This window comes from Streptomyces sp. NBC_00328, assembly GCF_036139655.1.
Taxonomy (GTDB): domain Bacteria; phylum Actinomycetota; class Actinomycetes; order Streptomycetales; family Streptomycetaceae; genus Streptomyces.
This window is the reverse complement of sequence record NZ_CP108013.1, coordinates 3910798-3968468: the sequence shown is the minus strand read 5'-3', so window position 1 is coordinate 3968468 and position 57671 is coordinate 3910798. Positions and strand designations below refer to the sequence as shown.

The window sequence follows — 57671 nt, the reverse complement described above, 5'->3', positions numbered from 1 at the left end:
CCGCGGTGCGGCGGGTCTGCATCGGGACCGGGCCCGAGTGCTCCTGGTGCAGGGACGTCGGCGGTCCGACCGGACCCGAAGGGCCGTCCGGATCCACGTTCCGCTCGGCCTGCGGCCTGCGGGCGCGGTACGCCGCCCGGTACGCGGCCGGGGACGAACCCAGCTGCCGCCGGAAGTGGCCCCGCAGCGCGACCGGCGAACGGAAGCCGCAGCGGCCCGCGACCTCGTCCACCGAGTAGTCGGACGTCTCCAGGAGGCGCTGCGCCTGCAGGACGCGCTGAGTGATCAGCCATTGCAGGGGAGCGCTTCCGGTGAGCGAGCGGAACCGGCGGTCGAAGGTGCGGCGGCTCATGTAGGCGCGAGCCGCCAGCGTCTCGACGTCGAACTGCTCGTGGAGATGCTCCAGCGCCCAGGCGACGACCTCCGCGAGGGGGTCGGCGCCGATCTCTTCCGGCAGTGACCGGTCGAGATAGCGCTCCTGGCCTCCGCTGCGCCGCGGCGGGACCACCAGACGCCGGGCGAGCGCGCCGGCCGCCTCGTTGCCGTGGTCCGTCCGCACGATGTGGAGACAGAGATCGATTCCGGCCGCCGTACCCGCCGATGTCAGGACGTCGCCGTCGTCCACGAAGAGCTCGCGGGGGTCGACGTGCACCGACGGATAGCGCTTGGCCAGCGTCGGCGCGTACATCCAGTGGGTGGTCGCCGGACGGCCGTCCAGTAAGCCGGCCGCGGCGAGCACGAAGGCGCCGGTGCACAGCCCGACTATGCGGGCGCCTTCCTCATGGGCACGGCGCAGTGCGTCGAGCGCCTCCTCCGGTGGTGGCGAGGTGATCGACCGCCAGGCGGGCACGACGACCGTGCCTGCCCTGGAGATCGCTTCCAGGCCATGTGGTGCGGTGAGTTCCAGGCCCCCTGTGGTCCGCAGCGGGCCATCCTCGCCGGCACACACCAAAAGGCGGTAGCGCGGCACGCCGGCGTCCTGGCGGTCAATCCCGAACACCGACAGCGGAATGGAACTCTCGAAAATGGGGCCGCCGCTGAACAGCAGCACCGCGACGATCTCCTTGCGGCGTCGCCCGGACAGTTTCCGGGCCGCGGTTTCCGGCGCGGCAGTGGAGTCGTGGCTCATCCTGCTAAGCCCCCCTCGGTGGTCGCGGCTCCTCGGTTGTGTCGCTCCTGCACGTTTCCCCTCGGTCCTGCACGAGTCCCCCGCCGTAAGACAAGATCGAATCTACTGTGTCCCGTCACGCCAGGGTGACCAGTTCGGTACTCCGCAGAATGTCGACATGGCAACTTGGCGTGAAGCATTCGATCACGAAGCGTTGCACTCGTGGGCGCCGCAGGGAAGTGCGCCTCGTGGCAGTGGCCAATCCACATAGGGTGCGCGCGGCCTCCGTACCCCTTTAGGTGCAGGTCGAACGGGGGTTGGGGGGTCGTTCGAGCAAGGGATGCGCCACTGCCGGAAGTTGGCTGAAAAGAAGCGTAGGTGTACGCGCAAACCGGTCAGTCGACCGACTCGTTCCCCCCGGTGTGACGAGCGCCTCGGTGAACTCCCGTGCCGCTTCCGCCCCGTGGGGCGGCCCTCGGGCCCGCTCCGCTCCCGTGCCCCGTGCTCCCCGTGGCTCCCGTACTCCCCTTGCCGGTCCTCCCGTGCCGTCCGCGCTGCCGCGGGGCGCGTCCGCGCGGGCGCGACGTGCTCCGCTGTTCGTCGGCCAGGAGCGCCGCCCCCCGCTCGGACTGGCGCAGCAGGATCACACAGGCCCCCGTCACGGCCGCGAGACCCAGTGCCGTACCGGCCGCGCCGGCGAGCGAGCTGCCGTACCAGAGAAGGACCGTCGGGACCAGGACGCAGCTGAAGGCCGCCCAGCGGACCACGTCGCTCACCGCGTCCGGCGCGGGAGGAACCGGGGGGCGTGCACCGGAGCATGTTCCCGATCGCGATCCGGAGTGTGATCCGGATCGCGCTCCGGGGGGTGCCGCGGGCGAGGCGCAACGGGCGGGGCGGGCCGGTGGGGCGGAGGGTGCGAAGGGTGTGGAGGAGCGGGGGGCGGTGTCGGGTCCGGACACGTTCTGCTCCCTGGTGCTCCGGTGTTCTCCGCGCTCCGCACGGCAGGTGATCTCCATGGCGCGCCTTCTCCGCGGCGGCTGCGACCGGTTCAACGCGCGTTCGACCCGCCGGTCACTGCCCGGCCCGTGGGGGTGGGTGTCCGGAAGGGGGCCGCCCGGTCACATCCGCCGACGGAACTCCCCGTTCCCGGGAGCCGGTGCAAATTCACAGGGGGCCCTGCGCAAACCACCTGTACAGGGCAGCAACCATTGCGTTACGGGCACCCTCTCGTGCATGCTCCCTGGAATGCCGCGTAAGGCGCGCGGGATCTGGGCAGAGGAGGCGTGCCGCCGTACCCTTGGGGGTATGGGGTTGGGAAGATGTTTCCCAGACACAGCTCTGCCGTTCGTTGTCGTCCCCACCACGAGGATCCAAACGCCGAGACACCCATGGCCGGTCACGAATTCTTCGATCCCGCGGACCGCAAGCGCCCGCTCGCCGATCCCACGGCGGCCGAGCCCCTGGCGGCGGAAGAACTCCGCCACTCCTGCGATCCCGCCTTCAAGCACGGCGTCGTCGTCGGTTTCGACGGTTCGACGTCCAGCGAGCGTGCCCTCGCCTACGCGATCGGGATGGCGCACCGCTCGGGCTCCGGCCTGATCATCGTCCATGTGGCCAACCGGCTGCCCACCACGGTGTGGGCGGGCTGTGAGCCGCCTGTCTTCGTCGATGTCCCGGACCACCGCACCGAGGTGCTGGGTCTCGAACTCGCCTGCGCCGAATACCTCTCCGAGGTGCCCTGGATCCTGGTCGAGCGCGGCGGCGACATCTGCCACGAACTCGAGGAAGTGGGCCGGGAGTACGAGGCGGACGCGATAGTCGTGGGCTCCACGCACGGCATCGTCGGGCGCATCTTCGGCTCGGTGGCGGGACGGCTCGCCAAGCGCGCCAAGCGCCCTGTCATCGTCATTCCCTGACGCCCCGTCCCTTACGGGGCGGTCCGGCCGCCCCGCGCGCGACCGGCGGCGTTCTCTGTGCGGTGAGTGAACCTACCGGCGCGTAGAGGTGTTTGTGCCTTTGTGAAGGGCATATACGGGACGCCGGTCCTACGCGGCGACCGGTACGGCGCAGCACAACTGCACAGGCATGAAGGGAGCCCGCCGTGGACAACGACGTCTCTGCGGGAAGCACCACCACCATCGTAGGAAGACTCGCGCTCGGCGTGACCCTGCTGGCCTTCGGCCTCGGGTACACCGACCTGATCGACGGGGTGACGGCGGCCGACGCCGTGTCACTGGCCCACTACGTGGGCGGCGTCGCGCTGTTCGTCGCCGGTCTGCTCGCCTTCCGCGACCGTGACACGGCCGACGGCACGGCCTTCACGGGACTCGGCGCCCTCTGGTTCACCTGGGCCGTCTCGGCCGGCGGCCAGGTCTCCGACAACGCGGCGGGACTCTTCCTGCTGCTCTTCGCGCTCGTCGTGCTCTCGCTCGCCCTCGCGGGCGGGGACACCCTCGGCCAGGGCACCTACGGACTGTTCTTCGTCTCCCTGCTGCTTCTCGCCGTCGGCCGTTTCGCGGACAGCACCGGCCTGGGCAAGGCCGGCGGCTGGTTCGCCGTCGCGGCCGGCGCGGTCGCCTGGTACGCGGCCACCGCGGCTCTCGCCCACTGGCCCGCCGCGCTTCCGCGACGCGCCGCCGGCCGGGGGGTGACGGCCACCGGCTGACCTCGGCGCGGGCCGGGGTATTGGGCGGCTCCGGCCCCTCGAAGAACGATCCCCGTGCGCGGGTGGTGCGCACGGGGATCGTTCATGTCCGGCCGCCGGCAAGGGACTTGCGTGGCGACGAAGGGGCGGCGGACCGCCGCCCGGTGGTGACTACTCGACGGTGACCGACTTGGCGAGGTTGCGCGGCTTGTCGATGTCCCGGCCGAGCGCCAGCGCCGTGTGGTACGCGAGGAGCTGGAGCGGGATGCCCATCAGGATCGGGTCGAGCTCGTCCTCGTTCTTCGGGACGACGATCGTCTGGTCGGCCTTCTCCTGGTGCCGGTGCGCGACGGCGAGGATCTGGCCGCTGCGGGCCTTGATCTCCTCCAGGGCGGCGCGGTTCTTCTCCAGCAGGTCGTCGTCGGGGACGATCGCGACGGTGGGGAGCGCCGGCTCGATGAGCGCCAGCGGACCGTGCTTGAGCTCGGAGGCCGGGTACGCCTCGGCGTGGATGTACGAGACCTCCTTGAGCTTCAGCGAGGCCTCGCGGGCCACCGGGTAGCCCCGGACGCGGCCGATGAAGAGCATCGAGCGGGCCTCGGCGTACTCCGCGGCCAGCTTCTTGATCTCGTCCTCCTGCTCCAGGATCTCGGCGATCTGGGCGGGGAGCTTGCGCAGGCCCTCGATGATCCGCTTGCCGTCGCGGACCGACAGGTCACGGGTACGGCCGAGGTGCAGGGCGAGCAGCGCGAAGGCGACGGTGGTGTTGGTGAAGCACTTCGTCGAGACGACGCAGACCTCGGGGCCCGCGTGCACGTACATGCCGCCGTCCGCCTCGCGGGCGATCGCCGAACCGACGACGTTGACCACGCCGAGGACCCGCGCGCCCTTGCGCTTGAGCTCCTGCACGGCGGCCAGCACGTCGTAGGTCTCACCGGACTGGGAGACCGCGATGTACAGGGTGTCGGGGTCGACGACCGCGTTGCGGTAGCGGAACTCGGAGGCCGGCTCGGCGTCCGCGGGGATACGGGCCAGCTCCTCGATCATCTGGGCGCCGATCATGCCCGCGTGGTACGAGGTGCCGCAGCCCAGGATCTTCACGCGGCGCACGGCGCGCGCGTCGCGGGCGTCCAGGTTCAGGCCGCCGAGGTGGACCGTCGAGAACCGGTCGTCGATGCGGCCGCGCAGCACGCGGTCCACGGCCTCGACCTGCTCGTGGATCTCCTTGTGCATGTACGTGTCGTGGCCGCCCATGTCGTACGACGCGGCCTCCCACTCGACGGTGGTCGGCTCGGACGTCGTCCGGGTGCCCTCGGTGGTGTACGTCCGGAAGTCGTCGGCCTTGAGCGTGGCCATCTCGCCGTCGTCCAGCGTGACGATCTGGCGGGTGTGGGTGACCAGGGCGGCGATGTCCGAGGCGACGAACATCTCCTTCTCGCCGATGCCGAGCACGACGGGGGAACCGTTTCGCGCCACCACGATGCGGTCGGGGAAGTCGGCGTGCATCACGGCGATGCCGTAGGTGCCCTCGATGACCCGCAGTGCCTCGCGGACCTTGTCCTCCAGCTTCTCCTGCTGGGAGCGGGCGACGAGGTGGGTGAGGACCTCGGTGTCGGTCTCGGAGAGGAACTCGACGCCGTCGGCCTCGAGCTTCTTGCGCAGGTCGGAGGCGTTGTCGATGATGCCGTTGTGGACGACCGCGACCTTGTTGTCGCCGGACATGTGGGGGTGCGCGTTCACGTCGGAGGGGGCGCCGTGCGTGGCCCAGCGGGTGTGGGCGATACCCGTGGTGCCGGCGAAGCGCTTGGGGACCTTCGCCTCCAGGTCGCGGACCCGCCCCTTCGCCTTGACCATCTTCAGGCCGGCCGACTTCGGGGAGGTCACGACTATGCCCGCCGAGTCGTAGCCGCGGTACTCCAGGCGCTGAAGGCCTTCGAGGAGCAGCGGGGTCACATCACGCCTGCCGATGTATCCGACGATTCCGCACATACAGGTAGATTCCCTCAGCCATAGACGATGCGGCGGAGCTGCCTGAGCGTGAGCTCCGGCGGCGCGACCGCGCGATATTTCAGGTCCGCCTCGATCCGTTCGAAGATCGACTCGTTCACCAGGCCCTGGGCCTGGAGCTCGCGGTGGCGGCGGCGGACGAACTCCTGGGTCGTCTCGTCGAAATAGGCGAGAACGTCCTGGATCACCCGCAGCGCCTCACCCCGGTTCAGGGGGGTCGACCGCGTCAAATGATCAACGAGTTCGTCGTGCACCCGTTGATCCTGGGGTACCGGAAGACGATTCGCAAGAATCCTGCCCGATATCGGGCAAGTACTTGTTGAATCTCTCATGGTGTGCTGTTTGCAGGCTGTCCATATGACGTCTTGCGTCCCGTCGATTGCCCGGAGCAACTTCTGGAGCCATGGACACTCCACGCATGGGCGTACCCGAGCGGCTCGCCGAGAAGATGACCATGGCCGAGCAGCACGAGTACCTTCGCGCCAAGTTCTCGCGGCGCAACATGATCAGAGGCGGCGCCGTGACCATCGGCGCCGTCGCGGGCGGCGCCTTCGTGCCCGGCGTCGCACAGGCCGCCGCCCCGGCGCAGCGGACCTCCGCCCCGGCCTCGGCGGAGAAGGCCGACGGCGCGCTCGTCGCCCCCTTCGGCCGCCACCTCGCCTTCGGCAACGACCCGCGCACCGAGATGACCGTCTCCTGGCAGGTGCCGGCCGCGGTCGCCAAGCCCTACATCCGCATCGGCGCCCACCCCTGGGACCTCTCCCGCAAGATCGACGCCGAGGTCCGCACCCTGTACACCCCGGCCGGCGTGGGCGCGAGCGGCGACCACACCCAGTACTACCTGCACGCCAAGCTCACCCACCTGCGCCCCGGCAGGACCTACTACTACGGCGTCGGCCACGCGGGCTTCGACCCCGCCCGGCCGCACCTCCTCGGCACGCTCGGCACCTTCACCACCGCGCCCGACCGTGCCGAGCCCTTCACCTTCACCGCCTTCGGCGACGAGGGCGTCGGCTACCACGGCCTCGCCAACGACGCCCTGCTGCTCGCCCAGAACCCCGCCTTCCACCTGCACGCCGGCGACATCGCGTACGCGGACCCGGCGGGCCAGGGCAAGACCGCCGGCACCGGCTTCGACTCGCGCATCTGGGACCAGTTCCTCGCCCAGACCGAGACGGTCGCCAAGCAGGTCCCGTGGATGCCGGCGTACGGCAACCACGACATGGAGGCCTGGTACTCGCCCAACGGCTACGGAGGCGAGGAGGCCCGCTGGACGCTTCCGGACAACGGCCCCGACAAGGCCAACCTGCCCGGCGTCTACTCCTTCGTCCACGGCAACACGGCGATCATCTCGCTCGACGCCAACGACATCTCCTTCGAGATTCCGGCCAACCTCGGCATCTCCGGCGGTACTCAGACGACGTGGCTGGAGGCCCAGCTCAAGAAGTACCGCGCCGCGCGGGACATCGACTTCGTCGTGATCTTCTTCCACCACTGCGCGTACTGCACCTCCACGGCGCACGCCTCGGAGGGGGGCGTGCGACAGGAGTGGGTGCCGCTGTTCGAGAAGTACACCGTCGACCTGGTGATCAACGGCCACAACCACCAGTACGAGCGCACGGACGTCATCAAGGCGAACGCGGTCACCAAGAAGCTGCCGATCGGCGGCACGGCGTACACCGAGACCGAGGGTGTCGTGTACGTGACGGCGGGCGCGGCCGGCCGCAGCCTGTACGCCTTCACCGCCCCGGAGTCCTACGAGGGCAAGGAGAACGAGGTCGAGTCCGTCGCCTCCTTCATCAACCTCAAGGACGGCAAGCAGGCCGAGACGGTCGCCTGGTCGCGCGTGCGCTACCTCAACTACTCGTTCCTGCGCGTCGACGTCCAGCCGGCCCCGAAGGGACGCCTGGCCACCCTGAAGGTCCGCGGCATCGCCGAGACCGGTGCGGAGGTCGACCACTTCACGATCGCGCGCCGGGCCAGGTAGTCCCGGGCCCCTGCCCGCGCGCGCCGGGTACCGCCGGCCGCCAGGAACCAGGTACGCCCGGAAGGCGGGGCGTACCGCCTCCTGACCGGCGGCCGGCCCCCGCGCGGCGGTCCTCGCCCGCCTGTTCTACAGGCGCTTGAGGACCGCCTGCTTGGCCAGGGCGAACTCCTCGTCCGTCAGGACGCCCTCCTTGTGTAGCTCGCCCAGTTCGCGCAGCCTGCGCAGGAGGGCGTCGTGGTCGGCCTCGGGCCCCGCCTCCAGTGCCGCCACCCCGTCCGGCTCCTCGGCGGGACGGTCCTCCTCCACCGCCGCCGCCGGATGCGGCAGCCTCGCCTGCACGGCAGCCGCGACCAGCGCCATCAGGGGGTCCCGCTTGAAGCCCCACAGCTCCACGGAGTTGGGGTCGTACTTCGGCGGCGCCTTGGTGTCGGTGCCGCGCACGGTGAAGCGCAGACAGCCGTTCTCCAGTCCGGCCGCCGGCCGCCACTCGACGGCCGTGATGTCGCCGAGGGCGAGCGTGCGCGAGCCCGCCGCGGACTTCGCCTCCTCCGTCTTCCAGTTCCACTCCAGGCGTACGCGCTCGCCGTCGAAGCTCGCCGTACCGTCACCCGCGGACGCGGACAGCGGCACCGCCGGGCCGGGCACCAGATAGCCGTCGACCGGACCGGCCGGGACCTGGTCGAGGAGCAGCGCGCCCCGCACCTCGTCCACGAGGTACTCGGCGACCCCGAGACGGTCGGCCTCCACCGTGAGCTGGTACGGGTCGTTCGGCTCCGCGAGCTTGCCGCCGGTCGCCTGGAGCAGCGGGTCGGCGCCGTCGCGCAGCCGGAGCCTGAGCCGCCCGGCCTTCCTGCCCTGCTCCAGCGAGACACCCGCCAACGCCCCGAGCGGCACGGTGAGTTCACCCAGGGTCCGGCGCAGCAGGCTGACGTTCTTGTCCCGCCCCGGCGTCAGCCGCAGAGTGTCGCCGTCGAAGATCCACGTGCCGTCCCGCTGGATGATTTCCGCCATGCGGGGGATTGTTCCACCCCGTCTGCGGCAGAGTGGTCTCGACCAATCAGAGGTCTCGACCAGATCGAAGGGCACGGCGAGAGCGCGGCCGAGGACGGTCGAGATCTTCGCCGGGCACCGAAGGGAGCGCTTGTGAGACAGCACCACAGAACGCCCCGCCTTCTCGGTACGCTGCTGCTCGTGGCGACGGCCGGCTTCTCCCTCGTCGGCGCGGCACCGCACACCCCGGCCGCCGCCCCGCTGGGCCGCGTCGTCCCGGCCCCCGCCTCCGTCGAGCCGGGCGGAGCCCCCTACCGCATCACCGGTGACACCCGCATCCGCGTCGACGACTCGCGCGCGGCCCGCGCTGTCGGCGAGTACCTCGCCGGCATCCTGCGGCCCTCGACCGGCTACCGGCTGCCGGTCGGCTCGCACGGCGCGGGAGCGATCCGGCTCCGGCTCGGCGGCAAGGGGCTGGGCGACGAGGGCTACCGGCTCGACAGCGGCGCCTCGGGCGTCACCATCACGGCCGGCAGGCCCGCGGGCCTCTTCCACGGCGTCCAGACCCTGCGTCAGCTGCTGCCCGCCGCCGTCGAGAGGAAGTCCGTACAGCGAGGCCCCTGGCTGATCGCCGGCGGCACCATCAGGGACACCCCGCGCTACGCCTACCGCGGCGCCATGCTCGACGTCTCCCGGCACTTCTTCACCGTCGCCCAGGTCGAGCGCTACATCGACGAACTCGCGCTCTACAAGGTCAACAAGCTGCATCTGCACCTGAGCGACGACCAGGGCTGGCGCATCGCCGTCGACTCCTGGCCGAGGCTGGCGGCCCACGGCGGCTCGACCCAGGTCGGCGGAGGACAGGGCGGCTTCTACACCAAGGCGGACTACCGCGAGATCGTCCGGTACGCCGCCTCGCGCCATCTGGAGGTCGTCCCGGAGATCGACATGCCCGGGCACACCAACGCCGCCCTCGCCTCGTACGCCGAACTGAACTGCGACGGGGTCGCGCCGCCGCTCTACACCGGCACCGAGGTCGGCTTCAGCTCGCTGTGCGTGGGCAAGCCGCTGACGTACGCCTTCGTGGACGACGTGATCCGGGAGCTGGCCGCGCTCACCCCCGGCGGGTACCTCCACATCGGCGGCGACGAGGCGCACTCCACCAGCCACGCGGACTACGTGACCTTCATGGACAAGGTGCAGCCCCTGGTCGCCAGGTACGGCAAGAAGGTGATGGGCTGGCACCAGCTCACCGGCGCCACCCCGGCGGCGGGCGCCCTCGCGCAGTACTGGGGTCTCGACGACACCGGTGCCGAGGAGAAGGCGCAGGTCGCCGAGGCCGCGCGGAACGGGACCGGGCTCGTGCTGTCGCCCGCGGACCGGCTCTACCTCGACATGAAGTACACCGCCGACACCCCGCTCGGCCAGGACTGGGCCGGTCTGGTGGAGGTGCGGCGGGCCTACGACTGGGACCCGGGCAGCTACCTTCCCGGGGTGCCCGCCTCGGCCGTCAAGGGCGTCGAGGCGCCGCTGTGGACGGAGACGATCCAGAGCTCCGTGGACATCGACGTCATGGCCTTCCCGAGGCTGCCCGGGGCCGCCGAACTCGGCTGGTCCCCCGCCTCGACGCACGACTGGGACACCTACAAGGTGCGCCTCGCCGCCCAGGCGCCCCGCTGGGACGCCCTGGGCATCGGGTACTACCGCTCGCCCCAGGTCCCCTGGCCCGTGGGCTAGAGGGAATGCCGACGGGCGCCCCGGAGGACCGTCTCCGGGGCGCCCGCCCGTCTCAGGGGCTCCTGGGAAAGCACCAGGAGCCCGGTGCTCAGAACCCGGCGATCGGGTTCTTCAGGGTGCCGATGAGCTGGAGCGCGCCCGACGGGTCCGCCAGGTCGACCATCTGCCGGTTGTCGCGCAGCTGGAGCCGGTTGAGGCAGGACAGCGCGAACTCGGGCGCGAACAGGTCGTACTGCCGGAACTTGTCATCGAGTTCGGGCGTCGCCTCCTGGTAGGCGCGCACCGACTCGGCGACCGTCCGCCAGAAGTCCTCCTCGCCGAGGACGCCCTCGTCCGCCAACTGGGCCGCCAGGAAACGGAAGAAGCAGTCGAAGACGTCCGTGAAGATCGACAGCAGCTTCGTGTCCTCGGGGACATCGACCCGGATCCGCTCCACCGCGGGCGGCAGCACCGCCTGCGGGTCCATGACCGCGATCTCCTCGGCGATGTCCTTGTAGACCGCCCGCCGCACGGCGCCGTCCTTCAGGACGAGGATGACGTTCTCGCCGTGCGGCATGTAGACCAGGTCGTACGCGTAGAAGCTGTGCAGGAGCGGGGTGAGGTAGGCGCGCAGATAGCCGCGCAGCCACTCCACCGGCGTCAGGCCCGACCGTTCGATCAGCGCGGCCGCGAACGAGGCGCCCTCGTGGTCGACATGGACGAGGGACGCCATCGTCGCCAGGGACTCGCCCTCCTGGAGCGAGGGGACCGGGCTCTCGCGCCACAGCGCGGCGAGCATCTTGCGGTACGGGGAGTACCGGTCGGTGGCCGCCTCGTACTCCAGGTGCCGGTAGCCGACGGCCGCCCGCTCACGGATGATCGACAGACCCGTCGACTTCAGCACCGGGTCGTTCTCGACGAGCTGGGCCAGCCAGTCGTTGATGGCCGGGGTCGCCTCCATGTAGGCGGCGGACAGGCCCCGCATGAAGCCCATGTTCAGCACGCTCAGCGCCGTCTTCACATAGTGCTTCTCGGGGCTGGTCGTGTTGAAGAACGTCCGGATGGATTGCTGGGCCAGGTACTCGTCGTCGCCCTCGCCGAGACAGACCAGGCGCCGCTGGGCGACCTCGGCGGCGAACGTCACCGACAGTTTGTTCCACCACTGCCAGGGGTGGACGGGTATGAGGAGGTAGTCCTCGGGGTCGAGCCCGCGCTCGCGAAGGATCCCGTCGAACCGCTCGACCGTCTCCGCGCCCAGCTCGTCGCGCACGAAGGACTCGTACGTGATGCCGACGCCCGCGGTGAAGGCGGCCCGTGAGCGGTGCGCGGCCAGCCACACCAGCCGCACCGGGCTCGCGGTCTCGGGCGCGTAGGCGCGGTAGTCGTGCACACCGAAGCCCAGCCGCCCGTTGTTGGCGACGAAGCAGGGGTGCCCCTCGGTCATGCCGGTCTCGATGGCCTGGAAACCGGAGCCGGCCAGCTCGCGGACGGGGATCCGCGGCTTGGTGAGCTTGTAGCAGGTGCCCGCGAGGGTGGAGGAGATCTCCTCCAGGTAGACGGGCAGGATCTCGTCGCTCAGGCCGAGCGACTTCTTCAGCTCGACGAAGAAGTCGATCGCGGACAGCGGGAGTTCGCTGCCGTCCCGGTGCCGGGTGATCGACTCGGCGGCCACCTGCCAGTGGTCGAGGGACCACCTGGTCGCGGTGAACCGGTAGCTCGTCAGGCCGTCGTCGCCGCGGACCTCGTAGCGGCCGTCCGGCAGGGTCCGCGGGGCGATCAGCCGCTCGTGGGCGAACTCGGCGAGCGCCTTGCGGACGAGGAGGCGGTTGGCGAGGGCCCAGCGCTCGGGGGACAGGTGGGCGACACTCTCGGCGGGGGTCACGCGGCCACCGCCTTCGTGAACTGCTCCCGGGTGCAGAAGCTCAGCAGCGCCTTCTTCTCGGGCTTCTGGATCTCTTCTACGGGCACGAAGCCGACGGCCTCGTTGAGGGCGTGCACGGCCTTGTTGTTCACATCGGGCTCGACGACGACGCGCTCGGTCGCCGGGTCGGCGAAGAGGTGCTCCATCACCGTGGTGATCACGGCCCGGGTGAAGCCGTGCACGGGGGTGTCGCTCGGGGCGACCAGGAAGTGCATGCCGACATCGCCCGGCTCCGGCTCGTACAGGCCGACGAGTTCGACGTACCGGGGGTCGTAGCGCTCCATCAGGAAGACGGGCTCGCCGTCCAGGAGACCGAGGAAGGCGTCGTGGTGCTCGCTGGCCGCGACGGCCATGTACTCGCGCTCCACGTCGTGCAGTTTCGCCTCCTGCATCATCCAGAAGGCGGCCTTGGGGTGGGTCACCCACCGGTGCAGCACCGGCGCGTCCTCGACGGGGTCGAGGGGGCGGACGGTGAACGTGCCGAGCTCGGCTGCGGTGCTCATTGGAAACTCCTTGAGCGCATGTTCTCTACTGTGGAGGGGAGGGCGTGCGCGTTCATCAGTTCGGGTGTCAGATCGGGGAAAGCTGCGTCGTTGATTTCATCTGGAGGCTAGCTTTCGAAATGTGGGGGAACAACGAGTCAAGCGAGCGTTCAAGTACCGCTTCTATCCGACGCCGGACCAGGCGGAGCAGTTGGAGCAGACCTTCGGATGTGTGCGCAAGGTCTACAACATGGCGCTGGAGGCGCGCAGTCGTGCTTGGGCCGAGGAGCATCGCCAGGTCAGATATCCGGAGACTTCCGCGATGCTGACCGAATGGAAGAAGCGCGGCGAGTTCTCCTATCTTTGCGACGTGTCCTCGGTTCCGCTCCAGCAGGCTCTGCGCCACTTGCAGTCGGCCTTCGAGAGTTTCTTCGCCAAGCGTTCCGGCCACCCGCGTTTCAAGTCCAGGAAGCGCTCCCGAACGTCGGCGGAGTACACGCGTTCCGCCTTCAGATGGCGCAACGGCGAGCTGACCCTTGCGAAAATGGGAGCGTCGTTGGACATTCGCTGGTCGCGTCCGTTGCCCCTGGATGCCCAGCCGACCACCGTGACAGTGTCGCGTGACGCGGTTGGACGCTGGTTCGTCTGTGTCCTGGTCGAGGACCAGCCCCTGCGAAACCGGATCACCGATGCGGCTGTGGGGATCGACGTGGGACTCCACAGCCTCGTGGCCTTGTCCACCGGCGAAAAGGTGACCAATCCTAAGTTCGGGAGGAGTGACTCCGGTCGCCTGGCGCGGGCGCAGCGAGAGCTGGCTCGCAAGGAGAAGGGATCCAGGAACCAGGCCAAGGCCCGCCGGAAGGTGGCCTTGATTCATGTGCGAATCGCTGACCGGAGACGCGACTTCCTCCACAAACTTTCGACTCGACTCGTCCAGGAGAACCAACTGGTCGTGATCGAGGACCTGCCTGTACGGAATCTGATGGGTAACCGAGCGCTGGCCCGATCCATTGCCGATGCATCGTGGGCGGATTTGCGTGGCATGCTTGAATATAAGTGTGCTTGGTATGGGCGGGAACTTGTCGTCGTGGATCGCTTCTTTCCGTCCAGCAGAACGTGCTCGGCCTGTGGTCTCGTACGCGGTCCGGTGGCTTTGGATGTCCGCGAGTGGAGCTGCGACGGGTGTGGTATCCGTCATGACCGGGACCACAATGCCGCGCAGAATATTCTGGCCGCCGGGCAGGCGGTGTCGGCCTGTGGAGCCGGTGTAAGACCTCAACGGAATTCCTCCGGGCGGGCATTCGGCGACGAAGCAGGAAAGCCCATGGCGCGAGCTGCGGGAGTCCCCGTCCCACGGGACGGGGAAATGTCAAACGGCGAACTCCTGGAACGCGATGGTCTTCTCGACCGGGTAGTACTCGGTGCCGAGCAGCTCACGGATGATGGACGCGTTGCGGTACGGGCCCATGCCGAGGTCAGGCGAGGTGACCGAGTGGGTGTGGACGCCCGCGTTCTGCAGGAAGATCCCGCGCCCGGTGGTGTCGATGGCGTAGTTGCGGGCCACGTCGAAGTTGCCCTGGGTGTCGTAGCGGAGCCGGTCGCGGACCGGTGCGAGGAACGCGGGCTCGGCGTAGCGGTAGCCGGTGGCCAGCACCAGGCCCGCCGAGCTCAGCTCGTAGTCCTTGCCCTGTTCCTGCTGGCGGAACCCGAGGGTGTACGTGCCCTGGTCGTACCGTGCGCTCTCCAGCGAGGAGTTGGTGAGTAGCCGGACGGGAACCGGGCCGCCGAGGTTCTTCTGGTAGAGCAGGTCGAAGATCTCGTTGATCAGCTCGCCGTCGATGCCCTTGAACAGGCCCTTCTGCTCCGACTGCAGGCGGTAGCGGGTCGCCTCGGGCAGCGCGTGGAAGTAGTCGATGTACTCCGGGGAGGTCATCTCCAGGGTGAGCTTGGTGTATTCGAGGGGGAAGAAGCGCGGAGAGCGGGTCACCCAGTTCAGCCGGTAGCCGTGGACGTCGATCTCGCTGAGCAGGTCGTAGAAGATCTCGGCGGCGGACTGGCCGCTGCCGATCAGGGTGATCGAGTCCTTGGACTGGAGCTCTTGCTTGTGCTGCGTGTAGGTGGAGTTGTGGATGAAGTCGCCGCCGAGGTCCGCGCAGGAGTCCGGGACATGGGGAGAGGTGCCGGTGCCGAGGACCAGGTGCCGGGCGCGGAACAGCTCACCGGCCTCGGTCCGCACGGTGTACACCTCGTCCTCGTACGTCACCTCCGCGACCGTCGTGGAGAAGCGGACGCTGCTCAGCTTGTCCGCGGCCCAGCGGCAGTAGTCGTCGTACTCGACCCGCAGCGGGTAGAAGTTCTCGCGGATGTAGAACGCGTACAGACGGCCCGATTCCTTCAGGTAGTTGAGGAAGGAGTACGGGGAGGTCGGGTCGGCGAGGGTGACGAGGTCCGACATGAACGGGGTCTGCAGGTGCGCGCCCTCCAGGAACATGCCCGAGTGCCACTCGAAGTGGGGCTTCGACTCCAGGAAGACGCCGCTGAGTTCGGCGATCGGCTCGGTGAGGCAGGCGAGCCCGAGGTTGAAGGGCCCGAGCCCGATGCCCACAAAGTCGTAGGTCGTGTTCGTGGATTCAGCAAGCGCGGTCAAGGGACTCTCCCAGGTACTGCTCGGCGTGGCCGGCGATCAGATCGAGAACGGCGGCGATGTCGTCCGTCGTGGTCTCGGGGTTGAGCAACGTGAACTTCAGGTAGTGGCGTCCGCCGACCTTGGTGCCCGCGACGACGGCGTCACCGGAGGCGAACAGGGCCTTGCGGGCATAGAGGTTGGCGCGGTCGATCTCGGCCGGGTCGGTGACGGCGGCCGGGATGTACCGGTAGACGAGGGTGGAGAGCGACGGCTGCACGACGACGTCGAAGCGCGGGTCGGCGGCGAGCAGTTTCCAGCCCTCCGCGGCCAGGTCGCAGACCTCGTCGAAGAGTTCGCCGATGCCGTCGGCGCCCATGACGCGCAGCGTCATCCACAGCTTCAGCGCGTCGAAGCGGCGGGTGGTCTGGAGGGACTTGTCGACCTGGTTGGGGATGCGCTCCTGGACCATGCGGCGCGGGTTGAGGTACTCCGCGTGGTAGGTCGCGTGGCGCAGGGTCGTGGCGTCGCGGACCAGTACGGCCGAGGAACTCACGGGCTGGAAGAAGGACTTGTGGTAGTCGACGGTGACCGAGTCGGCCCGTTCGATGCCGTCGATACGGTCCCGGTTCTTCAGCGAGGTGAGCAGTCCGCAGCCGTAGGCCGCGTCCACGTGCATCCAGGCGCCGAACTGGGAGCACAGCTCCGCGATTTCGGGCAGCGGGTCGATGGAGCCGAAGTCGGTGGTGCCCGCGGTGGCGACGACGGCCATGGGGACGAGGCCGTCCTGCCGGCAGCGCTCCAGCTCGTGGGCGAGGGCGACGGTCTGCATGCGCTTGTCGTGGTCGACGGGGATCGAGACGACGGCGTCGGGGGCGAGACCGAGGAGTTTGGCCGATTTCTTCACGCTGAAGTGGCCGGCCTCGGAGGCGAAGATCCGCAGTCTGCCGAGGTCGGCCCTCGTTCCCTCGCCCTCCCAGCCCTCCCCGCCGGGCTTGGCCTCCTCGCGGGCCAGCAGCAGGGCCTGGAGGTTGGACTGGCTGCCGCCGCTGGTGAACACACCGTCGGCGGCCGGTCCGAGGCCGATCCGCTCGTTGGTCCAGTCGATGAGCTTGCGCTCGATGAGGGTGCCGCCGGCCGACTGGTCCCAGGTGTCCAGGGAGGAGTTGACGGCGGACAGGACGGCCTCGCCGAGCACGGCCGGGATGACGACCGGGCAGTTGAGGTGGGCGAGGTAGCGGGGGTGGTGGAAGTAGATCGCGTCCTGGAGGTAGACCTCTTCCAGCTCGTCGAGGACGGCCGTGGTGTCGTGCAGGGGCTTGTCGAGGTCGATCCGCTCGATGCGGGGAGCGAGGTCGTCGACCGTGACACCCGTGAACGGGCGGTCGGTGGTGGCGAGTCTGGCCGCCACCCGCTCGACCCCTTCGGTCACGGATCGGCGGTACCGGTCCGCGGTGGTGTCGTTGAGCAGGTGCGAGCGCATGTGGGGGTCCTCCGTGCGGGGGAGAGTCCGAGCGGGACAGGAGAAAGGGCGGAGTCGCGACGTTCAACTAAGGTTAGCCTAACCTAAATTAATCGTGCGACCCCGCCCCACCTGGTCTTTCGTGACGCGCGCCTCCGTCCGGACCGAGGGAGGCGCCTGGGCGGGCGTCCGCGGACTACTCGCCCAGATCCCGCAGTTGCTCCTCGCTCAGCCCCTGCCGCCAGTAGCCCACGAAGGTGACCCGCCTGCGGTCGATGCCGCGCTCGCGCACGAGATGGCGGCGCAGCTCCTTCACGCGGCCGGACTCGCCCGCGATCCAGGCGTACGGGGCCCGGGCCGGCGGGAGTCGGGCGTTCCGCAGGGCGTCGAGTGCCAACGGGGAGCTCCCGGAGGTGAGTTCGTCCCGTACGAGCCAGGTGATCTCGGCGTCGGCCGAGGTCGCCAGATCCTGGATGTCGGCGGCGTGGTGGACCTCCAGCCAGGCGCGGACACGCAGCCCCGCCGGCAGCGATTCGAGGATGGCCGAGGTGGCGGGAAGGGCCGTCTCGTCGCCCCACAGGACCACGAGGTCCGTGTCCGCGGGCGGCCTGAAGCGGATGGCCCGGTTGTCCGCCATGGCGGGCCCGAGCAGGACGACACGGTCACCGGCCCGCGCGCCGGACGCCCAGCGCGCGGCGGGCCCGGCGGGGACGGCCGCACCCGACTCCAGGCCGTGCAGCGCGAAGTCGATGTCGATCTCGTCGGGATCGCGGCGCAGTTCGCGCAGGGTGTACGAGCGCATCACCGCCCGCACGTCGTCGGGCAGTTCGCGCCAGGCCTGCCACCAGCCTCCCCCACTCTCGACTTCGCTCGAGCGGGGGGACCCCCATCCCAGCTCGATGGGTACGGCCGGCTCGTCCTGACCGGGGTGCGGGAGGAACAGCGACAGGGATTGGTCCCGCCCGTCGGAGTGGAAGTCCACCAGGTCGGGTCCGCCGAAGGTCACCCGGAGCAGAGACGGGCCGAGCCGCCTCGTCCGTACGACCCGGAGGCTGAAGAAACGGAACGGGGCGGCTACGGCCGTCGTCATGCGCACTCCTGAGTGATCGTCAGGTGGTCACCGCGGAGGGTGTCAGGCGACCTTCTTGGCGTTCTCGATGGCTTCGGCGAGGCGCTCGATGATCGGGGTGCACTTGTCGTACGACAGGATCGCCTCGGGCGTGCGGGCGATGACCTGGCCGGCCTTGACGGCGGGCAGCTTCTTCCAGGTGGCCTCGGTGATGTCGGCCGGCTGGATGGTCGCGCTGCGGTCGTCCATGATGATGATGTCGGCCGGGTACTTGTCGACGTTCTCCCAGCTCAGGTTCTCGAACCAGCCGCCACTGGCCTTCAGGGCCTTGGCGGAGGGCTCGACGATGTTCACGCCGAGCGCCTTGAAGTACTCCAGGTCGATGGAGAGGTTGGAGCCGGAGACGTAGAAGATCGTGTCGGAGGCCGAACCGGCGAGGACCTTGATCTCCGGACGGGCCTTCGCCGCGGCGCGCAGCCGTTCGGCGGCGGCCTCGAACTTCTTCTTCGCCTCGACGATCTTGGCGGCCTTCACGTCGGCGCCGAGGGACTCGGCCAGCGCGAACATGCGCTCCAGGGACTGCGGCATCTGACGGTCGTAGACGGAGATGCCGACGCTCGGAGCCAGCTTGAGGATCTTGTCCTTGGACTCCTCGGGGACGTACCAGAGGGAGCCCGTGGCGTCGAACATCGTGGAGATCAGCACGTCGGGGGCGAGGGCCGCGTACTTCTCGATGCTGAACTGGCCCCACTTGTTGCCGAGGACCGTCAGCTTGCTGACGTCCATGTCGCCGGCCTGGACATCGGCCTTGCCGTCCTTGGTCGTCGTCGGGCCGAAGACGCCCTTGACCTCGATGCCGTAGTCGAACAGGGCGGCGGCGACACCGGTGAAGGCGACGATGTTCGCCGGGGTCTTGTCCAGCTTCACGGTCGTGCCGCGGTCGTCCTTGAACGTCCACGGGCCGGACTTCGCGGCGGCCTTCGTCGCGTCCGAGCCACCGTTTTTCGAAGCGTCGTCGTCGCCACAGGCGGCGAGGACGGCACCGAGGCCGAGGGCGCCGCCGGCGGCGAGGACGCCGCGACGGGAGAGGCGGGTGGCACGGGCGTTGGGCATGAGTGTGGCTGCTTTCGACACGGGGCGGGAGCGCCCGCCGGACTCGTTCGAAGGTAGGTTAGCCTAACCTCAGTGCTTGTCCAGTGGGCGGGGTGCGTCGCGGTCGAGCCGGCGCCCCGCCGGTGCGGTGCGGCCGACGATGCGACGGACGCGCCCGCCGGGTCCCGCCGCTGACGCGACGACACATCGTGGCTCCCGGTCCGGCGCCGGGAGTCGCGACGCCTCAACTCACCTGCCGATCCTCGCCGAGGCGGTCGCCTGCGGCGAGGGTGCCGTCGAGCAGGACGAAGTCCGGGTCGGCTTCGCGCAGGACTTTGAGCAGGCCACCTGCCCGCACGGCGAGCAGGTCGACCACGGTGCGGGTGTAGGCGTGGGCGGTGCCCACCGAGATGCTCCTGCTACCAGGCGCTGACAACCCCTGGCCGCCTCAACCGGCTTCGGTGGCACAGGGGTTCAGCTGGTCAAGTCCAACGCATGCAGCCTCGGCCACAGCGACAGCAAGCCTGCCTATGTGACAACTGGCGTGCATCGGCGCAGTCGTCACTCGATCAGTGGTCAGTCTGAAAAAGTTCACTGTGCGGCCGCAGGTGAACCTGCCGAACCCGCGACGGACAGCAAGCACAAGTCCGTTGTCCATAAGGCGATTATGCGAAAATCTGGCACCGTCAGCGCGTAGAGCGATACCGTCGCCGAGGAATGTCACCAATGCGTCCGAGGTTTGAAATCCATGCCGGGTCCCCTTCCGCAGCTCAGATTGTCCCTCTCTTCCGACGAGCACAGTGAGGACTGGCTTTTCGACCAGACCCGCACTCTGCTGAATGACTTGCGTGAGCTCGATGTGGAGTCCGTCGAGCGGCCTGCGGTACTCACCACGTACCAGGCTGCGGGTTCCGTCGCGAAGTCGGGCGCGGATCTGCTCGCCACTGCCGCGCTCGTGGTCACCATGACCGCGGAAGATCCCGGCCTGCTCTCCGGGATAGTGCAATTACTGTCCGATACGGTTCGCCGTCATCGGCCCCTCGAAATCACCGTTGACGGGCTTTTTTCGATCCGCGCTGACAACCTCGACCGCAAAAACACCACAGCGCTCGTCCAGGCCCTCGTCCACTACCTCGAGAACAGCACCGGGCGCGATGGCGAATGACCGAATCACCGCACGGCCCCATTCATCGGCATTGCTGGTCGGTTGCGGAACCGTCGAAGACCCGAGCGTGCACAATCTCGCGGCCCCCTCCAATGACGTGAAGAGCCTCGCGGAAGTCCTGATCGCCAACGACTACACAGTCAAATCCCTGATCGACTGCACCACGCAAGAAGCGCGCAAAGCGGTTCTCGATCTGCTCTCTCACGCCCGAGCACGCGACACCTGCCTGCTCTACCTGTCCTGTCACGGGCAGCTCGACGACAGCGGCGACCAGCTGTATTTCGTCCTGCACGACACCTGGTCCGCCCATCTCGGGGCGACGGGGCTGTCCGCAAGCTGGCTGCGCGAGCAGATCGCGTCCTCGGGCGCCGGTGCGGTGATCGTCGTCCTTGACAGCTGTTGCAGCGGTGCCTTCGTCAAGCCGTTGACCATCAAGGGAAAGCCCGGCAAGCACCTCCACGAATCCGACATCGACACGATGCTGGAGCACCACATGCGCGGGCTCGTGGAGGACCCCCCGGACGGAGGGCGTCCGAATACCCCCGCCGCACGGCTGCAACGCCCCGCCACCGTACGGGCCGCGCTCACCTCCAGCAGCCCCACCGAAGCCAGCTACACAAGCCCCAAGACTCGGCTCTCGTACTTCACGGAGACCGTCATTGACGGCCTCCGCGGCGCGGCAGCCCTGGAGGGGCAAGACGCGATCACAGTCACACAGCTCCAGGACTATGTGACCCGGGAACTCCCCCAGCGCCATCCGACACAGACCCCCCGCGTGTACTTCAACGGCACGGGCGTGACCATCGCTCGAAAGTCGGCCTGGCTGGCGTCGTCATCGTCGCGCGACGACAACCCCGATCTCGGCGGAATCCGAAAGGGTCCCAAGGCGAGACACCGGAAGGCTGTCCTGACCGCCTTGTCGTTGGCCGTGTCGCTGGCAGTTGTGGCGGCGCTGCTGCGGTGGCTTCTTCCCGGCCACCCGTTCGTCGGCGACCCCCCACACTCGACGGCCTCCCACACCGGCGTGCCGGTGGGTTCCTACCCGCTGGACACGTGTACCGGACCGACCGAACAGCTGAACCTGGCGGTCTCCCCCGACTTCTCCCAGCAGATGCGCCTTGCTGCAGAGGCTTACGGAGCGCACGCCGACCGAAGCCAGGGAACCTGCGTCGAGGTCGTCGTGCAGGACAAGAACTCCGGCGAGGCGACGCGCGCCCTGGCGCGCGGCTGGAAGGCGAGCGACGGAGCGATACCGGACGTCTGGTCGCCGGCCGCATCGGTATGGCTGCCGCTGGCCCGCGCGCAGGCGACGGAAACCGCCAAGGAGCGGCTTCCCTCGGCAGCGCCGCAGTCGATCGTGACCAGCCCGCTCACCATCGCCATGCCCGAGCCGATGGCGAGGGAACTGGGCTGGCCGAAGAAGAAGATCAACTGGAACGACCTGGCCGACTGGGCCGCTCACGCCCAGAACTTCTGGGCGAACCACCATCACCCCGAGTGGGGCGACTTCAAGCTCGGCAAGACCAATCCCGCATGGTCGACCTCCGGACTGCACGCCACCCTCGCGGCGTTCTTCGCGGACACCGGCACCAGCGCCCAACTCACTCCCGAGACCGTCGCCGACCGGAACCACCAAGGCATCGAACGCAACATCGAAAAGGCGGTGGTGCACTACGGCGACACCACCCTGGCCTTCCTGGCCAACCTCCGCCGTGCCGACACCGCCGGCGAGGCCCTGTCCTACATCTCCGCCGTCACCGTCGAGGAACAGGCCGTCGTCGCCTACAACGACGGGTATCCCTGCGGTGCGCTGCGCAGCGACACGCCCGACTGCGGCAAGACCACTCGGCCCCACACACAGTTGGTGTCGTTCTATCCCGAGGACGGGATCCTGTACTCCGACCACCCCTACATCAAGCTCGGCGGCATGAACGCGGCAAAGCAGTCCGTCGCCGACGACTTCCTGGCCTACCTGCACAGCTCGAACGTGCAGCGAGGATTCGCCGAGGTCGGCTACCGCGACTGGCACGGCCGATCCGACCCACAGAACGGTCTGGTCACACAGGACAACGGCGCCCTGCCCGACAAGAAGCTGCACCGTATGCAACTGCCGACGGATGCCACCCTCGCCAAGCTCCTGGAGGTGTGGCCCGGCCTCCGCAGGCGCGCGAACGTGATGCTGGTGATCGACACCTCCTCCGCCATGGGTGCCCCCGCGTACGGCAAGAGCGGACCCAGCAGAATGCAGTCGCTCCAGCAGGCCGAGGATCGGCTGTTCGCGACAACGGGCTTCGGCGGCAAGGACCGCGTGGGCATGTGGCGACTCGCCGACCCCACTCCCCTGGTCTCCCTCGGCCCGATGGACGAGAGCCTGACCGGCAGCAGCCGTCGCGACGTCCTCGGCCGTACCCTCGGTGTCCTCCGCCCCAACGGTGATACCGGCCCCCTGCTGTTCGACACCGTCGACAACGCCGTCCGTAGCCTGCGCACTCGCAATGACCCCGAGGCCATCAACGCCGTCGTCGTCCTGGCCGACGGCAGCAAGGATCTCCAAGGGGGAGCCGTCGAACAGCAACTGCTCCACAGCCTGTCCGATCCCGAGCAGCCGCGCATCCGCGTGTTCACCGTCGCCTACGGCAGCCCGGAGAAGGGCAACACAGCCCTGAAGAAGATCGCCGAGACCAGCGGCGGCCGAGCCTACCGAGCCGACGATCCCCGGAACTCCAAGAACTCCAACACCACCCTCAGTACCGTGCTCACAAACGTGATCTCCAACTTCTGAGCACGGTCACCGACAACACCAGGCCGTTGCCCGCCGCTGCCATTACCAACACGGACTGCACACCATCGAGAGGCGGTTCCAGGAGGACCGCCCCTGGCCTATTGAGGGGCGGTAGCCGTCTTGAGGGTCCGTATCAGTGACTTGAGGGCGGCGGGTACGGTCGTGAGGACGGTTTCCGGTTCGTCGCTCTCTCGGAGGTGGACCGTTCCGGTGGGAGTCGCGGCGACGTAGACGCAGTTCGAGCTGTCGCCGCTATAGGTGGACTTCTGCCAGTGGGTGGTGTGCACGGTCGCTCTCTTTCAGCTGTCCCGGATGAGGCGGTGGATGAAGTCGCGTGACTCGGCGGGGCGGAGCGCGCAGGACTCCATGTGATCCAGCACGGCACGGTACTTACTCAACTGTGCCTCCGCGTCCAGGAATCCGCAGCCGCCGTGGTGCGTGTCCAACTGGATGGTGTCGAGCTGGGAAACGGACCCCTCGACGTAGTCGAAGGACTGGCCGGTGCTCGGGAAGTAGTCCGTACCGAAGGGGATCACTCTGACGCCGACATGGGTGAGTTCACCCATGTCGAGCAGGTGCTTGAGCTGTCCACGGGCGATGACGGGGCCGCCGAAACCCATGCGGAGGGCCGACTCGTGGATGATCGCCGAATACGGGGGTGGGCTCTCGCGGTGCAGGATGCCCTGACGCTTGATGCGGTGGGTCAGTCGGTGCTCGATCTCGTACTGCCGCATGGGCGGGACCACGGACCGGAACAGGGCGCGGGCGTGATCAGTGGTCTGCAGGAGCGCCGGGATGTGGATCACGAGCGCCACGCGCAACCTCGTTGCGTGGTGCTCCAGTTCGGCAAGGTCGACCAATGCGGCGGGCAGGTGCTCCCGGTACGCCTCCCACCAGCCCCGCGTTCGCCGCCCCGTCATCGCGGCCAAGGCGTCGACAAGCCGTTCGTCCGAGCAGTCGTACGCGCGTGCCATGGAGCGGACGCGGTCGGCGCTGATGGGGGTACGTCCGGTCTCGATCATGCTGACGCGAGCCTGGTTGACGCCGAGCAGTTCGGCTGCCCCGGTTGCGGTGAGCCCGGCCCGTTCGCGGAGCTTGCGCAGTTCCGCGCCGAATCTCCGCTGCCGCAGGGTGGGGCTGCTGGTGGGCGGCAAAGCCTCTCCTTCCCGGCCGCGACGCGGCGTCCCTCTCCCTCACACGAGTGAAGGTTGGACTCTTCGTGCAGGAATGGTTAGAGGTATCTAACCGTCTGCTCTACGGTAGTCGCGTACCGCCCAACTGCCCGCGCTCCTAAGCCGGAAGCGCACCAACCCAGGCATTGCCGCCGCAGGGCGCCGACGTTGAGTGAGTCCAAGCCCCTTCCCTCCCGGAGGTGTTCATGGTCACCGTATCCCCGCCCGATACCTGGGTGTACGCCCTTCGACTGCCCCCTGACCCCCGCGCAGCACGTGTCGCACGTATGACCGTGCGGGCCGCACTCGGCGGGCATGGCCTGCACGAAGTCCTCGACGTGGTCGAGTTGTTGACGTCCGAGTTGGTCACCAACGCGTACCGGCACACGCAAGGGCCCGCCTCTCTGCGGCTGACCGCGTTGGGAGACGGGCGGTTACGGGTGGGAGTGTGGGACAGCAGCCCGTACATCCCCGCGCCCTTCGACCAGTCGCCCGGCAGTCGGGTCGCCCCCGTCCCGGTGGACGCCGGCGGAGGGCGCGGGCTGCTCCTCGTACAGGAGTACGCGGATTCGTGGGGCGGCTGGCCGCTCGGTGACGGCCTCCTGGGGCGGGGTGCAGGGAAGCTGCTGTGGTTCGAGGTGGGCGGTGAAGGGGCGGCGGCTCGCCGAGCTTTCGCCGTATGAACGCCCCGTCGCCGCACGAACGTTTCGCCGGACAGCCCCCTGGCCGGCGCGGAAGGGTCCGAGTCAGGGGACGTTCACGGGGCCTCGGTGCAGGCCGGCGCTCAGCCGGTCAGCCCCAGCTCCCGGGCGATCAGCATCCGCTGGACCTCGCTCGTGCCCTCGCCGATCTCCAGGATCTTGGAGTCGCGCCACATGCGGGCGACCGGGTACTCGTTCATGAAGCCGTAGCCGCCGTGGACCTGGGTGGCCTCACGGGCGTTGTCGACGGCGATCGTGGAGGAGTACAGCTTGGCGATCGCCGCCTCCTTCTTGAAGGGCTCGCCCGCCACGAGACGGGACGCGGCGTCGCGCCAGCCCACTCGGGCCATGTGGGCCTTCATCTCCATGTCGGCGATCTTGAACTGGATCGCCTGGTTGGCGCCGATCGGGCGGCCGAACGCGTGCCGCTCCTTGGCGTACTTGACCGACTCGTCGACACAGCCCTGCGCGAGACCCGTGGCCAGCGCGGCGATGGCGATGCGGCCCTCGTCCAGGATGCGCAGGAACTGCGCGTAGCCGCGGCCCTCCTCGCCGAGCAGGTTGGCCGCCGGGACGCGCACGTCCGCGAAGGACAGCTCACGGGTGTCGGAGGCGTTCCAGCCGACCTTCGAGTACGGGGCCGCGACCGTGAAGCCCGGGGTGCCGGAGGGGACGATGATGGCCGAGATCAGCGGCCTGCCGTCGGGCTTGCGGCCGGTGACCGCGGTGACCGTCACCAGGCCCGTGATGTCCGTGCCGGAGTTGGTGATGAAGCACTTGCTGCCGTTGATGACCCACTCGTTCGTCTCGGGGTCGAGGCGCGCCGTCGTACGGGTCGCGCCCGCGTCCGAGCCGCCGTCCGGCTCGGTCAGGCCGAAGGCGCCCAGGATCTCCCCGGAGCAGAGACGCGGGAGCCACTCGGCCTTCTGGGCGTCCGTGCCGAACAGGTGGATCGGCATGGCGCCCAGCGAGACGCCCGCCTCCAGGGTGATGGCCACGGAGGAGTCGACCCGGGCCAGTTCCTCCAGGGCGATGCCGAGCGCGAGGTAGTCGCCGCCCATGCCGCCGTACTCCTCGGAGAACGGCAGCCCGAACAGGCCCATGCGGCCCATCTCCCGCACGATCTCGTACGGGAACTCGTGCCGCTCGTAGAAGTCGCCGATCTTCGGCGCCACGACGTCGTGGGCGAACTCCTCGACCGTGCGGCGGAGTTCTTCGAGCTCGGGGGAGAGGCGGTGGTCCAGAGACATGCGGATCACTCCTGGTGGGACTGAGTCGTTTTACCGAGTGCTTTGACGGTGCGGGACGGGCTGGGTCGGCCCAGTTGTCCGGCCATCCACACGCTTGTGGCGGTGAGGCGGCCGAGGTCGACCCCGGTGTCGATACCGAGGCCTTGGAGCATCCATACGAGGTCTTCCGTCGCGAGGTTGCCCGTCGCGGACTTCGCGTACGGGCAGCCGCCGAGGCCGCCCGCGGAGGCGTCGACGGTGGCGACGCCGTGCTGGAGAGCGGCCAGGGTGTTGGAGAGCGCCTGGCCGTAGGTGTCGTGGAAGTGCACGCCGAGCGCGCTGGTGGGCACGCCCTCCTCGTTCAGCTCGGCGAGCAGGGCCTGCACATGGCCCGGTGTCGCCACGCCGATCGTGTCGCCGAGGCTCAGCTCGTCACAGCCCATGTCCCGCAGCGCCCTGCAGACGCGGACGACCTGATGGACCGGGACGGGTCCCTCCCACGGGTCGCCGAAGCACATCGAGACATAGCCGCGGACGGAGAGCCGCGCCTCCTTGGCGCGGTTCACCACCGGCTCGAACATGGCGAGCGACTCGTCGACCGTCCGGTTGAGATTGGCCTTCGCGAAGGACTCCGTCGCGCTGGCGAAGACCGCCACGTGCCGGGCGCCGAGCGCCAGCGCCCGCTCCAGCCCGCGTTCGTTCGGCACCAGCACCGGAAGCGCCACCGGCAGGCCGGCGACCTGAGGGAACAGCTGTTCCGCGTCGGCCAGTTGGGGAACCCACCTGGGGTGGACGAAGCTGGTCGCCTCGATCGTGGTCAGCCCCGAGTCCGCGAGGCGCCGGATGAACTCCGCCTTCACCTCGGTGGGCACGGTGGCCTTCTCGTTCTGGAGCCCGTCGCGCGCGCCGACCTCGTAGATCCGGACCCGCGCGGGCAGGTCCTGCGCCGGTACGGCCATCGGCAGGCCCAGTTCGGAAGTGCTCATGCCGTCTCCGCCTCCTCCACGGGGGTGATGACCGCCAGGATCTGGTCCATGGCGACGGTCGTGCCCGGTGTGACGTCCAGCTCGCTGACGGTCCCGGCGTGCGGCGCGGAGATGACGTGCTCCATCTTCATCGCCTCGACCACGAGCAGGCTCTGTCCGGCGGTCACCTCGTCGCCGACGGCGACCTTCACGACGGTCACCGTGCCGGGCATGGGCGCGGTCAGCGAGTCGGCACCGGCGTGCGCGGCTCCGGTGAGCGACGCGGCCACCGGGTCGTGGTCGCGCACGTGCCAGGCGTCGCCGTCGCGGCCGATCCAGTCGGCGGCGCGGTGGAAGGTGTGCCGCACCCCGTCGAGCGTCACCGCGACCCGGTCGGCGGTGACCGTGTGGGTGCCGCGCGGGGTGTGCTCCACGGGGTCGAGCACCCGCAGGGAGAAGCTCACCGGCTTCGGGGTGCCGCCGAGCCGCCATCCGCTCGGCACCGAGAACGGGTCTCTCCAGCCCTCGCCCGCCGGGGCCAGGGCGGCGAGCCGGACGGCCGCCGCCGCCTCGTACACCTCCTCGGGCACGCCGTCCGGGACCAGGCCGTCCGCCTCCCGCTCGACCAGACCGGTGTCCAGGTCGCCGGCCACCACGTCCGGGTGGGCCAGCAGACGGCGCAGGAAGCCCGCGTTCGTCTGGACGCCGAGGGTGACCGTGTCGGCGAGGGCGGCCCGGAGCCGGCGCAGCGCCGTCGGGCGGTCGGGGCCGTACGCGATGACCTTGGACAGCATCGGGTCGTAGAGGCTGCCGACCTCGGTGCCCTGCGAGAGGCCCGAGTCGGTGCGCACCCCGTCGCCCTGTGGCTCGTGCAGCGCGAGCACGGTGCCCCCGGAGGGGAGGAAGCCGCGCGCCGGGTCCTCGGCGCAGATCCGGGCCTCCACCGCGTGCCCGGTGAGGCTGATGTCCTCCTGCGCGTAGGGCAGGTGCTCGCCGGCGGCGACCCGGAGCTGCCACTCGACGAGGTCGAGGCCGGTGACCAGCTCGGTGACCGGGTGCTCCACCTGGAGGCGGGTGTTCATCTCCATGAAGTAGTACGAGGACGGGTCGCCGCCGGGGACGATGAACTCCACCGTGCCCGCGCCCCGGTAGCCGCAGGAGCGGGCCGCCTGGACGGCCGCCTCTCCCATCGCGGCCCGGGTGTCGTCGTCGAGGAGCACACTGGGCGCCTCCTCGATGATCTTCTGGTGGCGGCGCTGGAGGGAGCACTCGCGCTCGCCCAGGTGCACGACGTTGCCGTGCCCGTCCGCCAGGACCTGGATCTCGATGTGCCGGGGCCGGTCGACCCAGCGCTCGACGAGAAGCGTGTCGTCGCCGAAGGAGGCCCGCGCCTCGCGCCGGGCGGCGGCGATCTCGTCGGCCAGGACCCCGATGTCCCGCACCAGGCGCATGCCCTTGCCGCCACCGCCCGCGCTCGGCTTCAGGAGCACCGGGACGCCGATCTCGCGGGCGGCCGCGATCAGCTCCGCGTCCGTCAGACCGCTGCCCGAGGATCCGGGCACGACCGGGACCCCGGCCGCCTTCACCGTCTCCTTGGCGCGGATCTTGTCGCCCATCAGGGAGATCGCCTCGGCGGACGGGCCGATGAAGACCAGTCCGGCCTCCGCGCAGGCCCGCGCGAAGGCGGCGTTCTCGGCGAGGAAGCCGTACCCCGGGTGCACCGCCTGGGCGCCGGTGCGGGCGGCCGCCTCCAGCAGCCGCTCCACCGACAGATAGCTCTCCGACGCGGGCGCCGGTCCGATCCGCACCGCCGTGTCGGCCTCCCGGACGTGCCGGGCGTCCGCGTCCGCGTCCGAGAAGACGGCCACCGAGCGCACGCCGAGCGCGCGCAGGGTGCGGATGACGCGGACGGCGATCTCGCCCCGGTTGGCCACAAGCACCGTGTCAAACATGGGTGGGTCCCCTCACATCCGGAAGACGCCGAACTGGGGGTCACCCAGGGGCGCGTTGGCGCAGGCGGTCAAGGCGAGTCCGAGGACCTGCCGGGTCTCCATCGGGTCGATCACTCCGTCGTCCCAGAGCCGGGCGCTCGCGTAGTAGGCGTTGCCCTGCTGCTCGTACTGCCGGCGGATCGGGTCCTTGAAGTCCTCTTCGTCCGCGGCCGGCCAGGACTCGCCGCGCGCCTCGATCTGGTCGCGCTTGACGGTCGCGAGGACCGAGGAGGCCTGCTCGCCGCCCATCACGGAGATCTTGGCGCCGGGCCACATCCACAGGAAGCGCGGCGAGTACGCCCGGCCGCACATGGAGTAGTTGCCCGCGCCGTACGAGCCGCCGATCACGACGGTCAGCTTCGGTACGCGGGTGCAGGCGACGGCCGTCACCATCTTCGCGCCGTGCTTGGCGATGCCGCCGGCCTCGTACTGGCGGCCCACCATGAACCCGGAGATGTTCTGCAGGAACACCAGAGGGATGCCGCGCTGGTCGCACAGCTCGATGAAGTGGGCGCCCTTCTGGGCCGACTCGGAGAACAGGATGCCGTTGTTGGCGACGATCCCGACCGGGTGCCCGTGGATCCGCGCGAAGCCGGTGACCAGGGTCTGCCCGAACTCGGCCTTGAACTCGGCGAAGCGCGAACCGTCGACCACGCGCGCGATGACCTCGCGCACGTCGTAGGGGGTGCGGGAGTCGACCGGCACCGCGCCGTACAGCCCGTACGGGTCGACCTTGGGCTCCGCCGCCGCGGTGACCTCCCAGGGGAGCTTCCCGCGCGCGGGGAGCGTGGCGACGATGGTGCGCACGATCCGCAGCGCGTGCGCGTCGTCCTCGGCGAGGTGGTCGGTGACGCCGGAGACCCGGGAATGGACCTCGCCGCCGCCCAGTTCCTCGGCGGTCACCACCTCACCGGTGGCGGCCTTCACCAGAGGGGGCCCGCCCAGGAAGATCGTCCCCTGGTTGCGGACGATCACGGCCTCGTCGCTCATCGCCGGCACATACGCGCCGCCGGCCGTGCAGGAGCCGAGGACGGCCGCGATCTGCGGGATCCCGGCGCCGGACATCCGTGCCTGGTTGTAGAAGATCCGCCCGAAGTGCTCACGGTCGGGGAACACCTCGTCCTGCATGGGCAGGAAGGCGCCCCCGGAGTCGACGAGATACAGACAGGGCAGACGGTTCTCCAGCGCCACCTCCTGGGCGCGCAGGTGCTTCTTCACCGTCATCGGGTAGTACGTGCCGCCCTTGACGGTGGCGTCGTTGGCGACGATCACGCACTCGCGCCCGCTCACCCGGCCGATCCCGGCGATGACACCGGCGGCCGGGGCCGCCCCGTCGTACATCCCGTCGGCGGCGAGCGGCGCCAGTTCCAGGAACGGGGAGCCGGGGTCGAGCAGGGCGTCCACACGGTCGCGGGGCAGCAGCTTGCCGCGCGCGGTGTGCCGCGCGCGTGCCTTCTCGCCGCCGCCGAGCCGCGCCGCGGCCAGCTTGTGGCGCAGCTCCTCGCCCAGCGCGCGGTGTGCCGCCTCGTTGGCCCTCCAGGCCTCCGACGCGGGGTCTGCCGCGCTCGTCAGCTCCGGTGCCTCTTGCATCCTGCGGTCCCCTCACCAGTGGTCGACCAGTTAATGAGCGTTAACGCAACTCCTTCAGGTTAACGACCGCTAACCCGCCTGTCTAGAATTGATTTCATGGCCACCAGAACCGACGCCCCCACCCGGCGCGAGCAGATCCTCAGGGAAGCGGCCCGGCTGTTCGCCGAGCGCGGTTTCCACGGCGTGGGAGTGGATGAGATAGGAGCGGCGGTCGGCATCAGCGGCCCCGGTCTCTACCGGCACTTCGCCGGCAAGGACGCGATGCTCGCCGAACTGCTGGTGGGGATCAGCGGGCAGTTGCTCACGGGCGGCAGGCGCCGGGTGGCGGAGGCCGGCGGGGGCGCGGAGACGCTCCTCGACTCGCTCATCGAGGGGCACATCGACTTCGCGCTCGATGACCGCCCTCTGATCACCCTGCACGACCGCGAGCTGGACCGCCTGCGGGACAGCGACCGCAAGCTCGTGCGCCAGCTCCAGCGCCAGTACGTCGAGCTGTGGGTGGAGGTGGTCCGTGACGTGTACCCGGAGCTCACCGAGCCCGCGGCCCGTTCGTCCGTGCACTCGGTCTTCGGCCTGCTGAACTCGACCCCCCACCTGGGGCGGCCGGGCGCGCTCCCGGGGCGCGCGGGGACCGCCGAGCTGCTGCACCGGATGGCGCGGGGGGCCTTCGGCGCGGCGGCCACGGTTCCCGAGGCGGCCATCGTGGTCTCCGAGGTTCCCGTGGCTCCCGTGGCTCCCGTGACGCCCGGGGCGTGACGAGCGTCTCGGGGGGCGACCCCTGGACGGCGCTCGTGACCGACGGGTAACCTCATATCTGAGCAAGCGCTTAGAAATATCCCCAGGTATCCAGGCGGAGGTGGCGGCGGTGCGCCGTACTGTGTTCAACGAGGACCACGAGGCGTTCCGGGAGACCCTGCGCGCCTTCATCGAGGCCGAGGTCGTCCCGGTCTACGACGAGTGGTTCGCCGCCGGCCAGGCGCCGCGCGACTTCTACTACAAGCTCGCCGAGCTCGGCGTCTTCGGCATCCGCGTGGACGAGGAGTTCGGCGGCGCCGGCATCGACTCGTACAAGTTCGAAGCCGTGATGTACGAGGAGACCTCGCGCGCGGGTGTCCAGTTCGGCGGCTCCGGTGTGCACGTGCTGCTCGGCCTGCCCTACATCAAGTCGCTCGCCACCGACGAGCAGAAGAAGCGCTTCCTGCCCAAGTTCGTCAGCGCCGAGGAGATGTGGGCCCTGGCGATGACCGAGCCGGGCACCGGCTCCGACCTTGCGGGCATGAAGACCACCGCCAAGCTCTCCGAGGACGGCACGCACTACGTCCTCAACGGCTCCAAGACCTTCATCACCGGTGGCGTCCACGCCGACCGCGTGATCGTCTGCGCCCGCACCTCCGCGCCCACCGCCGAGGACCGCCGCTTCGGCATCTCCCTGTTCGCCGTGGACACCAAGTCCGAGGGCTACTCCATCGGCCGCAAGCTCGACAAGCTCGGCCTGAAGACCTCCGACACCGCCGAGCTGGCGTTCGTCGACGTGAAGGTGCCCGTCGAGGACCTGCTCGGCGAGGAGAACAAGGGCTTCTACTACCTCGGCCACAACCTCGCCTCCGAGCGCTGGGGCATCGCCTTCGGCGCCTACGCGCAGGCCAAGGCCGCCGTCCGGTTCGCCAAGGAGTACGTGCAGGAGCGCACGGTCTTCGGCAAGTCGGTCGCCTCCTTCCAGAACACCAAGTTCGAGCTGGCCGCCTGCCAGGCCGAGGTGGACGCGGCCGAGGCCGTCGCCGACCGCGCCCTGGAGGCCCTCGACGCCGGTGAGCTGACCCCGGCCGAGGCCGCCAGCGCCAAGCTGTTCTGCACCGAGGTCGCGCACCGCGTCATCGACCGCTGCCTCCAGCTCCACGGCGGCTACGGCTTCATGAACGAGTACCCGATCGCCCGCCTGTACGCGGACAACCGGGTCAACCGCATCTACGGCGGGACCAGCGAGATCATGAAGACGATCATCGCCAAGGACATGGGCCTGTAAGGTCCGCGAAAAGACTGCGCGGTACAACTGCCTTATGAGCGAGGCACTTCAGTCCCTCCTCGATCTGCTCGACCTCGAGCGGATCGAGGAGGACATCTTCCGCGGCCGTTCCCGGTCCGCCGTCGTCCCACGGGTCTTCGGCGGACAGGTGGCGGCGCAGGCCCTCGTGGCCGCCGGGCGCACGGTCCCCGAGGACCGGCTCGCCCACTCCCTGCACGCGTACTTCCTGCGGATCGGCGACCCCGGCGCACCCATCGTGTACTCCGTGGACCGCATTCGCGACGGCCGCTCCTTCACCACCCGCAGGGTGGTCGCGGTCCAGCACGGACAGCCGATCTTCCATCTCTCCGCGTCCTTCCAGACGTACGAGGAGGGCATGGAGCACCAGGCGCCGATGCCGCCCGCGCCCGACCCGGAGACGCTGCCCACGGCCGCCGAACTGCTTCCGCTGTACGCCGACGTCTTCACCGACGCCGAGGTCGTGGAGCGCATCCTGGAGGCCCGGGAGTCCGTCGATCTGCGCTATGTCGACGCGCCGCCGTACGCCACCGTCGGCGAGGCCCGCGAGCCGCGCTCCCAGGTGTGGTTCCGCACCAACGGCAAGCTCGCGGACGACCCGCTGCTGCACGTCGTCCTCGCGACCTACGTCTCGGACATGACACTCCTCGACTCCATCCTGCTCGCGCACGGGCGCGGCGGCTGGGTGACCGGCGACGTCGTCGGCGCCTCGCTCGACCACGCGATGTGGTTCCACCGCCCCTTCCGCGCCGACGAATGGCTGCTGTACGACCAGGAGTCGCCGTCCGCCTCGGGCGGCCGGGGCCTCGGCCAGGCCCGCATCTACACCCAGGACGGCCGGCTGGCCATCTCGGTGATCCAGGAGGGCGTGGTCCGCGTACCCCGGTAGGCGTGGCCCGGTAAGACTGGGGCATGACTGACGCAGCGCAGGACTCCGGCAGCGGCGAGAGCGTCTTCACGGTGATCGTCGCCGCCGCGGCCAATCTCGGGATCGCCGTCGCCAAGGCGGTCGCCGGTGTCATCAGCGGCTCCAGCGCGATGCTGTCGGAGGCCGCCCACTCCGTCGCCGACACCGTCACGGAACTGCTGCTGCTCACGGCACTGAAACGGAGCGAGAAGCCGGCGGACGAGGACCATCCGCTCGGCTACGGCCCCGAGCGCTACCGAACACTTGCCCAGTACTCCACCCTTCAGGGTGAAGGTGAAGGGCATCCTGTTCATAGCGGCCCGGAGAGCCGCAGCGGCATGGCTAGGATCGCCTTGCCGGACAACAGAGTTGTCCGGCCTACCGCCGGACGGGCGGGAAGTCAGGCCTGCGGAGGCCACGTAAGACCGACCTTCACCGGTCGGCGGAGGCCCGTGAAACAGGAACCCATGGTGGTGCTGCGGAGCAGTACGGACCGGAATCACCTGCCCTCTGGCAGGTGAGGGCGTCAAATCTGGGCCCTGCTCGCCGCCTTCGTCGGCGGCGCGGTCTTCTCCATCTACGACGGCGTCCACACCCTGGTCGCCGGGGAGGAGCCTGGCGCCCCGCTGGTGTCGTACATCATGCTGGCCGTCGCATTCTGTCTGGAGGGCTTCTCCCTCCGGACGGGACTGCGGCAGACACGCGGTGAGGGCGCCCGGGTCGACGCCCCCTTCCGGACCTACCTCCGGCGCGCCCCCGACACCGCGGTCAAGGCCGTCGTCATGGAGGGCTCGGCCGCGCTCGGGCCGAGGAGCGGATCCGGTCGGTGCTCCCCTCGGTGAGCAGGGTGTACCTGGACCCGACACCGGGCCACACCCAGCGGCGGTCCGAGGGGCTGAATCCCTGGCCGTGAGCGGAGCCCGCGCCGCGCGGGCCGGTGGCGCGGCACGGCGAACGCCGTCCGGGAGCCCGCCCGCGCCGGGCGCGCCCCCGGACCGGCCGCCGGGATCCGGGCCGGTGCCCGAGGAGCCCTGGGCTCAGGCCAGGCCCGCCTCTCCGAGCAGATACGCCGTCATCGGGTCGTAGTGGCGCGGGCTGAGGACGTGGTCGTCGAGCGGGACCACGACCTGGAGCGTGCCCTCCGACTCGGCGAGGAAGAGCGCCGGGTCGTTGCTGTCGGCGTATCCGACGGAGTCCAGACCCCGCTGGCCCGCGAAACCGGCCCAGCCGTGGTCGGCCACGACCAGGTCGGGCAGCGGGCGGCCCTCCCGCTCCAGGCCGTTGAGGATCGCGCGCATCGGCTCGCCCGAGTGCGTGTGCCACAGCGTGGCGCCGTGCTCCAGCACCGCCACGTCCGCGAACTGCATGACGTAGCCCTCGTCGGTCTGGAGGCCGTCCGGGATCACCACGATCTCGCAGCCGGCGGCGCGCAGGGCGGCGGCCGTGGCCCGGTGCACGTCCAGCAGCCCGCCGGGGTGACCCGTCGCGAACAGCACCCGCTGACGGTCCTCGGCCGCCTTGCGCAGCCGGCCCGCGAGACGGTCCAGCGCGTCCACGGTCAGCTCGGGGTCGATGGTGTCCTGGCCGTAGCGGTACTCGGGGTCGTCGTTGACGCCGACCCGCTCCGCCATCACCGCGAGCACGTCCTGCTCGTCGGCCCAGCGGTCGCCGAGTTCCAGTCCGAGCCACCAGTTGCGCTCGCCGTTCGCCAGCTTGCGGTAGTGGGAGAGGTTGTTCTCGCGGGGCGTGGCGACATCCCCCGCGATACGGGTCTTCACGAGATGGGCGACGAGTTCGGCGCGGCTGGGCGTCCCGGGTATCGGCATACCACCATTGTGCCGGTGCCCTCGGGCCCCGGGCGCGGCCGGTCCCGGTCGCTGAGACGTGCGTCACTCGGGTGTTCGGGCCGCAGGGCCGTCCGGCGCGCCCCGCGTTCCGTCCTCCCTGAGCGCGAACCACAACTCCATCCGCACGTTCGGGTCGTCGAGGTCCGTGTCCAGCAACGCGGCGCAGCGGGCGATGCGTTGGCGGACGGTGTTGCGGTGGACGGAGAGGGCCACCGCGGTGCGGTCCCAACTGCCGTGCAGGGAAAGCCAGGTGCGCAGCGTCTCGGTCAGGGCCGGAGTCCCGGCGACGGGGGCGAGGAGGGCCTGGGCGTGGGCCTCGGCGTCCGCCGGGGGGACGAGGTCGGCGAGCGCGGGGCGGTCGCCGTGCCGGACCAGGGCCGCCCGGGTGGCGCGGGCGCGGGCCAGCGCGCGGGCCGCCTGGGTGTCGGCGGCCGCCCATCCGCGCGGGCTCGCGGGCGCGCTGATCCCGCAGGTCCAGCCCGGCTGGGCGGCGGGCACGCGGTCACCGGGGACGAGGACGCGGACGACGTCGCCGCCGACGTCCACCAGCGCGGAGCCCAGCGCGGCGGCCAGCGCCGACGCGGAGACGGCGTCCGGGGCGGGGCCGTCCCCGGCGGGGCGCGCGTGCACGACCACCCACTGGTCACCGCCGAGAAGGGGGGCCACCGCCTCGGGTGCCGCCCCGAGCAGCAGCCGCACCAGGGCCGCCGACCGCGCGGCCCCGCTCGCGCTCTGGTGCTCCCCGGTGAGGAGGGAGAGCAGCACCGACGCGACCGAGGCGATCGTGTGGTCGCCGGGGTCGCGGCGCGGCGAGGCGACGCCCAGGACGAAGCCCTGGCCGCTGCCGAGCGCGTACGCCGTGAGATGGACACCGCCCACGGTGTCGGTGGCCGAGGCCGGTGCGGGGCCCTGGGCCTTACGGGGCCGCACGACACCGGCGAGCTCGCCGAGCACGTCCTCGGGAGACCCCTCACGTCCCGGGCGGCCGCGAGCCGCAGGGTCGGCCGGAGCCGCGGGGCTGCCAGGAGCCGCCGGGTTTCCGGGAGTCGCCGGGCTCGCCGGGTCGGCCGGAGCCGTCGGGCTGCCGGGAGTCTCGGGGCTGTCGGGAGTCGGCGGGACTGCCCGAGCTGTCGGGCTGTCGGGAGTCGCCGGGATTCCCGGACCCGCCGGGTCGGTCGGAGCCGGTCGGGCGGAAGCTGTCGGGCTGCCGGGAGGCGCCAGGTTTCCCGGAGGCGCAGGCGCCGGGTTTACCGGGGTCGGGTGGGGTGCGGGGGCGGCCGGGGCGGGCCGGGGTGGCGGGACGGTTCCGGCCCGGGCCAGCTCCGTGCCCTCCGGGCCGTACAGCACCGCCCAGCCGTTCACCCGCCGGGCGAGCTGCCGCAGTACCGCCGGCACCGGATCCGGGCGGGCGGCGGCGGCCGCCAGACTCTGCTGGGCCTCCGTCACCCGGCGCAGCTCGGCCAGCCGGGCCTGGGCCATGAGCTGCCACACCGCGCGGGCGACGCCGGAGAACGTCGTGCGGGGCGGGACCTCCAGCAGCGGCAGCCCGTAGGTGTCGCAGGCCGCGACGAGGGCGGGCGGGACGGTGTCGTGGACCGGCGCCAGGCCGAACCCCAGGGCCGCGCCGCCCGCCGCGACGATCCGGGAGACATAGCCGTCGAAGTAGTCCTCGGGGCCGGGGGTGTCCTCACCGGGACCGGGCGCGGCGGGCACGTGGACCCCGGCTGTCAGCAGCAGCTCGCCGCCCAGCAGGTACGGATAGGGGTCGGCCATCTCCGAGGTGTGGGCCCAGTGGATCACCGTGTCGGGCTCCGCGGGCCCGGCGATCAGGCGCAGGGCCAGGTCCTCGCGGGCCAGCAGCGCCGACAGCGGCACCGGAGGGGTCGGCGGCACGGCCGGGACGGACACGGCCGGCACGGACGGTGGCGGTGAGTCCGGCACGATGGACAGTTCCTCCATCCCGTTCGGATCGAATGGATGAAACGTACACTTCGCAGCCGCTTTCCGACCACCTAGGGTCGGTTTCGACCCCGCAGCCGCGGGTGCGGACGGCTGTCGGCGGTTGTCCTCGTGACCAGTCGCCGGCCCGACCGTGTCCCCGCGCGACACGTCAGCGCACACCCGCACGAGTTCCGGTCCGGACCGGTCCGGAACTCGTCGAGGAGTCGTGTCACTCGTGCCTGGTCATACTTGTGTGATCAGGCGTAGGAAAGAAGGCAATACCTCATGAGCAGCAACGAGACGCCCCGCGGCCCCGTCGACTCCTCCCGCGTCCCGCGGTACGCCGGCCCCGCGACCTTCGCCCGGCTGCCGCGACTCGACGAGGTCGGCACCACCGACGTCGCCGTCGTCGGTGTGCCGTTCGACTCCGGCGTCTCGTACCGGCCGGGCGCCCGCTTCGGCGGCAACGCGATCCGCGAGGCGTCCCGGCTGCTGCGCCCCTACAACCCGGCCCAGGACGCCTCCCCGTTCGCCCTCGCGCAGGTCGCGGACGCCGGTGACATCGCGGCGAACCCGTTCAACATCAACGAGGCCGTGGAGACGGTCGAGGCCGCCGCCGACGAACTGCTCGGCACCGGCGCCCGCCTGATGACCCTCGGCGGCGACCACACCATCGCGCTGCCGCTGCTGCGCTCGGTCGCCAAGAAGCACGGCCCGGTCGCGCTGCTCCACTTCGACGCGCACCTCGACACCTGGGACACCTACTTCGGCGCCGAGTACACCCACGGCACCCCGTTCCGCCGCGCGGTCGAGGAGGGCATCCTCGACACCTCCGCGCTCTCCCACGTCGGCATCCGCGGCCCGCTGTACGGCAAGCAGGACCTCACCGACGACGAGAAGATGGGCTTCGGCATCGTCACCTCGGCGGACGTCTACCGCCGCGGCGCCGACGAGGTCGCCGACCAGCTCCGCCAGCGCATCGGGAACCGCCCGCTCTACATCTCCATCGACATCGACTGCCTCGACCCGGCGCACGCGCCCGGCACCGGCACCCCGGAGGCGGGCGGCATGACCTCCCGCGAGCTCCTGGAGATCCTGCGCGGACTCTCGTCCTGCAACCTGGTCTCGGCCGATGTCGTCGAGGTCGCCCCGGCGTACGACCACGCCGAGATCACCGCCGTGGCCGCGTCCCACACCGCCTACGAACTGACCACCATCATGTCCCGCCAGATCGCGGAGGCCCGGAACAAGTGACCCACGACCACGACCTGGTTCTCCGCCCGTCGGCCGCACAGACGGAGGCCGCGCTCAACCCTCCCCCCGGCCGCAACGGCGGAGACCTGGTCGTGGAGACCCTCTCCGGTCTCGGCGCGACGACCGTCTTCGGACTGCCGGGCCAGCACGCGCTCGGCATGTTCGACGCGCTGCGCCGCTCCTCGCTCCGGTACATCGGGCTGCGCGTCGAGAACAACGCGGGATTCGCGGCGGACGCCTACGGCCGGATCACCGGCGAGGCCGCGCCGCTGCTGCTGTCCACCGGCCCCGGGGCGCTGACCTCGCTCGCCGCGCTCCAGGAGGCACGCGCCGCCTCGGCCCCCGTCCTCGCCATCAGCAGCCAGGTCCCGACCGCGGGACTCGGCGGCGGCCGCCACGGCTATCTCCATGAACTCCCCGACCAGCAGGCGTCGTTCAGGGGTGTCGTCAAGTCCGTCCACACGGTCCGTACGCAGTCCCAGATCCCCTCCGCCATCGCGGCGGCCTGGGAGTCGGCGCTGACCGCCCCGCACGGACCGGTGTGGGTGGAGATCCCGCAGGACGTCCTGCTCGCCGAGACCTCTCTGCCCCAGGTCACGGCGATGGACGCGACCCCCGAGGACCTCGTCCCGCGCCCCGAACTGACAGCGCTGGCCGCCCACTTGCTGTCCTCTGCCGAACGCCCCGCGATCATCGCGGGCGGCGGTGTCGTCCGGTCGGACGCGTCCGGCAAGCTGAAGTCCCTCGCGGAGAAGCTGAACGCGCCGGTCGTCACCACGTTCGGCGGCAAGGGCGCCTTCCCCTGGATCCACCCGCTCTCGCTCCAGTCCTGGCTGGAGGACCGGCACACGACCGACTTCCTGGAGGACGCCGACGTCCTGCTGGTCGTCGGCTCCGGCCTCGGTGAACTGTCCTCGAACTACCACACGTTCAAGCCCCGCGGCCGGGTGATCCAGATCGAGGCCGACCTCGGCAAACTGGAGTCCAACCACCCGGCGCTGGGCATCCACGCGGACGCCCGTCTCGCGCTGTCCGCGCTGCTGGAGACGGTCGGGGAACGCCCCGACCCGTCGGCGGCCGGGCGCGTGAGCACGGTCCTCGCGCGGGTGGCGGAGCGCATCGCCGCCCAGGAACTCACCCTGGAACAGGACCTGCTGGCGTCCGTCCGCCGGGCCCTGCCGGCCGGCTCGCCGTCCTTCTGGGACATGACGATCCTGGCCTACTGGGCGTGGTCGGCCTTCGACCCGCGGGGGAAGAACACCATGCACTCCGCCCAGGGCGCGGGCGGTCTCGGCTACGGATTCCCGGCGGCGCTGGGCGCGGCGGCGGCCGATCCCACCCACCCCGTCCTCGCGGTCTCCGGCGACGGCGGGGCGCTGTACTCGATCGCCGAACTCGCCACGGCCCGACAGTACGGCCTGGACGTCACCTGGCTGATCGTCGACGACGGCGGCTACGGCATCCTGCGCGAGTACATGACCGACGCCTTCGGCCGGGCGACCGCCACGGAACTGTCCCGCCCGGACTACGTGGCCCTTGCCGAGTCCTTCGGCGTCCCGGGTGTCCTGACGACCCCCGGGACGCTGGAGGAGGATCTGGCCGAGGCCCTGGCCACGCCCGGCCCCTCGGTGGTCGTCCTCCCGGCGCTGCTGCGGATGTTCGCGCCGACGCACCTGGGCTGAGGGCCCGCCCTCGCCGGGGCCGGGAGTCACCCCGGGGCCTCTCCCGTCCGGAAGAGGCCCCGGGGGCACGGGGAAGGGCCGGGCCCGCCCGTCTACCAGATCGCCTCGACCCACTCCGGGTGGTCGATGAACGGGTTGCGGTTGTGCTGGTAGGTGTCGTAGATGACCTGGTTGCGCTTCTCCTCGAAGGCGCTGGGCGGGTCCGCCTCGTTCCAGGCCTTGAGGACGGAGAGCTTGCCCATGTACGGGTTGCTGCCGTTGCCGACCTTCTCGTTGGGCTCCAGGTTCGCGAAGCCGTCGTCACCCTCGTAGCGCACGGCCATGTAGAGGATCATGCGGGCCACGTCGCCCCGGTCCGCGGCGCGAGGCGCGAAGGAGTCGGAGTCGACGGTGCTGCCGCCGCCGTTGGTGACGGCGCTGCCGCCGTTGTCGAAGTCCAGGTTGCCGCGGATGCTGTTCACCTGGACGTCCGCGGGACGCAGGTGGTGCAGGTCGGTGCCGGGGCCGGTCACCTCGCCGAAGTCGCCGTGCGACTTGGCCCAGGTGTGCTCGCGGTTCCAGTCGCCGACGTCGCCGCCGTTGAGGGACTTGGCGCGCGAGACACCGCTGTACAGCAGGATCACGTTGCTGCTGTTGTTCGGGTCCTGGTCGGTGGCCATCAGCGCGTTCCAGACCGCGGAGTACGAGATCTTGGTCTGGCTGCTGATGATGGTGTGCAGCGAGGACTTCAGGCTGGTGCCGGTCTTGCCGACCGCGTTCTTGTAGTACGTGCTGTCGTACGCGGTGGTGGTGGCGCTCGCGGGGGTCGCGGTCATCGTCGGCAGGGTGATGCCGATGAGGATCGCGGAGGTACTCAGCGCCAGGGTCTTCCAGCGGCCTATGTGCGTGGCGGGCATCGTGGGGTGTCCGTTCTACGCGGGTTGAATGGAGCGGATAACCGGGAGGGTGACATGGACATGCGGTCGATGGGGTTAAGAGAAGGTGTCGGTTCTGTGTCGGGACTCAACAACTCCGCTTCCGCGTGCGGGATGTGACGGAACGGCTCACGTGACGCCGTGAGCGGTTTCCGGCGGGACGGCGCCGAGCCTGTGAGCAGCCCGTGAGCGGCCTGTGGGTGAGGAAGGGTCCTTCGGCGCCCCGAGTGATCCGGATCCCAGTTCCTAGAACACCCGTACAACTGTCGGGCGTTCCTGTGAGTCTTTCGATGCGAGCGCGCCCAGGGCGCGTTCGTATCGCTTCAAGGGGATGGGAAGCCTCCATGACTCACCGGATATCCCGGGCTGCCCGTGTGCTCGCAACGAGCCTCGGTGCCGCGGTGATCCTGCCGATCGCGATCGCGGCGGCCCCGGCCGGTGCCGCGCCGGCGCCGACGGTCAGCTGTACGTCGGGCAAGGCCGGTCTGGCCGCCAAGCTTCAGAAGGACATCACCGCGGCGCTCGCGACCCGCAAGGGCACGGTCGCGGTCGGTCTGTACGACCGCTCGACCAACACCACCTGCACACTCCGCGCCACCACCTCGTTCGACTCGGCCAGCACGGTGAAGGTCACCGTCCTCGCCACGCTGCTGTGGGACGCGAAGAAGCACAACCGCTATCTGACGAGCACCGAGACGTCGCTCGCCACCAAGATGATCACCCAGTCGGACAACGCCTCGACCACCAAGCTGTGGAACCAGCTCGGTCTGACGAAGATCAAGGGCTTCCTGACCGCCGCGGGGATGACGAAGACCACGCCCGGCACCGGCGGCTACTGGGGTCTGACGCAGATCAACGTCACCGACGAGCAGAAGCTGCTCAAACTCGTCACGGCGAAGAACACGGTGCTGAGCGACAGCTCCCGCGCCTACATCCTGAAGCTCATGGGCCAGGTCGTCTCCGCGCAGCGCTGGGGGACACCGGCCGGGGCGCCCTCGACGGTCGCCGTGCACGTCAAGAACGGCTGGCTCTCGCGTTCCTCGAACGCGTGGCGGGTGCACAGCCTCGGCACCTTCAACGGCGGCGGCCGCGACTACATGATGTCGGTGCTCACCGTCGGCAGCAGCACCATGGACTACGGCGTCGCCACCATCCAGGCCGTCGCCAAGGTCATCCACAAGGACCTCGTGCCGACGACCGTCGCACCCCAGCGGTTCACGCCGACCTCGCAGCCGACGGAGGCCTTCCCGGCCGTCCCGGCGAGCTGACCGGGGCCGCGTACCCGCGCCGTCACCTCCGTACTCCGTCGTCCGCCCGCCCGGCCACCGTGCCCGGCGGGCGGACTTCTGTTGCGCCGCCGGGCGGACGAATTATTGCGGAGGGATGAAATCCGCTTCGCTCGGTGTTGGTTCCTTCCGGCGGAGTGAGATCTACGGAAGGCACCGGAGTGGCGACGGAACGGGGATGGGCGCGGCGGCTCGCCGGGTATGCCTGGCGGTACCCGAAGGACGTGGTGCTCGCGCTCGGCTCCTCGCTGGTCGGCATGGCCCTGATGGCGGTGGTCCCGCTGATCACCAAGGTGATCATCGACGACGTCATCGGTGACCACAGCCGGGGCATGGCCCCCTGGGCGGGCGCGCTGCTCGGCGCCGCCGTCCTCGTCTACGCCCTCACCTTCGTCCGCCGCTACTACGGCGGCCGGCTCGCCCTCGACGTCCAGCACGATCTGCGGACCGACATGTACGAGACGATCACCCGGCTGGACGGGCGGCGCCAGGACGAGCTGTCCACCGGGCAGGTCGTGGGCCGCGCGACCAGCGACCTCCAGCTCATCCAGGGTCTGCTGTTCATGCTCCCGATGACCATCGGGAACGTCCTGCTCTTCCTGATCTCCCTCGGGATCATGGCCGCGCTGTCCCTGCCGCTCACCCTGGTCGCGCTGGCCGTCGCCCCGGCCCTGTGGTTCGTCGCCAGGCGCAGCCGCTCCCGGCTGCACCCCGCCACCTGGTACGCGCAGGCGCAGGCCGCCGCCGTGGCGGGTGTCGTCGACGGCGCCGTCAGCGGCGTCCGTGTGGTGAAGGGCTTCGGCCAGGAGGAGCAGGAGACCGGCAAACTGCGCGAGGTCGGGCGGCGGCTCTTCGCGGGCCGGCTGCGGACCATCCGGCTCAACGCCAGGTACACCCCGGCCCTCCAGGCCGTGCCCGCCCTCGGCCAGGTCGCGATGCTCGCGCTCGGCGGCTGGCTGGCCGTGCGCGGCCAGATCACGCTGGGCACCTTCGTGGCCTTCTCCACCTACCTCGCGCAGCTCGTCGGACCGGTACGGATGCTGGCCGTCGTGCTGACCGTCGGACAGCAGGCCCGCGCGGGTGCCGAGCGCGTACTGGAGCTCATCGACACCGAGCCGTCGATCAAGGACGGCACCAAGACCCTGCCGGCCGACGCGCCCGCCACCGTCGAGTTCGACGACGTGTCCTTCGGGTACACCAAGGACCGGCCCGTCCTGGACGGGCTGAGCTTCGAGATCCGGCCCGGCGAGACCCTCGCCGTCGTCGGCTCCTCCGGCTCCGGCAAGTCGACGGTCTCGCTGCTGATGCCCCGGTTCTACGACGTGACGCACGGCGCCGTCCTGATCGGCGGGCACGACGTCCGCGAGCTGACGACCGAGTCCCTGCGCGCCGCGATCGGGCTCGTCCCCGAGGACTCCTTCCTCTTCTCCGACACCATCCGCGCCAACATCGCCTACGGCCGCCCGGACGCCACCCAGGACGAGATCGAGACCGCGTCCCGCGCCGCCCAGGCGCACCGGTTCATCGCCGAGCTGCCCGGCGGCTACGACACCAAGGTCGGCGAGCACGGCCTGACCCTCTCCGGAGGCCAGCGCCAGCGCGTCGCCCTCGCCCGCGCCATCCTCACCGACCCGCGGCTGCTCGTTCTCGACGACGCCACCTCCGCCGTGGACGCCCAGGTCGAGCACGAGATCCACGAGGCGCTCGGGCAGGTCATGCAGGGCCGGACGACCCTGCTGATCGCGCACCGCCGCTCCACCCTCAACCTCGCCGACCGCATCGCCGTCCTCGACGGAGGCCGGCTCGCCGACATCGGCACCCACGAGGAACTCCAGGACCGCTGCGCCCTCTACCGGCGGCTGCTCACCGACCCCGACGAGCTGGGCGGCGTCTCCCCGGGACACGTCGTCCCGGGCGCGCCGCGGGAGGACACCTCCGTACGCGAGGAGCTGGACGCCGAGTTCGACGCCGAGCGCGGGGTGACCCCGCACCTGTGGGCCGGCGACCGCGAGCCCCGGGACAACGCGCTCGAGGGGATGCCCGCCACCCCCGGACTCCTCGCCCAGGTCGAGGCGCTGCCCCCGGCCGCCGACGTCCCGGACGTCGACGAGGCCCGCGCGGTCCGGGCCGAGGACTCCTACGGACTGCGCCGGCTGCTGCGCGGCTTCGGGGCCCCGCTGCTCATCAGCCTCGCCCTGGTCGCCGTCGACGCCGTGATGACACTGCTGCTGCCGATCCTGATCCGGCACGGCATCGACCAGGGCGTCACCCGGCTCGCCCTCGGCGCGGTGTGGGCGGCGGCCGCGCTCGGACTGGTCACCGTGCTCGTGCAGTGGGCCGCGCAGATCGGCGAGACCCGGATGACCGGCCGCACCGGCGAGCGGGTCCTGTACGCCCTGCGCCTGAAGATCTTCGCGCAGCTCCAGCGCCTGGGACTCGACTACTACGAGCGCGAGCTCACGGGCCGGATCATGACCCGGATGACGACCGACGTCGACGCCCTGTCGACGTTCCTGCAGACCGGGCTCGTCACCGCGTTCGTCTCCGTCGTCACCTTCTTCGGCATCATGGCCGCCCTGCTGGTGATCGACGTACAGCTCGCGATGGTCGTCTTCGTGACGCTGCCGCCGCTGGTCGTCGGCACGTTCTTCTTCCGCCGGGCGAGCGTCAAGGCGTACGAGCTGGCCCGCGAGCGGGTGTCGGTGGTCAACGCCGATCTCCAGGAGTCGGTGTCCGGGCTGCGGATCCTCCAGGCGTTCCGGCGCGAGGACGCGAGCGGGCGGCGGTTCGCGGAGGGCAGCGACAGCTACCGCAGGGCCCGGATCCGCGGGCAGTGGCTGATCTCCGTCTACTTCCCGTTCGTCCAGCTGCTCGCCTCGGGGGCCGCGGCGGCCGTGCTGGTCGTGGGCGCCCACCGGATCGACTCCGGCACGCTCACCACCGGCGCGCTCGTCGCCTATCTCCTCTACATCGACCTGTTCTTCGCGCCCGTGCAGCAGCTCTCCCAGGTGTTCGACGGCTACCAGCAGGCCACCGTCTCGCTCGGCCGCATCCAGGAACTGCTCCGGGAGCCGGCCTCCACGAAGTCCGCCGACGCGCCGCGGGACGTCACGTCGCTGCGGGGCGAGATCGCGTTCGAGGACGTCGGCTTCGCGTACGGCCGCGCGGACGAGGCCGAGGAGGCGCTCAGCGCGGTGTCCCTGCGCATCCCCGCCGGGCAGACCGTCGCCTTCGTCGGCGAGACCGGCGCGGGCAAGTCGACGCTCGTGAAGCTGGTCGCCCGCTTCTACGACCCGACGGCCGGGCGGGTGACGGTCGACGGCATGGATCTGCGCGACCTGGACATCACCTCCTACCGGCACCGCCTCGGTGTCGTCCCCCAGGAGGCCTACCTCTTCCAGGGGACCGTCCGCGACGCCATCGCCTACGGCCGTCCGGGCGCCGGCGACGCCGAGGTGGAGGCCGCCGCCCGCGCGGTCGGAGCGCACGACATGATCGCCACGCTGGAGGGCGGCTATCTCCACGAGGTCGCCGAGCGCGGCCGCAACCTCTCCGCCGGCCAGCGCCAGTTGATCGCGCTGGCCCGCGCCGAGCTGGTCGACCCGGACGTGCTGCTGCTCGACGAGGCGACGGCGGCACTGGACCTGGCGACCGAGGCCCTGGTCAACCAGGCCACCGACCGGCTCGCGGGCCGCCGTACGACGCTGGTGGTCGCCCACCGGCTGACGACGGCCGCCCGCGCGGACCGGGTCGTGGTGATGGACCACGGCCGGGTCGCCGAGGACGGCACCCACGAGGAACTGCTCCGCCGGGACGGCCGCTACGCGGCGCTGTGGCGGACCTTCGTGGGTTCCCCGGAGCCCGAGGAACCCGTCAGCTCCTCGGCTTGATGCCGGAGATCTTCTTCGTCGCCAGATCCGACTGCACCGTCAGATAGGTGTACGTCGGGTGCGCGGCGGAGCCCCAGGTGAGCCGGACCGTCGACCAGGTGTGCCCGGCGCCGCTGTCGCCCGCCGTCACCTTCCAGGCGCTCGGCACGTTCTGGGCGCGCAGCACCCCGTCCGCGTGCTGACGGTTCTCCCAGCCGGCCAGCTGGGTGCGCAGCCCCGGGGTCAGGTAGAACGACCGCAGCTGGGTGCTGAGGCGGCCGGAACCCCCGTCGGTCACGGCGTCCACGTAGGCGCCGTAGAAGTCGGCCACGCGGTCGTAGGCGGGACCGTTGCTTCCGCTGCGCGCGGGCGGCGCGGCGGTGGAACTCGCGACCGCCGGCACCGAGGCGCCGGCGGCGATCAGAAGGGCCGCGGCGATGACCGCGCGGCCGGGCGTGAGAGGGGACTTGATGCCGGACATGAAGAACCGCCTTTCGTTTCCTGTTGTTTCCTGGTCGGTTGGACCCGGGAGAAACAGGCACGGTTGTCTTCAAAAAAGGCAAAAACCTCGCAAGGGTGAGATGCGCCCGACCCTGAAGCCGTAGCGGTACGCAACCATCCGCCGTACGTCCTGCGTCCGTACACCAGTACGCTGATTGCCGCGCGGGAGGGACGACAGTGGACAGTGGTGCGATACGCCGGCGGATGGCGCTCGGCCTGGCCGTGCTGGCCGCGGCCGGACTGCTCGCCTTCACGGGCGCGGGCAGCGCCCAGGCCGCCTCTTCCTCCTGCTCGGGCCGCAAGGTCCGCACCCTGCCCTTCACGACCGGTTCCGTCCAGGTGTACAGGCGCAGTGGCTATGTCTGCGCCGTGACCTTCCCCGGGGTGCGGGGCTCGCGCAAGCCGATGTCCGTCAGCGTGCAGGCGCGCGGCGGCCGGCCGGTGGTGGACTCCGGACGCTTCGCGCATCACGCGGGCCCGGTGACCCTGTACGCGGGCCATCGCTGTGTCCGGGTCAAAGGCTCGGTCGGCTCGGGATCGGTGAGTTCCGGCTGGATCCTGTGCTGAACCGCAGATGACCCAAGACCCCCTGGCGTCACGGGAGTTGCTCCGTTAGGTTCCGGCGGACAACCGCGTATTCCCAGGGGAGGGTGCATGCGCAAGGCGCTGAGAAGGCTGCTCGTGCTCACGGTGCTCATCGGCACGCTGAGCACGGCCGGGACGGCCACCGCCGTCCAGCCGGAGGCCCACGGCACCACAGGAGCAACCAGCACGGCCGACGAGGGCAACGACATCCTGGACCGGCTCCTCGCGATCCCGGGCGTGAGCCTCGTCCAGGAGAAGCCGTACACCGGATACCGGTTCTTCGTCCTGAACTTCACCCAGCCGGTCGACCACCGGCACCCGTCCAAGGGCACGTTCCAGCAGCGGATCACCGTGCTGCACAAGGACGCTTCGCGCCCGACGGTCTTCTACACCGGCGGCTACAACGTCTCGACCACACCGAGCCGGCGCGAGCCGACCCAGATCGTGGACGGCAACCAGGTCTCCATGGAGTACCGCTACTTCACGCCGTCCCGTCCCGACCCGGCCGACTGGTCCAAGCTCGACATCTGGCAGGCGGCGAGCGACCAGCACCGTATCTTCGAGGCCCTCAAGCCGGTCTACGGCAAGAAGTGGATCTCCACCGGCGGCTCGAAGGGCGGCATGACCGCCACGTACTACGAGCGCTTCTACCCGCACGACATGGACGGCGTCGTCGCCTATGTCGCGCCCAACGACGTCGTGAACGACGAGGACTCGGCGTACGACCGCTTCTTCGCGTCGGTCGGCACCAAGGAGTGCCGCGACAGGCTGAACGCCGTGCAGCGCGAGGCCCTCGTACGCCGCGGGCCGCTGGAGAAGAAGTACGCGGACTACGCCGCCGAGAACGGCTACACCTTCACCACGGTCGGCAGCCTCGACAAGGCGTACGAGGCGGTCGTGCTCGACTACGTGTGGGGCTTCTGGCAGTACAGCCTGCTGAAGGACTGCGACACGATCCCCGCGGACGCCGCGCACGCGAGCGACGACGACATCTGGAACACCGTCGACACGATCTCCGGCTTCTCGTTCTACACCGACCAGGGCCTGGAGCCGTACACCCCGTACTACTACCAGGCGGGCACCCAACTGGGCGCGCCCACCATCCACTTCCCGTACATCGAGAAGAAGTACGTCCGTTACGGCTACCAGGCCCCGCGCACCTTCGTGCCGCGCTCCATCCCGATGAGGTTCCAGCCCTCCGCGATGCGTGACGTGGACGGCTGGGTCCGCCGGCACGCGCACCACATGCTGTTCGTCTACGGCCAGAACGACCCCTGGGGAGCCGAGCGGTTCCGTCTCGGTTCCAAGGCGCGCGACTCCTACGTCTTCACGGCTCCGGGCCTGAACCACGGCGCCAACGTCGCCGGGCTCGCCGCCGACGAGAAGACGCTCGCCACCGCCCGCATCCTCGACTGGGCGGGCGTCGCCTCCGCGACGGTCCAGGCGGACCCCTCGGCGGCCCGGCCGCTCGCGAGGTTCGACGCGAAGCTGGACCGCCGGGACACCGAACGGGACATGACCCTGCGTCCCTGACCGGATCGGGACCGCGCCCGCCCGCGTGCACACGGGCGGGCGCGGCCCACCGGCTCTCCTCCGGGCTCCCGCGCACCGGCACGGCGCCCGGGCGGGCCGCGTACCGTCGGACAAGCCCTAGTACCTCAGCCCGTACCCGATCGGGTACAGGACCTGCGCGGGGTCGTCCGCCCGCTGCACCGCCACCGGCAGCCTGCCCCGCGGGTCCACCCGGCCGGCGATCACCCGCGCGGCGGCGCGCACCTCGACGTCGGTCCAGGAGTACGAGGCCAGAGCGGCGCCGACCCCCGGGATCCGGGCGATGTCGTACGGGTTGCGGATGGCGACGGCGGTCACCGGGACTCCCGTGGCGGCCAGACTCTCGACCAGCGTCTTCTGGGAGCCGGTCGCCGTCAGGTTGTACGTCAGGACGACCACCGCGTCCGCGTCGGCCGCCGCCGTGACGGCCCTGGCGATCGTGGCCGCCGACGGCGCCGTCCCCGTGGACAGGGCCGTCGCCGTGAAGCCCAGCCCGGTCAGCTCGGCGGCCGCGACGGTGGTGGGCGGCCCGTCGGACAGTGACGGCGAGGCGGGGTCGGCGCCCACCACCAGCACCCTCGGGGTGCGCCGCCGGGACAGCGGGAGCAGCCTCTCCTTGTTGACCAGCAGGGTGGTGGTGCGCTCGGCGATCCGGTCGGCGGCCCTGAGGTGCGCCGGGATGCCGACCACCCGGTCGACGGCCGCGTCACGGACGTACGGGTCGCTCAGCAGCCCGTGCTTCGCCTTGAGCCGCAGGACGCGCAGGATCGACTCGTCGAGCCGGGCCTCGGTCAGCTCGCCGCCGCGCACCGCGTTCAGCACCGCGTTCCACGCGACGCCCAGGTCCGGCGGGTTGAGCAGCTGGTCGACACCGGCCTTGAGCGCGAGGACGGGGACACGGTCGTCGCCGTACTTCGTGCGCACGCCCTCCATGCCGAGCGAGTCCGTCACCACGACGCCGTCGTAGCCGAGTTCGCCGCGCAGGATGCCGGTGAGGATCGGGTGGGAGAGGGTGGCGGGGTCTCCGGCGGGGTCGAGCGCCGGGACCATGATGTGCGCGGTCATGATCGAGTCGATGCCGGCGCGGATCGCCGCCCGGAAGGGCACCGCGTCGAGCTCCGACCACAGGTCACGGCTGTGGGTGATGACGGGGAAGCCGAAGTGGCTGTCCACGGCGGTGTCGCCGTGGCCGGGGAAGTGCTTGGCCGTGGCCGCGACCCCCGAGCACTGGTACCCCTTCACCTCGGCCGCCACCAGGCCCGCCACCGCGTCCGGGTCGGCGCCGAAGGAGCGCACGCCGATCACCGGGTTGGCGGGGTTGACGTTCACGTCGGCGACGGGGGAGTAGTCCTGGCTGATGCCGATCGCGCGCAGTTCGGCCCCGCTGACGCGGCCCACCGTCCGGGCGTCGGCCCGCGAGCCGCCCGCGCCCAGCGCCATGGCGCCCGGGAACAGCGTCGCGGGCTTGCCCACCCGGGCCACTATCCCGTGTTCCTGGTCGGTGGAGATCAGCAGCGGCAGCCCGCGCGGCAGCTCCAGCGAGGCTTGCTGGATCCCGTTCGACAGCGCGGCGATCTGGTGCGGATCGCGGGTGTTGTGCGCCCAGGCGAAGTAGATGATGCCGCCGACGCGGTACTTGGCGATCAGCTCGGCGGCCGTGCGGACGCCGATCTCCTTGAGGTTGGCGTCGATGTCGGCCTGGTCGGGCGCGGTGGCCGAATGGCCGTACACCCGCATGACGAAGAGCTGGCCGACCTTCTCCTCCAGTGTCATACGGGAGATCAGGGCGCGCAGGGCCTTGTCGTCGTGCGGGCGGGCGTCGGCCGCGTGGGCGCGCGGGCCGGCCGCCAGCGCGGCGGTGATACCCGCCGTGGCGGCGAGAACCGTACGCCGGGAGGGCTTTGACGGTCCCTCCGGCTCGGCCGGCCCGGAGGGTCTTGCGGTGCTTCCCGTGCTGGAGTCGCGCACAAGCGCTCCTTCCCTCGTGAAGGAAACTTCCGAGGAGTCACGATTATCCGGGAAGTTTCTTCCAGTCAAGAGTGTGCACAGTATCCGCGAAAGGGCTGCCACCGGCGCAGTCGGAGGGGGGCGCGCCGGTGACGACGTGCTGTCGGCCGAGGGCGGGGCGGCCGAGCCGGCCGGGGCCGCTCAGCCGCGGCTCGCCACCGCGGGCCAGTGCGACCGGAGCGTGCGGACCGTTTCGGCGATGGCCGGCCGGCGCGCCGCCCCCGAGCGCCACAGCGCGTACAGCCGGCGGACCGGCAGCGGGTCGAGCGGCACCTCCACCACCCCGTCGGGGAGGGGGCCGCGGCCCAGGCGCGGGATGAGGGCGACACCGAGACCGGCGGCGACGAGGGCGATGAGGGTCGGGTTCTCCTCGGCCTGGTGGACGATGTCCGGCTCGCAGCCGACCTCGCGCAGGGTGCGCACCAGCCAGTCGTGGCACACCCGCCCGGGCGGCTGGCAGATCCACCGCTGGCCGCCCAGGTCCTCGCGCCGTACCGAGGCCCGCCCGGCGAAGGGGTGTCCGGCGGGGACGAGCAGATCGCACAGGTCGTCCCCGATCACCGCCTGCTCCACCCCCGGCGGGGCGGGCAGCGGGGAGATGTCCCAGTCGTGCGCGACGGCCAGGTCGACCGCGCCCCTGGCGACCAGGTCGACGGACAGATGCGGGTCGATCTCCGTCAGCCGCGTGTCCAGGGCCGGGTGCCGGGCGGCCAGATCGGCCAGGACGGCGGGCATCAGACCGCGGGCCGCCGAGGCGAACGCGGCCACCGTCAGCCGTCCCGCCGGCATCCCCCGGCGCTCCTCCAGCTCGGTCTCCGCCCGCTCCACGATCGCCAGCAACTCCTGGGCGGTGGCGGCGAGTTGTTCGGCCTGCTCGGTGAGCCGGACGCCGCGTCCGCGCCGTTCCAACAGGACCGTCCTGGTCTCCCGCTCCAGTTTCGCGATCTGCTGGGACACGGCGGACGGGGTGTAGCCGAGCGCGGCCGCCGCCGCGCCGACCGTGCCGTGCACCGAGACGGCGTGCAGGGCGCGCAGGCGCTGAAGATCGAGCATGGAGGCCTCCCGGTCCGCGATGTCGCTCGCCAATGTCGCTCGCCACCCCAGCTTACGTAAGCGTTGCTTCATCCATCCATGCAGACACTCGCGCTGGTGCTACATGGTGGTGGCGTCCGATGCTCGACGTATGCGACCCGCACACATCAGCCTCGCCGTCCTCGTCGCCGCCGTATGGGGCGTGAACTTCACCGTCATCGAGGTCGGACTCGACCACTTCCCGCCCCTGCTCTTCTCGGCCCTGCGCTTCCTGGTGGCGGCCGTGCCCGCCGTGTTCTTCGTGGGCCGCCCCAAGGTGGCGTGGAAGTGGATCGTGGCGGTCGGACTCGCCCTCGGCGTCGCGAAGTTCGGGCTGCTGTTCATCGGCATGGACGCGGGGATGCCCGCCGGACTGTCCTCCCTCGTGCTCCAGATCCAGGCCGTCTTCACCGCGATCGTCGCCTTCGCCTTCCTCGGCGAACGCCCCACCCGCGTCAGGCTGTACGGCATGGCGGTGGCGCTCGCCGGTGTGGGCCTCGCCGCCGTCGACGAGGGCACGACCGGCCCCCTCGGCGCCTTCGCCCTGGTCATCGCGGCGGCGGCCTGCTGGGGCGTGTCCAACGTCCTCACCCGCAAGGCGTCCCCGCCCGACGCGCTGAACTTCATGGTGTGGGTGAGCACCGTCCCCGTCCTGCCGCTGCTCGGCCTGTCCCTGCTCACCGAGGGCCCGGCCCGCGACCTCGACGCGCTGCGCGCCCTCGACTGGCAGGGCGCCGGAGTCGTCGTCTACGTCGCCTGGATCACCACCGTCTTCGGCTTCGGCGCCTGGGGCTGGCTGCTGCACCGGCACCCCGCGTCCACCGTCGCGCCCTTCTCGCTGCTCGTCCCGGTCTTCGGGATGTCGTCGGCCGCGCTGTTCCTGCACGAGTCCGTCGGCCCGCTGCGGTGGGCGGCGGCGGCCCTGCTGGTGGGCGGGGTGGCGCTCACCTCACGGACGCCGCGAAAGGTCCAGTCGGCGGACGTTCCGGCGCCGGAGCGGGCCGGGGCGCCAGCATGACCCCATGGCCGTCGTCGACATTCCCGGTTCCAAGTCCATCACCGCCCGCGCGCTCTTCCTGGCAGCGGCGGCCGACGGGGTCACCCGCCTGGTCCGCCCGCTCCGCTCGGACGACACCGAGGGCTTCGCCGAGGGCCTGACCCGGCTCGGCTACCGCGTCGGCCGGACCCCGGACGACTGGCACATCGACGGCCGTCCGGGGGGTCCGGCCGTGGCACGGGCCGACGTGTACTGCCGGGACGGCGCCACCACGGCCCGCTTCCTGCCGGCCCTCGTCGCCGCGGGACACGGCACCTACCGCTTCGACGCCTCCGCCCAGATGCGCCGGCGCCCGCTGGGACCCCTGTCGAAGGCGCTGCGCGACCTGGGCGTGGACCTGCGGCACGAGGAGGCGGAGGGCCACCACCCGCTGAGCATCGCGGCGTCCGGCGTGGAGGGCGGCACGGTCACCCTCGACGCCGGCCAATCCTCCCAGTACCTCACCGCCCTGCTCCTGCTCGGCCCGCTGACCCGCACGGGCCTGCGCATCGAGGTCACCGACCTGGTCTCCGCCCCGTACATCGGCATCACCCTCGCGATGATGCGCGCGTTCGGGGCGGACGTGACGGTGGACGGCGACGTCTTCGAGGTGGCGCCCGGCGGTTACCGGGCCACCACCTACCCCATCGAGCCCGACGCCTCCACCGCGAGCTACTTCTTCGCGGCGGCCGCCCTGACCGGCCGTGAGGTCACCGTGCACGGCCTCGGCGCCGGGGCGCTCCAGGGCGACCTCGGCTTCGTGGACGTCCTGCGCCGGATGGGCGCGCACGTGGAGACCGGGCCCGACCGCACGACCGTCCGCGGCACCGGCGAACTGCGCGGCCTCACCGTCAACATGCGGGACATCTCCGACACCATGCCGACGCTCGCCGCGATCGCGCCCTTCGCCACCGCTCCGGTCCGCATCGAGGACGTCGCCAACACCCGGGTCAAGGAGTGCGACCGCCTGGAGGCCTGCGCGGAGAACCTCCGGGGCCTCGGCATCCGGGTGGAGACCGGCCCCGACTGGATCGAGATCCACCCGGGCGTCCCCGCCGCCACCGGGATCAGGACCTACGGCGACCACCGCATCGCCATGGCCTTCGCGGTGACGTCGCTGCGTGCCCCGGGCATGACCTTCGACGACCCCGGATGCGTCCGCAAGACGTTCCCCGCCTTCCACGAGGTGTTCGGGGCCTGGGCGGCCGCCGGGGACGAGGACTGAGCGGTCCCGGCGGCCGCCCAGGACGTCTTGTCGGGAAGAACCGGGGCGGCTAGCTTCGCGACGGACGGCGCCGACCGCGCCTGAGCCCCGAGCGGGAAAGCGGTGAACAGATGTCTCCCGTCGCCTCCGTTGTCACACTCGCCGTCGTCGGTGCCGGGGACCGCGGGACCGGCCACGCGCGCTGGGCCCTGGGCCACCCGGAGCGGGCCCGGGTGGTGGCCGTCGCCGAGCCCCGGGAGACCCGGCGCGACCGGTTCGCGGCCGCCCACGGTCTGGAACCGGACGCCGCGGTGGACGACTGGCGGGTGCTGGCCGCCCGCGGCCGGATCGCGGACGCGGTGCTGGTCTGCACCCTCGACCGCGAACACCTGGAGCCCGTCCTGGAGTTCGCGGCCCTCGGCTACCACATCCTGCTGGAGAAGCCGATGGCCCTCACCGAGGACGAGTGCCGGCGGATCGTCGACGCCGTGGAGAAGGCCGGGGTGATCCTCGCGGTCGGACACGTCCTGCGCTACACCCGGTACACCCGCGCCGTGAAGGAGGTGGTGGACTCCGGCCGGCTCGGTGACGTGGTCAACGTCCAGCACCTGGAACCCGTCGGCTTCTGGCACCAGGCCCACTCCTTCGTCCGGGGCAACTGGGGCCGTACGGACCGGGCCACGTCCATGCTGATGGCCAAGTCCTGCCACGACATCGACTGGTTGCAGTACGTCCTCGGCCAACCCCCCGTCCGCGTCTCCAGTTTCGGGCGCCTCTCGCACTTCCGGCCCGAGAACAGGCCCGAGGGCGCCGCCGACCGCTGCCTCGACTGCGCGGTGGAGAACGCCTGCCCCTACTCCGCCCGGCGCGAGTACGGCGACCGGCTCGCCCGCGGCGAACACCACTGGCCGCTGAGCGTGCTCGTCGACGACTTCACCCCCGAGGCCCTGGAGACCGCCCTGCGCGAGGGCCCGTACGGGCGGTGCGTGTACGCCTGCGACAACGACGTGGTCGACCACCAGGTGGTGTCGATGGAGTTCGCCTCCGGGGCCACCGCCACCTTCACCATGACCGCCTTCACCGAACAGGCCGACCGCCGGACCCGGATCTTCGGGACCCGCGGCGAACTGCGCGGCGACGGCGGGAGTCTGAGCGTCTACGACTTCCTGACCCGGACCGAGGAGGCCGTCGACCTCACGGCCCCGGGCGGCATGGACGCGGCGGGCGGACACGGGGGCGGTGACGCCGGGCTGATGGACGCCTTCGTCGCAGCCGTCGCCACCGGGAACCCCGACCTGGTGAAGTCGGGTCCGCGCGAGTCCCTGACCAGCCACCTCACCGTCCTGGCCGCCGAGCGGGCCCGGTACGCCGGCACCGTCGAGGACGTATAACCGCTGGACACACGCGGCCCCCAGCGCATAGGAATCGCAGCGGACACATACCGGTCGGCGAAGGGGTGCGGGGCGTTGGGTTTCCAGTTGGAGGGGCCGGTCCTCGAAGGCACGCTGGTACGGCTGGAGCCGCTCGGACACGGGCACACGGCCGACCTCGCCGAGGCGGCGGAGGAACGCCGGGACTCGTACGCGTTCACCTGGGTGCCCCGGGCCGACGAGGTCGGGGACTACGTCGACGCGCAGCTCGCCCGCGCCGCGACAGGCAGGCTGGCGCCCTACGCGCAGATCTCCCTCGCCTCCGGACGGGCGGTCGGTGCCACCTCGTACTGGGAGCCGCGGTGCTGGCGCTCGGACGACCGGCTCGACGCCGTCGAGGTCGGGTTCACCTGGCTCGCCGCCTCGGCCCAGGGCACCGGCCTGAACGCCGAGTCCAAGCTCCTGCTCTTCGGGCACGCCTTCGAGGAGTGGGGCGTGGCACGCGTGGACCTGAAGACCGACGCCCGCAACGCCCGCTCCCGCGCCGCGATCGCGAGCACCGGCGCCCGTCTGGAGGGCGTCCTGCGCAACTGGTCCCGCTCCTGGGCGCCCGGCGAGGAAGGCCTGCTGCGCGACTCCGCGGTCTTCTCGGTGACGGCGGCGGAGTGGCCCGGGTGCCGGGACAGGCTGTCCGCGAGGGTGGCCCGGGCATCGTCCCGGGCCACCGGCGCGACGGTCCGCCGGTCCTAGGGTCCGCCGTTCGGATCAGGGGGCGCCGAGGCGGCACGTTGTCGCCGGGGCCGCGCGGTCGGTCCAAAGGCCTTCGCCCGCGACGGACCGCCGGAGCCAGTGGACCGAGGGGCCGGGAATCTCGCTATGGACGGCGGGTACGGGACCTGGCCCGCGATGCTGGAGTGGTGTCTGGACGGGACGGCGCGGCTCACCGCCCGCGCGGGCTGGCGTGCCGGCCCGGGTGCTGGTCGCGGGGATCGAAGAGGGAGCCGGTCTGCGGGGGCTGCGCGGGGGGCTCGGGCACGGCCGCCGCGGCCCGGCGCCGGCGCGGGGTGACCCGGCTCCACTCCCCGTCGCCGAGGACGAGCTGGGGGTCGAACATCACCACGACTCCGGCCAGGATCAGGAAGACGACCGGTCCGATGAGCATGGGGAGCAGGATCGAGGCCGACGAGCTGGTGCCGTACGCCCCGGTCATGTACGAAGCGTCCGTGGCGCCGCGCAGATGCACTCCGAGGGCGGCCATGCCGGTGTAGTGCGTGCCGGTCAGCGCGACGCCCATGAGGAGACTGGCGCCGAGGGCGGCCGGGAGACCCCGGTAGGACGCGGCGGTCCACAGCGCGGCGGTCGCGGCGGTGACCGCGAGCAGCACGGAGGCCGACACCGTGAGCGAGTCGTACTCCAGGGACCCGTTCAGCTCGAGCGCGGCCATGCCGGTGTAGTGCGTGGCCACCACGGCGAGCCCGGTGAGGATCCCGGCCGCGGTCAGGGTGGCGGGGGTGGCCCCGCGGTATCCCACGGCGAAGACGCCGATGCCGACCAGCGCGATCGCCACCACGAGACTCAGCGATGTCAGCCGGGCGTCGTAGTCGATCGGGATCCCCTGGATCCTGAAGCCGGCCATCGCGACGAAGTGCATGGTCCAGATGCCGCAGCCGATGGTCCCCGCCCCGAGCGCCAGCCAACCGGGCTTCCACGACTGCCGGTTGTTCAGTGAACGGACGACGCAGCGCAGCCCCAGGGCGCTGGCCACACAGGCGACGATGTAGGAGGCCGCCGGAGTCACCGCCCCGAACTCGAAGCCGTCCACGGTGCCTTGCATATATGCCAACTCCCCCAAAGAATCGGTGACTTGGGGGAGCACGATTCCGTACCCAGGTTGCGTGAGCGGATCCGT

43 protein-coding genes and 4 pseudogenes (1 of these 47 running past the window's edge) are annotated in these 57671 nt (G+C 70.7%); 23 read left to right on the top strand and 24 right to left on the bottom strand.

The window, feature by feature from the left end:
• Positions 1-1129 carry the 5' portion of a helix-turn-helix domain-containing protein gene (locus OG485_RS17320; protein ID WP_328669264.1) on the bottom strand. Its footprint begins 110 nt before the window's first position, so only the first 1129 of its 1239 coding nucleotides appear in the window; its start codon is at positions 1127-1129; the stop codon falls past the left edge of the window.
• A gap of 1367 nt (positions 1130-2496) precedes the next feature.
• On the opposite strand from OG485_RS17320, the gene OG485_RS17310 reads away from it, so the two are divergent.
• The gene (locus OG485_RS17310) at positions 2497-3024 is read left to right on the top strand and encodes a universal stress protein (RefSeq protein WP_328555400.1); all 528 of its coding nucleotides are present in this window, start codon (positions 2497-2499) and stop codon (positions 3022-3024) included.
• A 185-nt stretch (positions 3025-3209) separates the two neighbouring features.
• Positions 3210-3773 carry a GPR1/FUN34/YaaH family transporter gene (locus OG485_RS17305; RefSeq protein WP_328669262.1) on the top strand — a complete coding sequence of 188 codons (564 nt, stop codon included), beginning with the start codon at positions 3210-3212 and terminating at the stop codon, positions 3771-3773.
• Between the two features lie 150 nt (positions 3774-3923).
• On the opposite strand, the gene glmS is transcribed toward OG485_RS17305, so the two are convergent.
• Together glmS and OG485_RS17295 are read right to left on the bottom strand one after the other, a co-directional pair.
• A complete protein-coding gene (glmS, locus tag OG485_RS17300; protein WP_328669261.1) occupies positions 3924-5741 on the bottom strand; it encodes a glutamine--fructose-6-phosphate transaminase (isomerizing) in 1818 nt (605 codons plus the stop codon).
• 14 nt (positions 5742-5755) lie between these two features.
• Entirely contained in the window at positions 5756-6013 is a 258-nt protein-coding gene (locus OG485_RS17295; RefSeq protein ID WP_326787600.1) for a hypothetical protein, read from the bottom strand.
• 164 nt (positions 6014-6177) lie between these two features.
• Between OG485_RS17295 and OG485_RS17290 the strand changes: the two genes are divergently transcribed.
• Positions 6178-7746 carry a purple acid phosphatase family protein gene (locus OG485_RS17290; protein WP_328669260.1) on the top strand — a complete coding sequence of 523 codons (1569 nt, stop codon included), beginning with the start codon at positions 6178-6180 and terminating at the stop codon, positions 7744-7746.
• A gap of 126 nt (positions 7747-7872) precedes the next feature.
• Here the strand turns inward: OG485_RS17290 and OG485_RS17285 are convergent, their stop codons facing one another.
• Positions 7873-8757, bottom strand: coding sequence for a DUF4429 domain-containing protein (locus OG485_RS17285; RefSeq protein WP_328669259.1), 885 nt, complete (start codon positions 8755-8757; stop codon positions 7873-7875).
• Positions 8758-8889: 132 nt separating this feature from the next.
• Here OG485_RS17285 and OG485_RS17280 point away from each other — a divergent pair, with 132 nt between their 5' ends.
• Positions 8890-10473, top strand: a complete 1584-nt coding sequence (locus OG485_RS17280; protein WP_328669258.1) for a beta-N-acetylhexosaminidase — start codon at positions 8890-8892, stop codon at positions 10471-10473.
• 88 nt (positions 10474-10561) lie between these two features.
• Here the strand turns inward: OG485_RS17280 and OG485_RS17275 are convergent, their stop codons facing one another.
• Together OG485_RS17275 and OG485_RS17270 are read right to left on the bottom strand one after the other, a co-directional pair.
• On the bottom strand, positions 10562-12334 hold the full coding sequence (locus OG485_RS17275) for an IucA/IucC family protein (RefSeq protein WP_328669257.1): 1773 nt from the start codon (positions 12332-12334) through the stop codon (positions 10562-10564).
• Positions 12331-12876, bottom strand: a complete 546-nt coding sequence (locus tag OG485_RS17270; protein WP_328669256.1) for a GNAT family N-acetyltransferase — start codon at positions 12874-12876, stop codon at positions 12331-12333. The genes OG485_RS17275 and OG485_RS17270 overlap by 4 nt, the downstream gene beginning before the upstream one ends.
• A gap of 121 nt (positions 12877-12997) precedes the next feature.
• Between OG485_RS17270 and OG485_RS17265 the strand changes: the two are divergent.
• A pseudogene (locus tag OG485_RS17265) lies at positions 12998-14203 on the top strand (RNA-guided endonuclease InsQ/TnpB family protein); the annotation flags it as partial.
• A 21-nt stretch (positions 14204-14224) separates the two neighbouring features.
• On the opposite strand, the gene OG485_RS17260 reads toward OG485_RS17265, so the two are convergent.
• The 5 genes and pseudogenes from OG485_RS17260 to OG485_RS17240 form a co-directional block, all read right to left on the bottom strand.
• Positions 14225-15502, bottom strand: a complete 1278-nt coding sequence (locus OG485_RS17260; protein WP_328669255.1) for a lysine N(6)-hydroxylase/L-ornithine N(5)-oxygenase family protein — start codon at positions 15500-15502, stop codon at positions 14225-14227.
• Positions 15486-16961 carry a lysine decarboxylase DesA gene (gene desA / locus OG485_RS17255; protein ID WP_328669254.1) on the bottom strand — a complete coding sequence of 492 codons (1476 nt, stop codon included), beginning with the start codon at positions 16959-16961 and terminating at the stop codon, positions 15486-15488. The genes OG485_RS17260 and desA overlap by 17 nt, the downstream gene beginning before the upstream one ends.
• Before the next feature lie 175 nt (positions 16962-17136).
• On the bottom strand, positions 17137-18030 hold the full coding sequence (locus OG485_RS17250) for a siderophore-interacting protein (protein ID WP_328669253.1): 894 nt from the start codon (positions 18028-18030) through the stop codon (positions 17137-17139).
• Between the two features lie 42 nt (positions 18031-18072).
• A complete protein-coding gene (locus OG485_RS17245) occupies positions 18073-19122 on the bottom strand; it encodes an ABC transporter substrate-binding protein (RefSeq protein ID WP_328669252.1) in 1050 nt (349 codons plus the stop codon).
• 235 nt (positions 19123-19357) lie between these two features.
• Positions 19358-19513: pseudogene (locus OG485_RS17240) on the bottom strand (IS5/IS1182 family transposase); the annotation flags it as partial.
• A gap of 336 nt (positions 19514-19849) precedes the next feature.
• On the opposite strand from OG485_RS17240, the gene OG485_RS17235 reads away from it, so the two are divergent.
• On the top strand, positions 19850-20266 hold the full coding sequence (locus tag OG485_RS17235) for a hypothetical protein (RefSeq protein ID WP_328669251.1): 417 nt from the start codon (positions 19850-19852) through the stop codon (positions 20264-20266).
• On the top strand, positions 20256-23048 hold the full coding sequence (locus OG485_RS17230; RefSeq protein WP_328669250.1) for a substrate-binding domain-containing protein: 2793 nt from the start codon (positions 20256-20258) through the stop codon (positions 23046-23048). The genes OG485_RS17235 and OG485_RS17230 overlap by 11 nt, the downstream gene beginning before the upstream one ends.
• A 98-nt stretch (positions 23049-23146) precedes the next feature.
• Here the strand turns inward: OG485_RS17230 and OG485_RS17225 are convergent, their stop codons facing one another.
• On the bottom strand, positions 23147-23335 hold the full coding sequence (locus tag OG485_RS17225) for a DUF397 domain-containing protein (protein WP_328669249.1): 189 nt from the start codon (positions 23333-23335) through the stop codon (positions 23147-23149).
• A 12-nt stretch (positions 23336-23347) separates the two neighbouring features.
• On the bottom strand, positions 23348-24202 hold the full coding sequence (locus OG485_RS17220; protein WP_328669248.1) for a helix-turn-helix domain-containing protein: 855 nt from the start codon (positions 24200-24202) through the stop codon (positions 23348-23350).
• A gap of 224 nt (positions 24203-24426) precedes the next feature.
• On the opposite strand from OG485_RS17220, the gene OG485_RS17215 reads away from it, so the two are divergent.
• Positions 24427-24903, top strand: a complete 477-nt coding sequence (locus tag OG485_RS17215) for an ATP-binding protein (RefSeq protein WP_328669247.1) — start codon at positions 24427-24429, stop codon at positions 24901-24903.
• A 101-nt stretch (positions 24904-25004) separates the two neighbouring features.
• Here OG485_RS17215 and OG485_RS17210 read toward each other — a convergent pair whose 3' ends face one another.
• The 4 genes from OG485_RS17210 to OG485_RS17195 are packed head-to-tail and all read right to left on the bottom strand — an operon-like array spanning position 25005 to position 30696.
• On the bottom strand, positions 25005-26165 hold the full coding sequence (locus OG485_RS17210; protein ID WP_328674509.1) for an acyl-CoA dehydrogenase family protein: 1161 nt from the start codon (positions 26163-26165) through the stop codon (positions 25005-25007).
• Between the two features lie 11 nt (positions 26166-26176).
• The gene (locus OG485_RS17205) at positions 26177-27136 is read right to left on the bottom strand and encodes a hydroxymethylglutaryl-CoA lyase (RefSeq protein WP_328669246.1); all 960 of its coding nucleotides are present in this window, start codon (positions 27134-27136) and stop codon (positions 26177-26179) included.
• The gene (locus tag OG485_RS17200) at positions 27133-29067 is read right to left on the bottom strand and encodes an acetyl/propionyl/methylcrotonyl-CoA carboxylase subunit alpha (protein WP_328669245.1); all 1935 of its coding nucleotides are present in this window, start codon (positions 29065-29067) and stop codon (positions 27133-27135) included. The genes OG485_RS17205 and OG485_RS17200 overlap by 4 nt, the downstream gene beginning before the upstream one ends.
• A gap of 12 nt (positions 29068-29079) precedes the next feature.
• Positions 29080-30696 (bottom strand): carboxyl transferase domain-containing protein, encoded by a 1617-nt coding sequence (locus tag OG485_RS17195; RefSeq protein ID WP_328669244.1) that lies wholly within the window; start codon positions 30694-30696, stop codon positions 29080-29082.
• 96 nt (positions 30697-30792) lie between these two features.
• On the opposite strand from OG485_RS17195, the gene OG485_RS17190 reads away from it, so the two are divergent.
• The 5 genes and pseudogenes from OG485_RS17190 to OG485_RS17170 form a co-directional block, all read left to right on the top strand.
• Positions 30793-31452: an SACE_7040 family transcriptional regulator gene (locus tag OG485_RS17190; RefSeq protein ID WP_328669243.1), complete on the top strand. Its 660-nt coding sequence runs from the start codon at positions 30793-30795 to the stop codon at positions 31450-31452.
• Positions 31453-31561: 109 nt separating this feature from the next.
• Positions 31562-32719 carry an acyl-CoA dehydrogenase family protein gene (locus OG485_RS17185; RefSeq protein WP_328669242.1) on the top strand — a complete coding sequence of 386 codons (1158 nt, stop codon included), beginning with the start codon at positions 31562-31564 and terminating at the stop codon, positions 32717-32719.
• A gap of 34 nt (positions 32720-32753) precedes the next feature.
• Entirely contained in the window at positions 32754-33626 is an 873-nt protein-coding gene (gene tesB, locus OG485_RS17180) for an acyl-CoA thioesterase II (RefSeq protein ID WP_328452203.1), read from the top strand.
• A 23-nt stretch (positions 33627-33649) separates the two neighbouring features.
• Positions 33650-33934: pseudogene (locus OG485_RS17175) on the top strand (cation diffusion facilitator family transporter); the annotation flags it as partial.
• Positions 33935-34174: 240 nt separating this feature from the next.
• Positions 34175-34447: pseudogene (locus OG485_RS17170) on the top strand (cation transporter); the annotation flags it as partial.
• A gap of 234 nt (positions 34448-34681) precedes the next feature.
• On the opposite strand, the gene OG485_RS17165 reads toward OG485_RS17170, so the two are convergent.
• The gene (locus OG485_RS17165; RefSeq protein ID WP_328669241.1) at positions 34682-35470 is read right to left on the bottom strand and encodes a phosphatase; all 789 of its coding nucleotides are present in this window, start codon (positions 35468-35470) and stop codon (positions 34682-34684) included.
• Positions 35471-35533: 63 nt separating this feature from the next.
• A complete protein-coding gene (locus tag OG485_RS17160; protein ID WP_328669240.1) occupies positions 35534-37450 on the bottom strand; it encodes a PucR family transcriptional regulator ligand-binding domain-containing protein in 1917 nt (638 codons plus the stop codon).
• Positions 37451-37717: 267 nt separating this feature from the next.
• On the opposite strand from OG485_RS17160, the gene speB reads away from it, so the two are divergent.
• Both speB and OG485_RS17150 read left to right on the top strand, forming a co-directional pair.
• Positions 37718-38686: an agmatinase gene (gene speB / locus OG485_RS17155; RefSeq protein WP_326787619.1), complete on the top strand. Its 969-nt coding sequence runs from the start codon at positions 37718-37720 to the stop codon at positions 38684-38686.
• Complete coding sequence (locus OG485_RS17150; RefSeq protein WP_328669239.1) at positions 38683-40368, top strand: thiamine pyrophosphate-binding protein; 1686 nt, start codon at positions 38683-38685, stop codon at positions 40366-40368. The genes speB and OG485_RS17150 overlap by 4 nt, the downstream gene beginning before the upstream one ends.
• Before the next feature lie 92 nt (positions 40369-40460).
• On the opposite strand, the gene OG485_RS17145 is transcribed toward OG485_RS17150, so the two are convergent.
• Entirely contained in the window at positions 40461-41264 is an 804-nt protein-coding gene (locus OG485_RS17145; protein WP_328669238.1) for an endonuclease I family protein, read from the bottom strand.
• A gap of 362 nt (positions 41265-41626) precedes the next feature.
• On the opposite strand from OG485_RS17145, the gene OG485_RS17140 reads away from it, so the two are divergent.
• Together OG485_RS17140 and OG485_RS17135 are read left to right on the top strand one after the other, a co-directional pair.
• Positions 41627-42550: a serine hydrolase gene (locus OG485_RS17140; protein ID WP_328669237.1), complete on the top strand. Its 924-nt coding sequence runs from the start codon at positions 41627-41629 to the stop codon at positions 42548-42550.
• 179 nt (positions 42551-42729) lie between these two features.
• Positions 42730-46458, top strand: coding sequence for an ABC transporter ATP-binding protein (locus OG485_RS17135; RefSeq protein WP_328669236.1), 3729 nt, complete (start codon positions 42730-42732; stop codon positions 46456-46458).
• Here OG485_RS17135 and OG485_RS17130 read toward each other — a convergent pair.
• A complete protein-coding gene (locus OG485_RS17130) occupies positions 46442-46918 on the bottom strand; it encodes a hypothetical protein (RefSeq protein WP_328669235.1) in 477 nt (158 codons plus the stop codon). The genes OG485_RS17135 and OG485_RS17130 overlap by 17 nt on opposite strands.
• Before the next feature lie 197 nt (positions 46919-47115).
• Between OG485_RS17130 and OG485_RS17125 the strand changes: the two genes are divergently transcribed.
• Positions 47116-47505: a hypothetical protein gene (locus OG485_RS17125; protein ID WP_328669234.1), complete on the top strand. Its 390-nt coding sequence runs from the start codon at positions 47116-47118 to the stop codon at positions 47503-47505.
• 87 nt (positions 47506-47592) lie between these two features.
• Positions 47593-49056 carry a S28 family serine protease gene (locus OG485_RS17120; RefSeq protein WP_328669233.1) on the top strand — a complete coding sequence of 488 codons (1464 nt, stop codon included), beginning with the start codon at positions 47593-47595 and terminating at the stop codon, positions 49054-49056.
• A gap of 117 nt (positions 49057-49173) precedes the next feature.
• On the opposite strand, the gene OG485_RS17115 is transcribed toward OG485_RS17120, so the two are convergent.
• Together OG485_RS17115 and OG485_RS17110 are read right to left on the bottom strand one after the other, a co-directional pair.
• Positions 49174-51042, bottom strand: coding sequence for a glycoside hydrolase family 3 protein (locus OG485_RS17115; protein WP_443048716.1), 1869 nt, complete (start codon positions 51040-51042; stop codon positions 49174-49176).
• 180 nt (positions 51043-51222) lie between these two features.
• Positions 51223-52134, bottom strand: coding sequence for a LysR family transcriptional regulator (locus OG485_RS17110; protein ID WP_328669232.1), 912 nt, complete (start codon positions 52132-52134; stop codon positions 51223-51225).
• 130 nt (positions 52135-52264) lie between these two features.
• Between OG485_RS17110 and OG485_RS17105 the strand changes: the two genes are divergently transcribed.
• From OG485_RS17105 to OG485_RS17090, 4 genes are all read left to right on the top strand, one after another.
• Positions 52265-53170 carry an EamA family transporter gene (locus OG485_RS17105; protein WP_328669231.1) on the top strand — a complete coding sequence of 302 codons (906 nt, stop codon included), beginning with the start codon at positions 52265-52267 and terminating at the stop codon, positions 53168-53170.
• A gap of 4 nt (positions 53171-53174) precedes the next feature.
• A complete protein-coding gene (gene aroA, locus OG485_RS17100; RefSeq protein WP_328669230.1) occupies positions 53175-54413 on the top strand; it encodes a 3-phosphoshikimate 1-carboxyvinyltransferase in 1239 nt (412 codons plus the stop codon).
• 110 nt (positions 54414-54523) lie between these two features.
• Positions 54524-55783 carry a Gfo/Idh/MocA family protein gene (locus OG485_RS17095; RefSeq protein ID WP_328669229.1) on the top strand — a complete coding sequence of 420 codons (1260 nt, stop codon included), beginning with the start codon at positions 54524-54526 and terminating at the stop codon, positions 55781-55783.
• 75 nt (positions 55784-55858) lie between these two features.
• A complete protein-coding gene (locus tag OG485_RS17090) occupies positions 55859-56512 on the top strand; it encodes a GNAT family N-acetyltransferase (RefSeq protein WP_328669228.1) in 654 nt (217 codons plus the stop codon).
• A 190-nt stretch (positions 56513-56702) separates the two neighbouring features.
• Here OG485_RS17090 and OG485_RS17085 read toward each other — a convergent pair whose 3' ends face one another.
• Positions 56703-57596, bottom strand: a complete 894-nt coding sequence (locus tag OG485_RS17085; RefSeq protein ID WP_328669227.1) for an MHYT domain-containing protein — start codon at positions 57594-57596, stop codon at positions 56703-56705.
• Between the last annotated feature and the right edge of the window lie 75 nt (positions 57597-57671).

Excerpts from the sequence above, each read along its gene's own strand:
- OG485_RS17310 (WP_328555400.1), top strand. The coding sequence starts at position 2,497 with ATGGCCGGTCACGAATTCTTCGATCCCGCGGACCGCAAGCGCCCGCTC.
- glmS (WP_328669261.1), bottom strand. The coding sequence starts at position 5,741 with ATGTGCGGAATCGTCGGATACATCGGCAGGCGTGATGTGACCCCGCTG.
- OG485_RS17290 (WP_328669260.1), top strand. The coding sequence starts at position 6,178 with ATGGGCGTACCCGAGCGGCTCGCCGAGAAGATGACCATGGCCGAGCAG.
- OG485_RS17285 (WP_328669259.1), bottom strand. The coding sequence starts at position 8,757 with ATGGCGGAAATCATCCAGCGGGACGGCACGTGGATCTTCGACGGCGAC.
- OG485_RS17270 (WP_328669256.1), bottom strand. The coding sequence starts at position 12,876 with ATGAGCACCGCAGCCGAGCTCGGCACGTTCACCGTCCGCCCCCTCGAC.
- desA (WP_328669254.1), bottom strand. The coding sequence starts at position 16,961 with ATGCGCTCGCACCTGCTCAACGACACCACCGCGGACCGGTACCGCCGA.
- OG485_RS17250 (WP_328669253.1), bottom strand. The coding sequence starts at position 18,030 with ATGACGACGGCCGTAGCCGCCCCGTTCCGTTTCTTCAGCCTCCGGGTC.
- OG485_RS17245 (WP_328669252.1), bottom strand. The coding sequence starts at position 19,122 with ATGCCCAACGCCCGTGCCACCCGCCTCTCCCGTCGCGGCGTCCTCGCC.
- OG485_RS17235 (WP_328669251.1), top strand. The coding sequence starts at position 19,850 with ATGCCGGGTCCCCTTCCGCAGCTCAGATTGTCCCTCTCTTCCGACGAG.
- OG485_RS17230 (WP_328669250.1), top strand. The coding sequence starts at position 20,256 with ATGGCGAATGACCGAATCACCGCACGGCCCCATTCATCGGCATTGCTG.
- OG485_RS17215 (WP_328669247.1), top strand. The coding sequence starts at position 24,427 with ATGGTCACCGTATCCCCGCCCGATACCTGGGTGTACGCCCTTCGACTG.
- OG485_RS17205 (WP_328669246.1), bottom strand. The coding sequence starts at position 27,136 with ATGAGCACTTCCGAACTGGGCCTGCCGATGGCCGTACCGGCGCAGGAC.
- OG485_RS17200 (WP_328669245.1), bottom strand. The coding sequence starts at position 29,067 with ATGTTTGACACGGTGCTTGTGGCCAACCGGGGCGAGATCGCCGTCCGC.
- OG485_RS17195 (WP_328669244.1), bottom strand. The coding sequence starts at position 30,696 with ATGCAAGAGGCACCGGAGCTGACGAGCGCGGCAGACCCCGCGTCGGAG.
- OG485_RS17190 (WP_328669243.1), top strand. The coding sequence starts at position 30,793 with ATGGCCACCAGAACCGACGCCCCCACCCGGCGCGAGCAGATCCTCAGG.
- tesB (WP_328452203.1), top strand. The coding sequence starts at position 32,754 with ATGAGCGAGGCACTTCAGTCCCTCCTCGATCTGCTCGACCTCGAGCGG.
- OG485_RS17165 (WP_328669241.1), bottom strand. The coding sequence starts at position 35,470 with ATGCCGATACCCGGGACGCCCAGCCGCGCCGAACTCGTCGCCCATCTC.
- OG485_RS17160 (WP_328669240.1), bottom strand. The coding sequence starts at position 37,450 with ATGGAGGAACTGTCCATCGTGCCGGACTCACCGCCACCGTCCGTGCCG.
- speB (WP_326787619.1), top strand. The coding sequence starts at position 37,718 with ATGAGCAGCAACGAGACGCCCCGCGGCCCCGTCGACTCCTCCCGCGTC.
- OG485_RS17145 (WP_328669238.1), bottom strand. The coding sequence starts at position 41,264 with ATGCCCGCCACGCACATAGGCCGCTGGAAGACCCTGGCGCTGAGTACC.
- OG485_RS17140 (WP_328669237.1), top strand. The coding sequence starts at position 41,627 with ATGACTCACCGGATATCCCGGGCTGCCCGTGTGCTCGCAACGAGCCTC.
- OG485_RS17130 (WP_328669235.1), bottom strand. The coding sequence starts at position 46,918 with ATGTCCGGCATCAAGTCCCCTCTCACGCCCGGCCGCGCGGTCATCGCC.
- OG485_RS17120 (WP_328669233.1), top strand. The coding sequence starts at position 47,593 with ATGCGCAAGGCGCTGAGAAGGCTGCTCGTGCTCACGGTGCTCATCGGC.
- OG485_RS17110 (WP_328669232.1), bottom strand. The coding sequence starts at position 52,134 with ATGCTCGATCTTCAGCGCCTGCGCGCCCTGCACGCCGTCTCGGTGCAC.
- OG485_RS17105 (WP_328669231.1), top strand. The coding sequence starts at position 52,265 with ATGCGACCCGCACACATCAGCCTCGCCGTCCTCGTCGCCGCCGTATGG.
- aroA (WP_328669230.1), top strand. The coding sequence starts at position 53,175 with ATGGCCGTCGTCGACATTCCCGGTTCCAAGTCCATCACCGCCCGCGCG.
- OG485_RS17095 (WP_328669229.1), top strand. The coding sequence starts at position 54,524 with ATGTCTCCCGTCGCCTCCGTTGTCACACTCGCCGTCGTCGGTGCCGGG.
- OG485_RS17085 (WP_328669227.1), bottom strand. The coding sequence starts at position 57,596 with ATGCAAGGCACCGTGGACGGCTTCGAGTTCGGGGCGGTGACTCCGGCG.